The organism is Chryseobacterium sp. ON_d1 (assembly GCF_006829085.1).
GTDB lineage: Bacteria > Bacteroidota > Bacteroidia > Flavobacteriales > Weeksellaceae > Chryseobacterium.
In genome coordinates this window covers 115,343-158,377 of the sequence record NZ_BJTC01000014.1, presented here as the reverse complement: position 1 = coordinate 158,377, position 43,035 = coordinate 115,343, and the positions used below count along the sequence as shown (strand labels likewise).

General features: G+C 35.7%; 38 protein-coding genes and 1 pseudogene. 16 read left to right on the top strand and 23 right to left on the bottom strand.

Annotation, left to right across the window (positions count from 1 at the left end; all coding sequences use genetic code 11):
* Positions 1 to 427: 427 nt before the first annotated feature.
* From CRS_RS20595 to CRS_RS20565, 6 genes are all read left to right on the top strand, one after another.
* Positions 428 to 943 carry a hypothetical protein gene (locus tag CRS_RS20595; RefSeq protein ID WP_142725831.1) on the top strand — a complete coding sequence of 172 codons (516 nt, stop codon included), beginning with the start codon at positions 428 to 430 and terminating at the stop codon, positions 941 to 943.
* A 535-nt stretch (positions 944 to 1,478) separates the two neighbouring features.
* Positions 1,479 to 1,895 (top strand): hypothetical protein, encoded by a 417-nt coding sequence (locus CRS_RS20590; RefSeq protein WP_142725830.1) that lies wholly within the window; start codon positions 1,479 to 1,481, stop codon positions 1,893 to 1,895.
* A 286-nt stretch (positions 1,896 to 2,181) separates the two neighbouring features.
* Positions 2,182 to 2,670 carry a hypothetical protein gene (locus tag CRS_RS20585; RefSeq protein ID WP_142725829.1) on the top strand — a complete coding sequence of 163 codons (489 nt, stop codon included), beginning with the start codon at positions 2,182 to 2,184 and terminating at the stop codon, positions 2,668 to 2,670.
* A gap of 354 nt (positions 2,671 to 3,024) precedes the next feature.
* Complete coding sequence (locus CRS_RS20580; protein ID WP_142725828.1) at positions 3,025 to 3,336, top strand: hypothetical protein; 312 nt, start codon at positions 3,025 to 3,027, stop codon at positions 3,334 to 3,336.
* A gap of 627 nt (positions 3,337 to 3,963) precedes the next feature.
* Positions 3,964 to 5,328: a S41 family peptidase gene (locus CRS_RS20570; protein WP_142725827.1), complete on the top strand. Its 1,365-nt coding sequence runs from the start codon at positions 3,964 to 3,966 to the stop codon at positions 5,326 to 5,328.
* A gap of 11 nt (positions 5,329 to 5,339) precedes the next feature.
* On the top strand, positions 5,340 to 6,368 hold the full coding sequence (locus tag CRS_RS20565; protein ID WP_142725826.1) for an RNA ligase family protein: 1,029 nt from the start codon (positions 5,340 to 5,342) through the stop codon (positions 6,366 to 6,368).
* A gap of 52 nt (positions 6,369 to 6,420) precedes the next feature.
* Here the strand turns inward: CRS_RS20565 and CRS_RS20560 are convergent, their stop codons facing one another.
* From CRS_RS20560 to CRS_RS20535, 6 genes are all read right to left on the bottom strand, one after another.
* Positions 6,421 to 7,590 carry a M28 family peptidase gene (locus tag CRS_RS20560; RefSeq protein ID WP_142725825.1) on the bottom strand — a complete coding sequence of 390 codons (1,170 nt, stop codon included), beginning with the start codon at positions 7,588 to 7,590 and terminating at the stop codon, positions 6,421 to 6,423.
* Between the two features lie 203 nt (positions 7,591 to 7,793).
* On the bottom strand, positions 7,794 to 8,969 hold the full coding sequence (locus CRS_RS20555) for a M28 family peptidase (RefSeq protein ID WP_142725824.1): 1,176 nt from the start codon (positions 8,967 to 8,969) through the stop codon (positions 7,794 to 7,796).
* Between the two features lie 60 nt (positions 8,970 to 9,029).
* Positions 9,030 to 10,211 (bottom strand): M28 family peptidase, encoded by a 1,182-nt coding sequence (locus CRS_RS20550; protein ID WP_142725823.1) that lies wholly within the window; start codon positions 10,209 to 10,211, stop codon positions 9,030 to 9,032.
* A gap of 639 nt (positions 10,212 to 10,850) precedes the next feature.
* Positions 10,851 to 11,195, bottom strand: coding sequence for a 50S ribosomal protein L20 (gene rplT, locus CRS_RS20545; protein ID WP_002979659.1), 345 nt, complete (start codon positions 11,193 to 11,195; stop codon positions 10,851 to 10,853).
* 122 nt (positions 11,196 to 11,317) lie between these two features.
* Positions 11,318 to 11,515 carry a 50S ribosomal protein L35 gene (gene rpmI, locus CRS_RS20540; RefSeq protein WP_034676300.1) on the bottom strand — a complete coding sequence of 66 codons (198 nt, stop codon included), beginning with the start codon at positions 11,513 to 11,515 and terminating at the stop codon, positions 11,318 to 11,320.
* Positions 11,516 to 11,749: 234 nt separating this feature from the next.
* Complete coding sequence (locus CRS_RS20535) at positions 11,750 to 12,571, bottom strand: alpha/beta fold hydrolase (protein WP_142725822.1); 822 nt, start codon at positions 12,569 to 12,571, stop codon at positions 11,750 to 11,752.
* Between the two features lie 353 nt (positions 12,572 to 12,924).
* Here CRS_RS20535 and CRS_RS20530 point away from each other — a divergent pair, with 353 nt between their 5' ends.
* The 3 genes from CRS_RS20530 (at position 12,925) to CRS_RS20520 (ending at position 16,412) form a co-directional block, all read left to right on the top strand.
* Positions 12,925 to 13,167: a hypothetical protein gene (locus tag CRS_RS20530; RefSeq protein WP_142725821.1), complete on the top strand. Its 243-nt coding sequence runs from the start codon at positions 12,925 to 12,927 to the stop codon at positions 13,165 to 13,167.
* A gap of 405 nt (positions 13,168 to 13,572) precedes the next feature.
* Positions 13,573 to 15,780 (top strand): ATP-binding protein, encoded by a 2,208-nt coding sequence (locus CRS_RS20525; RefSeq protein ID WP_142725820.1) that lies wholly within the window; start codon positions 13,573 to 13,575, stop codon positions 15,778 to 15,780.
* A gap of 2 nt (positions 15,781 to 15,782) precedes the next feature.
* The gene (locus CRS_RS20520) at positions 15,783 to 16,412 is read left to right on the top strand and encodes a response regulator transcription factor (RefSeq protein ID WP_142725819.1); all 630 of its coding nucleotides are present in this window, start codon (positions 15,783 to 15,785) and stop codon (positions 16,410 to 16,412) included.
* A gap of 82 nt (positions 16,413 to 16,494) precedes the next feature.
* Here the strand turns inward: CRS_RS20520 and CRS_RS20515 are convergent, their stop codons facing one another.
* Both CRS_RS20515 and CRS_RS20510 read right to left on the bottom strand, forming a co-directional pair.
* Positions 16,495 to 17,016, bottom strand: a complete 522-nt coding sequence (locus CRS_RS20515; RefSeq protein WP_228451311.1) for a hypothetical protein — start codon at positions 17,014 to 17,016, stop codon at positions 16,495 to 16,497.
* A gap of 353 nt (positions 17,017 to 17,369) precedes the next feature.
* Entirely contained in the window at positions 17,370 to 18,443 is a 1,074-nt protein-coding gene (locus tag CRS_RS20510) for a resolvase (protein ID WP_142725817.1), read from the bottom strand.
* Between the two features lie 158 nt (positions 18,444 to 18,601).
* Between CRS_RS20510 and CRS_RS20505 the strand changes: the two genes are divergently transcribed.
* Positions 18,602 to 19,162, top strand: coding sequence for a hypothetical protein (locus CRS_RS20505; RefSeq protein WP_142725816.1), 561 nt, complete (start codon positions 18,602 to 18,604; stop codon positions 19,160 to 19,162).
* 187 nt (positions 19,163 to 19,349) lie between these two features.
* On the opposite strand, the gene CRS_RS20500 is transcribed toward CRS_RS20505, so the two are convergent.
* The 4 genes and pseudogenes from CRS_RS20500 to thrS all read right to left on the bottom strand — a co-directional run bounded on the left by CRS_RS20500 (position 19,350) and on the right by thrS (position 23,973).
* On the bottom strand, positions 19,350 to 20,921 hold the full coding sequence (locus CRS_RS20500) for a T9SS type A sorting domain-containing protein (protein ID WP_142725815.1): 1,572 nt from the start codon (positions 20,919 to 20,921) through the stop codon (positions 19,350 to 19,352).
* Between the two features lie 71 nt (positions 20,922 to 20,992).
* Positions 20,993 to 21,233 (bottom strand): annotated as a pseudogene (locus tag CRS_RS20495) (integrase core domain-containing protein); the annotation flags it as partial.
* A gap of 147 nt (positions 21,234 to 21,380) precedes the next feature.
* Positions 21,381 to 21,881, bottom strand: a complete 501-nt coding sequence (infC, locus tag CRS_RS20490) for a translation initiation factor IF-3 (RefSeq protein ID WP_172617123.1) — start codon at positions 21,879 to 21,881, stop codon at positions 21,381 to 21,383.
* A gap of 172 nt (positions 21,882 to 22,053) precedes the next feature.
* Positions 22,054 to 23,973 carry a threonine--tRNA ligase gene (thrS, locus tag CRS_RS20485; protein ID WP_142725814.1) on the bottom strand — a complete coding sequence of 640 codons (1,920 nt, stop codon included), beginning with the start codon at positions 23,971 to 23,973 and terminating at the stop codon, positions 22,054 to 22,056.
* Between the two features lie 252 nt (positions 23,974 to 24,225).
* Here thrS and CRS_RS20480 point away from each other — a divergent pair, with 252 nt between their 5' ends.
* On the top strand, positions 24,226 to 25,191 hold the full coding sequence (locus CRS_RS20480; protein WP_228451310.1) for a dipeptidase: 966 nt from the start codon (positions 24,226 to 24,228) through the stop codon (positions 25,189 to 25,191).
* 270 nt (positions 25,192 to 25,461) lie between these two features.
* On the opposite strand, the gene CRS_RS20475 is transcribed toward CRS_RS20480, so the two are convergent.
* The gene (locus CRS_RS20475; RefSeq protein ID WP_142725812.1) at positions 25,462 to 27,006 is read right to left on the bottom strand and encodes a hypothetical protein; all 1,545 of its coding nucleotides are present in this window, start codon (positions 27,004 to 27,006) and stop codon (positions 25,462 to 25,464) included.
* Between the two features lie 148 nt (positions 27,007 to 27,154).
* Here CRS_RS20475 and CRS_RS20470 point away from each other — a divergent pair, with 148 nt between their 5' ends.
* The 4 genes from CRS_RS20470 to leuB are packed head-to-tail and all read left to right on the top strand — an operon-like array spanning position 27,155 to position 31,466.
* Positions 27,155 to 28,318 carry a 2-isopropylmalate synthase gene (locus tag CRS_RS20470; protein ID WP_142725811.1) on the top strand — a complete coding sequence of 388 codons (1,164 nt, stop codon included), beginning with the start codon at positions 27,155 to 27,157 and terminating at the stop codon, positions 28,316 to 28,318.
* Positions 28,319 to 28,348: 30 nt separating this feature from the next.
* On the top strand, positions 28,349 to 29,737 hold the full coding sequence (gene leuC, locus CRS_RS20465) for a 3-isopropylmalate dehydratase large subunit (protein WP_142725810.1): 1,389 nt from the start codon (positions 28,349 to 28,351) through the stop codon (positions 29,735 to 29,737).
* Positions 29,738 to 29,752: 15 nt separating this feature from the next.
* Positions 29,753 to 30,361 (top strand): 3-isopropylmalate dehydratase small subunit, encoded by a 609-nt coding sequence (leuD, locus tag CRS_RS20460; protein WP_142725809.1) that lies wholly within the window; start codon positions 29,753 to 29,755, stop codon positions 30,359 to 30,361.
* Positions 30,342 to 31,466, top strand: coding sequence for a 3-isopropylmalate dehydrogenase (leuB, locus tag CRS_RS20455; protein WP_142725808.1), 1,125 nt, complete (start codon positions 30,342 to 30,344; stop codon positions 31,464 to 31,466). The genes leuD and leuB overlap by 20 nt, the downstream gene beginning before the upstream one ends.
* Positions 31,467 to 31,527: 61 nt before the next feature.
* Here the strand turns inward: leuB and CRS_RS20450 are convergent, their stop codons facing one another.
* The 10 genes from CRS_RS20450 to CRS_RS20405 form a co-directional block, all read right to left on the bottom strand.
* Complete coding sequence (locus CRS_RS20450) at positions 31,528 to 31,728, bottom strand: hypothetical protein (protein WP_142725807.1); 201 nt, start codon at positions 31,726 to 31,728, stop codon at positions 31,528 to 31,530.
* 72 nt (positions 31,729 to 31,800) lie between these two features.
* Positions 31,801 to 32,406 (bottom strand): DUF4230 domain-containing protein, encoded by a 606-nt coding sequence (locus CRS_RS20445; protein WP_142725806.1) that lies wholly within the window; start codon positions 32,404 to 32,406, stop codon positions 31,801 to 31,803.
* A gap of 3 nt (positions 32,407 to 32,409) precedes the next feature.
* Positions 32,410 to 32,973, bottom strand: a complete 564-nt coding sequence (locus CRS_RS20440; protein ID WP_142725805.1) for a thioredoxin family protein — start codon at positions 32,971 to 32,973, stop codon at positions 32,410 to 32,412.
* 3 nt (positions 32,974 to 32,976) lie between these two features.
* On the bottom strand, positions 32,977 to 33,444 hold the full coding sequence (locus CRS_RS20435; RefSeq protein WP_142725804.1) for a nucleoside triphosphate pyrophosphohydrolase family protein: 468 nt from the start codon (positions 33,442 to 33,444) through the stop codon (positions 32,977 to 32,979).
* A gap of 106 nt (positions 33,445 to 33,550) precedes the next feature.
* The gene (locus CRS_RS20430; RefSeq protein WP_142725803.1) at positions 33,551 to 34,282 is read right to left on the bottom strand and encodes an energy transducer TonB; all 732 of its coding nucleotides are present in this window, start codon (positions 34,280 to 34,282) and stop codon (positions 33,551 to 33,553) included.
* A gap of 95 nt (positions 34,283 to 34,377) precedes the next feature.
* A complete protein-coding gene (locus CRS_RS20425; protein WP_142725802.1) occupies positions 34,378 to 34,788 on the bottom strand; it encodes a hypothetical protein in 411 nt (136 codons plus the stop codon).
* A 10-nt stretch (positions 34,789 to 34,798) separates the two neighbouring features.
* On the bottom strand, positions 34,799 to 35,512 hold the full coding sequence (locus CRS_RS20420; protein ID WP_142725801.1) for a glycohydrolase toxin TNT-related protein: 714 nt from the start codon (positions 35,510 to 35,512) through the stop codon (positions 34,799 to 34,801).
* A 446-nt stretch (positions 35,513 to 35,958) separates the two neighbouring features.
* Positions 35,959 to 38,889, bottom strand: coding sequence for a reprolysin-like metallopeptidase (locus tag CRS_RS20415; protein WP_142725800.1), 2,931 nt, complete (start codon positions 38,887 to 38,889; stop codon positions 35,959 to 35,961).
* A gap of 199 nt (positions 38,890 to 39,088) precedes the next feature.
* Positions 39,089 to 39,586, bottom strand: coding sequence for a DinB family protein (locus CRS_RS20410; protein WP_142725799.1), 498 nt, complete (start codon positions 39,584 to 39,586; stop codon positions 39,089 to 39,091).
* Between the two features lie 18 nt (positions 39,587 to 39,604).
* Positions 39,605 to 40,744 (bottom strand): acyl-CoA dehydrogenase family protein, encoded by a 1,140-nt coding sequence (locus tag CRS_RS20405; RefSeq protein ID WP_142725798.1) that lies wholly within the window; start codon positions 40,742 to 40,744, stop codon positions 39,605 to 39,607.
* A gap of 191 nt (positions 40,745 to 40,935) precedes the next feature.
* On the opposite strand from CRS_RS20405, the gene CRS_RS20400 reads away from it, so the two are divergent.
* The gene (locus CRS_RS20400; RefSeq protein WP_142725797.1) at positions 40,936 to 42,855 is read left to right on the top strand and encodes an endonuclease; all 1,920 of its coding nucleotides are present in this window, start codon (positions 40,936 to 40,938) and stop codon (positions 42,853 to 42,855) included.
* The last annotated feature ends 180 nt before the right edge of the window (positions 42,856 to 43,035 follow it).

Sequence of the window (43,035 nt, the reverse complement as noted above, 5' to 3'; positions counted from 1 at the left end):
TTGCGAGGTTTTTTGCTTGTTTAGTTTTAAAATTTTGTATAATATTACCAACGAGAAAGAACAGATATTCTTTTGTTGCAAGATCAAGCTTGTCGATATCTTCAATACCCTTGCTGTCACACGAATCATTCGTGTGGAACTTATACTATCAAATCAATATCTATCGTGTGTGATGTCGATATAGTAATTCAGAATAACAAAGAGCATCTGTTAAAATATAAGATCATAAAAAACAAAAATTTTTAGGAATTCAATCTGATGATCTATAGTTTTAAACTAAACCACACGAAGGGATTCGTTCTGTACAAGGGGAAGCTCTTGAAAATGAAGGTAATGTAGTAACGACTATTGATCATTTTCATAAATCTGGACTACGTATATATTCCAAATTCAGGAGGAACGGCATATAAATATGATAATGTTAAATATGAAAAAATTGAAAACTACTAGATTAATAATTATTATATTTTTTTTTGTTTCTTGTTCAACTCAGGTTAAGCAGAATAGAGAGACAGAAATCTTTTCATTAATTAATAATTACAAATTTGAATTTATTAGTATGACAGGAACCTCCCCTTTTGCTGTTGTAGTAAATAAACAAAATTCAAATATTAAAATAATGGATATTTCTAAAAACTCAGCTTTAGAATATTTAAATAATGGTAAATTTAAAAAAAAGGTAGGATTATACTCTAATATTTTATGTTTTTACGATAAAAATGTGTTAACTAGCAAGTCTCTGTTTAAAAACATTCCTAAAAAAATAAAAGATGAAACTAAAAAAAGAGCAATACTTTCTTTCGACAATAAAAAACTTGAAATACAACGAGATTTTATAGAATGGCAACCAGAATTAGAAATTATTTACGATAAAGATTTAAATAAAAAAAATATAAATAGAAATCCTGACTTATCAAATTTAGAATCTGAAATACTAAAATAAACAAAACTGCCCCGCTACCAAACGATTGCATCGTGTGGCAGACAGATAAAAACCTCGCAAAATGCGAGGTTTTTTGCTTGTTTAGTTTTAAAATTTTGTATAATATTACCAACGAGAAAGAACAGATATTCTTTTGTTGCAAGATCAAGCTTGTCGATATCTTCAATACCCTTGCTGTCACACGAATCATTCGTGTGGAACTTATACTATCAAATCAATATCTATCGTGTGTGATGTTGATATAGTAATTCAGAATAATAAAGAGCTTCTGTTAAAATATAAGAAAACAAAAATTTTTAGGAATTCAATCTGATAGTTTGATCTATAGTTTTAAACTAAACCACACTAAAGGATTCGTGCGGTAGCCGGGGAGTCGGCCAAGTTAGAGGAACAAATTTAAAAGTTAATTTTAATAGTTCAGGTCAGGCAACTACTCAATGGTATTATGGAGGGGTTGGCAATATTTAAAGAAAGATCAAAAACCCACTAATCTCCCATCTGGAAACTTTAAAGCTTATCCTTAAAAATTTCACTCATGAATAAAAAAATAATCTTAGGAATATCTTTTCTGCTACTAACGCTCTTAATTTTTTATTTTGTTAATAAAGAAAAGAAAGTAGAAACTGAATTTACAGGTGAGTATAATTATAAAGTTTTTAATGATTCTCTTTTTAAAAATTCATATTTTAATGAGAGTTTTGGATATGTAATATCTGATTATGATTTAAAAAATATTGGTATTAGTTTTTTATCAAATAATAAACTTAACGCAAAAGATGAATACATTTTCGTTATCAACCATCCAATTAAAAAAGTTGTAGAATATGATGATGGGATTGATTATGTAAAAAAGATCTCAATAAAAGTTGAACTTGATTCGACAAAGAATACAAACAAAATATATGTTTATCGTTTAAAGAATCAAAATAAATATAGACTTATATTACCATAGTCTTCCTCCTCGCTAGCGTGAGCGTCTCCCCTTGCTGTCGCACGAATTATTCGTGTGGAACTTATACTATCAAATGAATATCTATCGTGTGTGATGTTGATATAGTAATTCAGAATAATAAAGAGCTTCTGTTAAAATATAAGATCATAAAAAACAAAAATTTTTAGGAATTCAATCTGATGGTTTGATCTATAGTTAAATTAAACCACACGAAAGGATTCGTGCGGTAGCGGGGTTCAATATGATACAACAATAATTTACGATAGTTCTAAGATAATTAAAGCTTATGAAGGGAAATATAAAAAAGACTAAAATATTAATTATTCTATTTTTCACGCTTAATTTTAATTGCTCAGATGCCCAAGCTAAAGAGGAAAAATCTTTATATACTTATCTAGATAAATGGAAAAAGGATGAAGGAAATTTTAAATTTATTCAGATAAATTTAATAGTAGATTGTAAAAATGAATTGTTATTTACAGCAAGTAAAAAAGATTTAATTTATTATGACGAAAAAAAGATTCAGAGATATAAAACATATAATTATAAAGGAATGTTGATAATTTATGAAATTGATGAAAAAAATATTAATAAGAAGAATATATGTTTTTTTGACAGATATTTAAAGCCTGTAAGTTATGATGTCACAATATTACCAAAAGGTAACCAAAGCCTTATTAATGGTTATGCCTTATATTTCAAGAATAATAAGTTGATTACTGATAAAGAAAAGATTCATTATTTTATGGAAAATAATTGTAAAAATTCAGATTAATAATTTTATATATAAATCCCGCTGCTGTCGCACGAATCATTGTGTAGAACTTATACTATCAAATCAATATCTATCATGTGTGATGTTGATATAGTAATTCAGAATAATAAAGAGTTTCTGTTAAAAATATAAGATCATAAAAACAAAAATTTTTAGGAATTCAGTCTGATGGTTTAATCTATAGTTAAATTAAACCACACGAAAGGATTCGTGCGGTAGCGGGAAAAAAACTTGATATAAAAGGCATATCCAAACAATTAAGTAATGGAGTGAAAAACTCAACAAATAAAGCCGTTGAAAATACTGTAAACGCAACATCTAAAAATAATGTAGATAAATTAAAAGATAAGACAAATGAATAAAAAAAGAATACTTTTAGTCTTGATACTACTATTTATTATTTTTCTTAATAGAAATGTATTAATATATAGACCTTTATTGTCTGTTCTTCCAACAAAAACAACATCTGGCTTAGTTATTAAAGAGAAAGATGCTTTAAGGAGAGGCTTTATAATAGGAGCATTTAACTACTATTATAAATTTTCAGTAAATGGTAAAGACTATTCTAATCCGAGTTATGATGAACAATATAAATTTGGTGATACTATTTCGGTAGAATACAATGAAACTTTTCCTTTTATAAATAGAATAAAAAATCAGAAATAAAAATCAGATTGAGTCGTCCTAAAATAGATTGACATAAAATTAGACAATATTTAATCCGGAGAAGTATTTATTTCTTCGGATTTTTTATGCACTTTATCTGGCGTTTGCATATTAAGACTTAAATGTGGTCTTTTAGTATTGTAGATATCAATACTTTCTTTTCCCCGCTGCGCAAACTCTTCCGACTTTGCGCGGATAATAACAAAACCCATCGCAATGCGGTGGGTTTTATGTTTTTATAAAGCAGAAGCATTTTTTTAGCAAAAAAATCCCCCTACCTCACAATTGCATCGTGTGGCAGCTCCCTTGCTGTCGCACAAATCATTGTGTGGAACTTGTACTGTCAAATCAATATCTATCATGTGTGATGTTGATATAGTAGCTTATGTTAAAAATATAAGATCATAAAAACAAAAATTTTTAGGAATTCAATCTGATGGTTTGATCTATAGTTAAATTAAACCACACGAAAGGATTCGTGCGGTAGCGGGGGTTTGGCAATATTTAAAGAAAGATCAAAAACCCACTGACCTTCTTAGCTAATATTTTAAACTGGCAGTAACAATTCCTTATCCTGTAACAAAATAAAGCTTTAAAACACTAATTTTGCCAGATACTAACAATTCCATGAAATTAAAATTAACTTTAATAGCAACATTGCTCTTTCAGTCTGCTTTTGCTCAAAAAAACTGTAATGAACTTTATGCCCAGAAATTCACAAGGCAGCAGCTGGAACAGGACATAGATTTTATGAAGGAGAAAATAATAAATGCCCATGTAAATCCCTATACTGAAATCTCAAAATCAGAATTTGAAAAGAAATATATAGATATTCGTAAGTCTCTGAAAAACGGGATGACACAGAGGGAATTTTATTATCTCGCAAAACCTTTGATTGTTACATTGAATGACGAGCATAGCTCAATGTCTGATTTCTGCGTTACCGACAGTATAAAAAAAAGCATGAAAGTATTGCCGTTAAAATTCAAATATGAAAATGACAAAATGATTCTTACAGAGAATTACTCAGACAGTACACTGAATATTGGTGACGAATTGATTTCGCTGAATAATATACCTGTCAATGAAGTGCTGGAAACCTGTGCCCAAACCATTCCCGGTGCTAAAGAAGAGCGGATTTCCGTGGCTGCTGATAAGTTTTGGATTATGATCAATAAGTACTGTTATTTCATTACGGATGATTACAACCTGAACTTTAAAAGCGGACTGCAAAAGACGGTTAAAAGTATTTCTCTGGAACAGTTAAAAGCCAATGCTTCAAAAAGCCAGCCCGTAAAGAATGATAATTTTAAACCTGTTGATTATAAAAAAGTAAATGAATATGCTTATCTGACGGTTAATACTTTTGATGACAGAGGGACATTCACGCTGGAAGAGTGGAAGACTAAATTTGACAGCATATTTACTCAGGTCAAAAAAGATAATATCAATAAGCTGGTTGTTGATGTGCATAACAATTCAGGAGGGAATTCAGCAGTTGGAAATTTACTGATCAGCTATTTTTCAGACAAGCCTTATCATACCTATCAGGGAAGATGGAAAAAAAGTAAAGAATATGCTGATTATTTAAAAGCGAACAATAAAGAATCCCCTGAATATAACAGGATAAAAGACGGTGGTTATTATCCGATCCTCTCCCTTACTGTAGCTGCTGGTAATAATCCGTTGCGATTCAATGGAAAAACATATGTGATCGTGGGGAAAAATACTTTTTCCAGTGCGATGATGTTCAGTGTGATGGTCCTCGATAACAAACTGGCAGAAGTTGTAGGGGAAATGCCTGAAAAAGGACATCCTAATCATTTTGGAGAACTGATTCGATTTCAGACGCCTAATACCAAACTGGATTTCCTGTTTGGTGTAAAAGAATGGGTAAGACCTGCAGGAAATATACAACCTAACAGGCTTGTTCCTACAAAAATTATCAACTTAAAAGATAAAACAGAAACACAGATTGTAGATCAGCTTTAATATAATAAAATATGATGACCGAATTTTCCGGATACGAAAAAATGCCTGATTCATTGAAGAAAATCGGGCTTAATGAAAGTGATTTATCAAAAATGGATAAGCTGAAATGGGTGGTAACTGAAAAAATACATGGCGCCAATTTTAGTTTCAGCTATGAAAATAATACTCTTAAATATGCCAAAAGAAGAGAGTACCTTGACTGGAAAGATGACTTCTTTGGTTTTCAGCTTGTTGTCAGTAAATTGGAGAACAGCATGCTGGCATTGTTTGAGTATCTTGGTGCTGCAGTGCCGGGTATCAGATATATTGTTTATGGTGAATTATTCGGTGGACATTATCCACATCCGGAGATTTCTGCTGTCGAAAATGTAAAGGCTATACAGACAGGAGTTTATTATACGCCCGATATTCGTTTTTATGCTTTTGACTTGGCTATTGTTGATGAGAATGGGTTGAAATACTATCTGGATTATGAAACTGCAGTTTCATATTTTGAACAATTCGGAATACCCTATGTGAAGCCATTGTTTATTGGAAAATTTAATGAAGCTTTGAATTTCAATATCAGAATAGATTCTCCTGTTCCTAAAGAGCTTGGGCTGCCTGAATTGAAGCAAAATCTTATTGAAGGAGTTGTGATCAAACCATTCGATTTAAAAGATAAAGAGCTATTGTCTGACCGTCCGGTGATCAAGTTGAAAAATCCTGAGTTTGATGAAGAAGAGAAGTTTCATAAAGCTGAAAAATGGTCATTCGTTCCGGATATCTATTCAAAGACAGAAAGTCTTTCTTTTATAATAGAGGAACTGAGAACTTATGTAACGAAGAATCGTCTGGAAAGTGTGATATCAAAAGTTGGCGCACTTGATAAAAGCAATCCGGTCCGCCTCAGCGAAATTAAAAATGAATTTTTACAGGATATTCTTACAGATTTTAATGAAAATAACAGTAATCTGCTGGAAGATCTGGTTACTGATGATAAAGAATGGATCATAGAACGGATGAAACCTGAAATACAAAAAATGATAGCCTTATCATAAAAAACAGCAGGAATATTATCCTGCTGTTTTATTTATAATGATTTTAATGCTGTTATCTTTCAATCATGATGTTTTTAACAAGCGTCTGATCACCCACTTTTAAAACTCCTATATACACTCCGTTTGGAAGATGGGAAACATCAATCTTTCTTTCATTATTTACCTTAAGCATCGTTCTGCCGATTGAATTACTGATTTCAAAACTGAAATTGGTTTCCCTGGAATCCGGTAATTCAATATTGAGAATATTTTGAGCAGGATTAGGATAGATTTTTGCTGTTTCTAGTGCATTTTTTGACGCTGCTTTGCTCATTGTCGTTGAAGCTGCTGCAAAATGCTGCAATGCGCCTACGGTAGCTTTTCCGATATTGTATACGTATACAGGATCCATATTGGTGAATGTATCTTTAGAACTATGAGGATAACTGCTTCTTATCCTTTCAAAAAAACCGGTAATTACTTCACCTTTTTGCTCAAATGGGATATAATCCGTGTCAGCAGCAGGATCCACAGCAGTCTGAAGTGGAGAATAGAGTGCCGTGCAGTTTCTCAGCTGTTGGGTTACCGCCGCAGAAGCCGCATTGTTGCTGGAAAGCCCGCCCTGATCTTCATCACAGTATACTGTGTTATTGTTGTTGCCTTTTACACCGCCTACCTGATCGAGATTGAAAACCAGTTTTATGTCTAATTTACGGACTCCTCCCTGATAAACTACATTATTAACATAATGGCTGCTCCCTTTCAGTCCTTGTTCCTCGCCGGAAAAGTGAATGAATTTGATGGAATATTCTGTAGAAACATTTTTCAGGATCCTTGCTGCTTCAAGAATGATGGATGTTCCACTGCCATTATCATTAACTCCGGGGCCATAAATCGTATCAAAATGTCCGCAGATAATCACATATTTATTAGGATAAAGGGTCCCTGTTTTGGTTATGATTAAATTCTTAGAACTTGTACTTCCAAAAGTAAAGGGGCTTTCCTCTATCTGACTGGCATTATAGCCATAGGAGAGATATTTGTTTTTGATCCAGGTAAGGGTATTGGCATTAGCCGTTGAACCAGTAGTTTTAACACCCAGATTGGCAAATTCCTGAAGGTTGGAAGTAATGTTTGCCTGGGTAACCATATCAGCCCTGTCTTTATAGGCCTGGATAAAACTTTGAGCTCCAATGCTTTGCATGATCAATGCAGTACACAAAAATGTTGTGATTTTTTTCATATGTATTATATTGTTTTGGTAATACGAATGTAGTAAATAAATCACAATAAAGTGTTTAATGCGTTAAAATATAATGAGATTTATTATGAATATCATATTAAAAAGAGGTGTAATGAATATATGCCTAATGATAATCTGATGCTGAGGAAAAATAAAAACCCCTGAAGCAATTCAGAGGTTTAGATTGTTTATTGTGACAAAAATTATCTTTCGATCATCACTTTTCTTACGGCCTTTTGGTCGCCGATTTTTAAAATCCCTATATAAGCACCATTTTCCAGCCCGGAAACATTAATTTTTGTTTCATTAGTTCTCTTGAAAATAGACCGACCCTGAAAATCAGTAAGTTCAAAAGTGAAATTTTTAGTTCCGGGATCCGGCAGATCAATATTGATAAAATCCTTTACTGGATTGGGATAAATTTTTACGGTTTCCAGCGTGTTTTTTACGGCTAGCTCATGGGTTCCTAGTGTACCTGTAGCAACAGCAAAATGTTGTAATGCACCAACAGATGCTTTGCCTATATTGTAAATGTAAACAGGATCAGTATTGGCAAAAGTATCATTAACGGTATGCGGATAGGTACTCCTGATTCTTTCAAAGAAACCAGTGATCACTTCACCTTTCTGTTCAAACGGGATGTAATCTGTATCGGCAGCGGGATCCACAGCTGTCAGAAGAGGAGAGTAGAGTGCTGTACAGTTTCTCAATTCCTGGGTTACAGTCGCGGAAGCAGCATTATTTGATGTAAGTCCTCCAAGGTCCTGATCACAGTAAACCGTATTGTTGCTATTTCCCATCACACCTCCCACCTGATCCAGATTAAAAACCAGCTTTATATCCAAAACACGATTGCTGCCCTGATAGGCTACCGTATTCGCATAATGGCTGCTGCCTAAAAGTCCTTGCTCTTCCCCTGAAAAATGAATGAATTTGACAGAGTATTCCGTAGGAACATCTTTCAGAATTCTTGCAGCCTCAAGAATAATAGAAGTTCCGCTGCCATTATCATTGACTCCCAAGCCGGTTATGCTGTCAAAATGCCCGCAGATAATAACATATTTATTGGGATAAACTGTTCCGGTTTTTGTAATCACTAGATTTTTAGAAGTATAACTTCCTGCAGTGAAGGGATCTTCAACAATCTGAGTGACTGTATACCCGTAAGAAAGATACTTATTCTTAAGCCAGGTCAGTGCATTGGCATTAGCTGTTGATCCTGTGGTTTTTACCCCCAGATTAGCAAATTCCTGAAGGTAAGTTGTAATGTTGGTCTGAGTTACCATATTCGCTCTGTCCTGATAAGCCTGAATGAAGCTTTGGGCTTCAATACTTTGGATGGCGATAGAAGCGAGTAGAAAAGTGGAGATTTTCTTCATTGTATGAGGTAATGCCGGATACTCAGTGAAATATCTATTCAACCCTGTTCCGGCTTGAAATTATTTATTGATAATTATTTTTTTTGTAGTATTTCCTTTATCAGTCTTAATGGTAAACGTATAGACTCCGTTTTTCAATCCCGAGGTATTAATCTTTTCCTGGTTTTCAAGATTGAGAACAGTGTTTCCTGCCATATCATTCACTTCAACTTTGAATTGCTTTACTTTTTGCTCAAATTCAAGGGTTACCAGATCTTTAGCGGGATTAGGATAAATTCTAATGCCTTCCCCTGATTTCTGTACAGAAGTCTCGTTGGCACTCAGTAGATTATTGGTTGTTGTGGCAACGGCAAAATGTTGTAATGCTCCCACAGCTGCTTTTCCCACATTGAAAACATACACGGGGTCAAGATTGGCAAAAGTATCGTTTACGGTATGTTCGTTTTCACTTCTGAGATATTCGTAAAATCCTGTAATCGTATATCCTTTGGCTTCAAAAGGCATATAGTCGGAACTGTAGGCATAGGAAAGATTGGTCTGAAGAGGAGAGTAGAGACCTGTACAGGTCATCAGTTCCTGTGTTGCGATATCCGATGCTGCATTATTGGAGGAGACTCCTCCAGTATCTCTTTCACAGGTAATCGTATTGTTATTATTTCCTATAAGTCCGCCTACCTGGTCAATGTTCAGAACAAGTTTTATATCCAGGACCTGATTACCTCCCTGGTAAGCAATATTATTGACATAGTGATTGCTTCCTACCAGACCTTGTTCTTCCCCTGAAAAATGGATAAATTTGATAGAGTATTCCGTAGGAACATCCTTCAGTATTCTTGCCGCTTCCAGGATAATAGAAGTTCCGCTTCCATTGTCACTTACCCCTGGACCTACGATGGTATCATAATGCCCGCAGATAATAACATATTTGTTGGGATATACGGTTCCGGTTTTTGTAATGATTAAGTTTTTTGATGTATTACCTCCATATGTGAAAGCGTCCTCAGAAAGGTCACTGGCAGCATACCCATAAGACAGATATTTATTTTTCAGCCAGTTCAAAGCATTGTTATTAGCAACCGTGCCTGTTTTTTTGATCCCAAAGGCTGCGAACTCCTGAAGATTGGTGTTGATATTGGTTTGGGTAACCATGTCGGCCCTGTTTTTATAGGCCTGAATAAAATTCTGTGCATCCACATTTTGTAGTGCTATGGAAGTCAGCAAAACCGCTGCAACTTTTTTCATTTTGATACTTTCTTTATAGATTGCTAATATAATAATAAATCATCATTTATTATTGTTTTTCAGGTCTATTCGTAGGTGTTTAGGTGATTTTTTGATAATAATATAACTTTTTATATCATTTGCGATTATGATAGATTATTTTTATCCTAGATTAGGATACGTATTTATTTTATTCTTTAGTATTGAGTGTTTTTAAGTTGAATATTTACTATTTCATTGCCAGGATTGTATGGATAATGGTATCGATTCTTCAAATTATGCTTAGTTTGAATGAAATGGAAAATTAGGATCAGTCTCAAAAGCTGGGGGAAATATTGTTTAAACTAACGCAAAGTTTTTAGCCTCTTATCTCATATTTTCAAGGGAGCAAAGATGGAATCAATTTCATTGATTCTTTCTAAGCTAATATCCATAAGCTCCTTCAGCCACAAAGTCGCACTTCTTAGCTTTCTAAAATAAAACATTTGAACCATTTTTCTTTGCGATTAAAAAATGACCTGTCAGTTCAATAAAAAGTATAGATTTTGTACTAGTCCCTAACTTTTGCGCTTGATCCGAAAATTAATGTTTAAAAAAAGGGTATACAAAAAAATCCCGGGAAAACCCGGGATCTATATTGATAACAAAATCTATTCTACATTATTTTACTTGATCTACAACAGCTTTGAAAGCTTCAGGGTGATTCATTGCTAAATCTGCTAAAACTTTTCTGTTAAGTTCGATGTTGTTCTTTTTAAGAGCTCCCATAAATTGAGAGTAAGACATTCCGTGCTCTCTTGTTCCCGCGTTGATACGAGTGATCCAAAGTGCTCTGAAATTTCTCTTTTTCTCTTTTCTACCACGGTAAGCATATTGCATTGCTTTTTCTACCGCGTTTTTAGCTACAGTCCAAACGTTCTTTCTTCTTCCGAAATAACCTTTAGCGTGCTTAAAAATTTTCTTTCTGCGAGCTCTTGAAGCTACGGCATTTACTGATCTTGGCATAATTTAAATTGTTTTTTTGAAAAGGGCGGTAACAGATATGTTACACTTGTTAGCACCGTTTCAGGGTTAAAATTGTGAATTTGTTTTGAATTCTTATAAACCGAAATATAGATTTATAAAAACTACTTAATTGCTAATTGACGTTGAACGCTTTTCTCATCCACTTTAGCTACGTAAGAAGTAGTAGTAAGATTTCTCTTCTGCTTTGTTTCTTTCTTAGTTAAGATGTGGCTTTTGTAAGCGTTTTTTCTTTTGATCTTACCTGTTCCGGTAAGAGCAAAACGTTTCTTAGCACCTGATTTCGTTTTTAATTTTGGCATTGTTTTGCTTTTTTATTGTTTTTGTTATCAATATCTGTTTATGGTTTCCTAAAGACATTAGGAATAATAGTTGGCAAAATTACGAAAAAAAACTGATATGTGAAAGGATTTTTTAATGCCATAAATAGATAATCCATCATCACTATAATAAATAATAGACAAACCTGTATTAACAGATTTGTCTATTGTTTTTAATATAAGTTTTTCTTTGAATTTTAATGAGGTTTGATCCTGCTATGATTTGAAAAACTCAAGCAGGTCTTTATTGATGGTTTCGGCCTCTGTTGTTGGCATACCGTGAGGAAAGCCAGGATAAGAAATCAGCTTTCCATTTTTAAGCAGGGTAGCAGCTACTTTACCTGTTGTTTCAAAAGGTACGATCTGATCATCTTCACCATGCATTACCAAGACAGGTACGTCTACACTTTTAAGATCTTCTGTGAAATCTGTTTCAGAGAATGCTTTTACACAGTCATAATGAGCTTTGATAGAACCACTCATACCTTGTCTCCACCAGTTTCTCTGAATACCTTCAGAAACTTTGGCGCCTTCTCTGTTGTATCCGTAAAAAGGGAAGGTAATATCAATAAAGAATTGTTGTCTGTGTTTCGCTGTATTATTTCGGATATCATCAAAAACAGAGATAGGAACTCCATTCGGATTGTTCTCATTCTGCACCATAATAGGAGTTACTGCACTTACCAGAACAGCTTTTGAAACTTTCCCTTTACCATGTTTGGCTACATATCGGATCACTTCACCACCTCCTGTAGAATGCCCTACATGAATCACATCTTTTAAGTCCAGCGCTTCAACAATTTCTGCCACATCAGAAGCATAAGTATCCATATCATGTCCATAAGGAGTCTGTTCAGACCTTCCATGTCCTCTTCTGTCATGAGCAATTACCCTGTATCCCTGTTCTAAAAAAAAGAACATCTGCGCATCCCAGTCATCACTTGATAATGGCCATCCATGATGGAAAAAAACCGGCTGTCCTTTACCCCAGTCTTTGTAATAAATTTCTGTTCCGTCTTTTAATGTAAGTGTACTCATTGTTTCTTTTTTTAATGATTAATAAATAGTATATCTGGCTTTTTATATTCACAAATGTAGATAGAAAATCTTCACAATATGTTGATCTAAGATAATAATTGATGGGGAATTTCTGGATAATAATATATAAATAATTCTTTAAATGTAATTGAACTGCAAATTTTTATATGGAAAATGCGATTTTATCAAATATAGCTGATAACCGGGATTGCAATTTTTTTTCATTCTCTTTAATATTGCTGACTAATACACGAAGACACAAAATTCAGTTATGCTTGATGATGTAGATAAGTTTCTTTTCTCCAGCCTTCCGTCTTCTGATTTTTTTTATCTATAACCTTATAACACCAGTTATGCTTTCATCTGCAGATTTACACCTTGAAAGGGCATTATTTCTTGCTGTTCTGATTTTGTTTTTCGGAACAGGATTTTTATGCACACTCATTGCTCTTATTATCAATTCTATAAGAAAGAAAAATAAAAGTGGACGTTATTATATTCTCTTATTTCTCATTTCCGGAGCTATTGGAGTTGCCTCAGCTGCATTTTATTTTTATGTGATATTATTCGAACAGGTTGGAAACGATGTGTTTTAAGAGGTTTTCCGGAAGATGAGAATGATTAAAAACCCCTGTTATCAGGGATATTTTTATGCAATCTCTATTGTTATATTTGAGCCAAGAATTTATTAAAGATAAAGCGGTTAAAAATTTATGATTCTGATTATAATTATTGACTGTCATTCCCTTAGATATAAATATTAATTTATAACTTTTATAGCTTTCTTTTTCACAATCAATTCAATGATAAATTCTTATTTCGAATAAACACAACTTAAAAGTATGGGTAAAAACAACAGCCAAATAAAATTGAGTGAAAAAGAAGCTGTAATCGTTAATCTCGCTTTCCGAATCAGGAAAACAGACTGAAAACCGATTATCGGGGATTTACTTATATTTACGGTCTTTACGATAACAGAATTTAATAAAGATAAGGATTTGATGCACAGGCTATTATTTATACTTGCTTTAATTGTTAGTCCGTTTTTTGTCTATGCACAGGATGTTTTAAGCAAATTAGAAAAGGAATATGACCATGCGTCAAATAATACAGCAGAGCAGCTTAACCTGGCTCCTAAATATGCAAGTGCCTTATTTTTTCATAATCTCAAGCCTAAATCTTATCAGATTTTAGATACCAATATTTCCATCGCCAAAAAACAGTCTGATGGAAAATACGCCACAATTTTGTACGCAGTACAGGCTATGAATTACCGTCTGGATAATAAAACAGCAGAGTCTTTGAAAAGTCTTGAGATGGCAAAAGTGTACAGTTTAAAAACAAATAGTAACGAAATTAAAGGTTACTTTCATTACGCAAAAGGCTGGATTCTGGAACGGAACAATAAAATAACAGAAGCCGTTGCCGCCTATTTAAAAGCGATTGATTATTATGAAAACTCGCCAACGACCTCTACGCTGTATGCAAGATTTGGCAATGCTGCTAAAGAGTTGTCTGCTATTTATGCTAACCTCAATGAATATCAGCTTGAAGAGAAATACAGCAAACAGTTTCTGCTGCTGGCATCCAAACAAAATGATCCCAACCTTATCTTCGATGCATATATGAGAATGGGCTATGTCTACGAGCAAAAATACACTCAGGATCCATCTAATACGGAGTTTAGAAATAAGACAGAGCAGTATTATCTGCAGGCTATTACAACATTCAATAAGAACAAAAATCTGATGCTCAACAGGAGCAATCTATCATATGCTGCTATCAATTTAGCTAATTTGTATACTGGTTTTGACAGCCATAAGGCGATGAAATATGCCCAGTTGGCCAATAATGTGAGCCTGGAAACCGGTGATGCCATTCATATTGCTTCTTCATTTGGGATATTGGCTGAATTGGCCATACAGGATAAAGATTATGATTTAGCCAAGTCTTATTTTCTGAAAGCCTCCATGGAAATTGGTAAGAGCCCGGTCAGAGATCATAAGATAGAATTGGCGATTCTTGAATCTTTATCCAGAATTAGTGAGGAACAAGGGAATTACAAAGAAGCACTCACATATTATAAAAGTTATGTTGATCAGTATAAAAGCGTTTATGATCAGGAAAAACTGGATATTACCAAAAGATTGGAATCTCAGTTTGATAAAGAAAGACAGGAGCAGAAGTATATTAAGCTTCAGCTGGAAAGTGATAAAAAAGCTCAGGAAATCAAGTTGATTAACATCGTCCGGGCACAGCGTGAACAGGTGTACAACAATTTAAAACTGGTAGAAGAAAATCAGCGCGAAAGGTTGAAGTTCTCAGAACTTGAATCAGAAAAAAAAGAACAGCAGCTCCGTCTGGCAAAGTTGGAAACCCAACAGAAAAATAATGATATTAACAACTACAAAAAGCTGTTGGCCTTCAAAGAGAAGATCAATACCTATTACGTCTTTTTTATTATTTTCTTTATCGTTTTAATCTTGTTACTGCTTTATGCCTATAAACAACGTGCCAAGTCCATTAAGCGAAGAGATGAATTACATACCTTAGCGATGGAACAGGAGAAACAAAATTCAAAAATTTCAACACTTACCGCATTGCTTGAAGGGCAGGAACAGGAACGTGGCCGGCTGGCCCGTGATCTTCATGACGGATTGGGCGGACTGCTCTCCGGAACCAAACTTCAGCTCTCTTATTTAAATCCCTATCAATCTGAACATATAGAGGAAGGGATTTCAAAATCAATTGAACAGATCGACGGAGCTGTTGAAGAATTAAGACGGGTCGCACACAATTTAATGCCTGATTTATTAACAAAATACGGTCTGGAAGTGGCCATTCAGGAATTTGCTTCCCGAATTTCCAATAATGCTTTGGAAATCCACACAGAATTTATCAATTACAGCAGCTCCCTATCGAAGGAGAAGGAGCTGATTATTTACAGAATCATTCAGGAATTGGTCAACAATGCCATAAAACATGCTGATACTTCTGAAATTATTATTCAGATAAGTGAAGAGGAAAACCAATTGAATCTTACAGTAGAAGATAACGGTAAAGGTTTTGACCTTGCAGACTTAGACGTAAAGAAAACAGCAGGTTTTCATAATATAGAATTAAGGGTCCAGTTTTTAAAAGGAACAATGAATATTACCTCCGAATTGAATATTGGCACCAGCATAGAACTTCAAATTCCCATTCATTAAAAATGATAAAAGTAGCTATAACAGATGATCATCCACTTCTGCTGGAAGGATTGAAGAATATTTTAGGAAACAGCACTACCATAGATGTGGTAGATTGCTTCAGAAACGTTTCAGAAATGAACGCAGGCCTTGCCAGGCAGGCAGTTGATATCTTATTACTGGACATCAACCTAGCAGATACCAATAGCATTGAACTCATAAAACCCTTGAAGAAAAAGTATGAAAATCTTCAGATTATCATCCTGAGTGTTCACAATGAACTGCCTGTTATTAATAGCTCTCTGGCAGAAGGTGCTTTAGGATACATTCAAAAGAATGCTTCGGTTTCCGAAATCCTCGAAGGCATTGCTACAGTATATAGAGGAGAACAGTTTCTGTGTTCACAAACCAGGTCCGTTCTGGAAAAAAAATCTGTAGATGGGTTAAGCCAGGTTCCGAAACTGACCCGAAGAGAAAAAGAAATTCTGGCTGAAGCTGCCAAAGGTCTTACCACCAATCAAATGGCAGAAAAGCTTTTTATCAGTCCGCATACTGTAGAAAGCCACAGAAAAAATCTTATTGAAAAATTTCAGACATCCAACCTGAGTTCAGCAATGAAATTAGCCATAGAATATGGATTGATTATCGAATAAAATATTCATCTACAAAAAAGGCCTGCTTACATCGTAAAAGCAGACCTTTTTCTTATATAATCAAATAATTGGTGTGTTTGTTTTAATCTTTGAATTTCAACGCAGCCTGAAACAGGTTTTTCTTTCCTATTAAATCATATTCGTCGTTATATTCAGGCTGATACATCAGGATGAAAACTCTGCCGTCAAAATCTTTTAATTGGATTGGCTGGTCTACCATGATATCGTAAAATCTTGTAATAGTACGTGTAGCGGTCCATTGCTTTGCGTTGCCCTTAGGGTTTTTGTCAAATCTGTGATCCTTCGCATCTGTATAATACCAATATGAAGGTGCTGAATCCATTAGAAACATTTCTTTATCCTTATTATAGAGTTCCTCAGCCATACCTGTATTCTGAAACCAGGGAACTTCAGTATTGAACTGTCCCAGAGCTCCTGCATAAATATCCTTATTGGTAGTGGCTCCCACTAAAAAACCTTCAAGATTGGTAGACGTGATCTCGAAAAGAAAGGTAGATTTTTTCAGTTCATAAACATCATTTACCGGCTGTACCACTTTTCCGTCCTGTTTAATAACTACTTTCAATGACTGTGCGAAAGCCATAAAATTTAGTAAGCAAAAAAGAAGGGTCAAACTTAATTTTTTCATTGTATTTCTTTAAATAACTGCGGCAAAGATATTAGACTTTACCTCTATATACACTCGCTGATTTCAGGGGTTTTTTATTATTGAAATTGCTGAAATTTTTTTCTAATAAAACCATTAAGAAGAGCTTAAGAAATAAAGTATAGTTAAGATGAATCATTCTTATCTTTAAGCGTAAAGCGAAGCTTATCTTAATATTTTCAACATCTTAATACGATCTTAATGTTTCAAAATATAAAAGTTTACACAAATTCATTCCTTCAAATGTAAATTGTATTTCCATTAAGGTCCTAATGCTCTCAGTTTTCTTACTAAAACAGATCAGCCTTTAACTGGATTTTTATATAAGCCGTTTTCTGCTTTTTACCATTGCCAGAAGCTGAATTAAGAGGATATACCTCTGCATAAAAGGTATCGTTATCGGTCCAGAATGCTTTTTTATCATCTGCTATTTTGAAGTTGGTGAAATTCACATATAAAATATTATCCTGTTTCTTTGTTTGTGGAAAATATTTAGAGATAATAAAATTGCTGCCCACATCATTATTGGATGAAATGCAGGTAACCCAGCTCTTGGTTGGGAGAATTTGCGGATAACCATCTGTACTCAGTTCAAACAAAACTGCATTTTTTATATTGTAAAAAGAATAATAAGAATCTGCAACTTCATCAGAATTTTCTTTGAAAACTTCCAGGTTTAGGTAAGGTGATCTTCCTACATATTCATTAGCAAGCGGTCCGGTTTCTGTAGATATATTTTCATGCTGGGTAATCACTTCTTCTCTGCCATTTTCTTTGTATACCCAGTTATCATCCTGTAGTTTCATATTCGGATTTTTCACCAATGTTTCATTGATTTTGGTTTTGGAGTTGGCCTTAAATTCCTGTTCTGAAATCTCAACAATTGTTCCGTATTTACTGAAAGACTTATTCTTAAAATCATCAGATTGTTTAAATGTGCTGCTTCTGATCTCATAAAGATCCACTCCATTTAAAGTTAATTTAAATGACGGAGTGAATTCTGATTTCAAGACAAAAGCTTCAATGCTGTTCGAAATATTATTATTAATGCTGTAATGAATAGAGTAGAAGTCCTCAAATTCTTCGAATCCGTAATAATTATCCAGCTTATTATAAGCGATTTTCAGATGAGCAGCCTCTTTATTCGGCGTTACAAAAAACTGTACAGAATCCAGCGTGGTAAATAATTGAAACGGTACCTCCTGTACATTATCTACGCCTTTAATTTTTTTGAAGTCGGCCAATGTAATGACTTTTTGCTTAACTTCAATTTTTGCTGTTTTAGTTTCTGATGTTTTATTCTGTTGATTGCATCCCACAAAAACAACCATACATGATATGAAAATTTGATTGGGTATTTTCATTTTCTATATTTTTGGGCAAAAGTATCAGTATTCAGATCTGTAACCAATAAAACAACCTGATATAGGGAATAAATGGCTGAAAACAGGGATATATTGAGTAGTGGATTTTGGAGAATTTTACCAAACGATAAATTAGATACTCTAAACTATTTTAAAAAATGAAAAACGTAATAACCAGCTTTTCAATTGTGATTATTTTATTAGCTTCGTGCTCACCTGCTACAGAAAAAAAAGGAAGTAAAGTTGATTCTGTAAAGGTAACAGCAAAAGAGATTTCAACTCCTGATCCGGTAAAGGATGTGGCTGAAATAGCAGAGATTCCGGGTGATTTTTCAACATTGGTTCCTATTGATGTACTGAACAACAAAAGTACAGATGTGTACGAGAAATATGGGCTAGAATTTTCGGGTAACTGTTATTCATGCGATTTGGCAAGTTTATCAATAACAAAGGAAAAAATAATTTGGACTAACGTCTGTGATGAAAAAGATACTTTTGAAATCAAAGATTTCTCTTTTACAAATGAAAAAAATAAAACTATTTTAAAAACTTCAGAAAGAACTTATATTCTGACACAAATAGATAAAGCTCCTGTTTATGAGCTTAGCGTGGAAGGTAAAAAACTGGAATTAAAAAACAAAAGATTGTCGAAGTATTTTACAACCAAAAAAGCCCTGCCTCTTTTTGCTGAGCATGATTGTGGCGGTTTTGAAGGGTAGAACTTTTCCATGAAAACGTACAAAATAACCGGTCCTGAAATAGGTTGATTCGTGTAATATTCAAATCAGAGTAGAAAGTTTTCTATTCTGATTTTGTTTAAAACGGAAAAAGTCCTCTAAAACTTAGAGAACTTTTTAATTGTATTTTGAAAATATCAAAGATGATAATATCCTTACTTTTGGATTATCAGTTTTTAATAAACTTGGAATTATACGTTTCTTTTTTGTTTTTTACCTGAATAAGGTAGTTTCCATGTATCAGCTCAGAAACATCAATTCCTTTTTTTCCATCTACATCATCTTTTGATAATATCAGTTTCCCGTTCGTATCATAGATCATTACTTTTCCTTCGGTATTGAATTTTAGAATATCCTTTACAGGATTAGGAAAGAGTAATAAATCCTTTTGAGTAGGAGTACCTTCTTTAGTAGATAAATTGTTAGAATTATTTTTAAACTTCACGAGAGCCGTTTTAATAAATGAATTCGTTGCTGAGTTTTTAAGATTTGCACTTACATAGATTTCTGTCATATCAGAATTAGTTCCGGCATCTACAAAAGTTTCAAAAGCTGTAGGGTCAATATCATGTACAACATAGCCATTGGTTCCAAATGTACTATCTAATGTTCCATCGGTATTAAAACGCGCTAGTAGTATTTCCTTATCCTGAGTGGTTGTTGAATTTACGATATAGGTTGTGTTCCCGACCAATAAGATTTTGCCATCCGGCTGTATGAACATTTTTCGGAAATTAGTTTTATAGGCGGTTACAGATGAAAAAGCGGCAGAAACATCCAAATTTCCCGTAAAATTAGTATTGCCGAAAGAGTAGTCTATATTTCCATACTTATCTGTTTTATAGATGCGGTAGTAGTACAATGACGCACCACTGTTATAGGTATTATCCATAGCCATTAAATAAACATTATCCTGTGCATCCAGCTGATAATCTACACCAGCATTGCTGCCACTATCTGAACCCTGAGAAGCATAAAAATTAAAATTGTTATCTTGAGAGCCCTGAGAAGAATACTTGGCGATAAATGCCTTTGAGCCCTGTCTATGGCTAACACCTGAATTATTATTAATTTTATATAAGCCACCTCCCACAAAGTAACTTCCATCAGACGCTTTAAGAATTTTTGCTGCACCTGTACCCATATGAATTCCTGTACTACCTGTTATTGCAGGAATATAGACTGGTGAAATGGAAAATCCTGAAGTACCCGTTTCATTTTTTAAAACCACTACACCACGGCCTCCCATATAATAACCATCACTTGCCAGAATAAAAAAAGAATTAGTGTTATTGCTGTTAGAAAGGTGAATACGTGGGTTCTCGATACAAGGAGAGCATCCTGAATTATTAAAGTCAACACTATTATTCGTTGATGTACCAAAAGCAGTATCTGCAGTGCCGTCTGAATTTAATCTTTTTACTCTGGTAGTATATAAGCTGTTGGCTTCCTGCGTTAATAACTTTCCATTAGAGTAGAGATATATACTGTTATAGGGGTTAGGGTTTGAAAAAACACCCATGGTGCCAAAAGTAGGATCTAACGTACCGGTATTGGTTAGTTTTTTTATTTGGTTACTAACCATCAAAAAAACTTTACCATCATTTGTAACCTGGATATTCGGGGCTCCACTTGGTGCATCATAACGGACTCCGTTATTGCCAAAGTTTAGATCTACCTGCCCATTTTGTCCATAGAATGAACCTGCAGAAAAAAATGCTAGAAATAGTAAATGTCTCATGACTATTATAAAATTTTAGTTTTCGGGTTATTAGTTGGTCGCAAAAATATGATTTTTTTTTGAGTAAAATACTAGGTTTTTAATTTTACATTATTTTTCATGTGCACTTGGTTTGGAATATTATAATTAGGGAAAATGAGGTCTTAAATGATTATAATAGTAAATGGATTGACCAAGCTGCTGTGAGAGATTTTTAAAGTCTTCAAGGGTATCATCAATCAATCCAAATTCATATTTCAGAATACCATTCACTCTTTCTGCTACCGCATTTTCATACGGGTCTGAGTTTTCTGTCATACTGATAAGGATACTGTATTCTTGTACAGGGGCTGATGTTTTTTTAAAATTTCATAAGGATGACTGCTTTTATTTTTTTTAGTCAACCTTTTTCAGGACGAGACAATACATAAAAAAACCTCAAATTACTTTGAGGTTTTTTTATATAAAATAATGACTTAATTATTTTGCTGGTTTTTTAGGACTCATCATCATAATCATCCTTTTTCCTTCAAGTTTAGGAAGCTGGTCTACTTTACCCACGTGCTCAAGTTCCTGAGCAAGCTTTAAAAGCAAAATCTCTCCCTGGTCTTTAAAGATAATCGAACGTCCTTTAAAAAATACGTAGGTTTTTAATTTAGAACCTTCTTCAAGGAATTTTTCAGCGTGCTTCTTTTTGAATTCATAATCATGGTCATCAGTCTGAGGCCCGAAACGAATCTCTTTTACAACCACTTTTACCTGCTTAGCTTTAAGCTCCTTCTGTTTTTTCTTTTGCTCGTATAAAAACTTTTTATAGTCTAATATTCTCGCAATAAACGGTTCTGCTTTATCGGAAATTACTACAAGATCCAATTCCTGTTCTGTAGCAAGCTGTCTCGCTTTATCAATTGGATAAACTCCCGGTTCTACGTTATCGCCCACTAAACGAAGCTCTCTCACACGAATTTTATCGTTGATCAAGTGAGCGTCCTCTTGTACCGGACGTCTCTGTGGGCCCCTGTTGTTAAATCTTTGTGCTATTGTATTATAATTTTATTGGTTAATTACTTAATTTAATTGATTTAAATATTTAAAATTGAAAGATTTCATGAATTCTTTAATCTTTGTATCCTTCAATCTTTTAATTTAAAATTTAGATTGCTGCTTCCTTTTTGAAATAAGCAACGAAATCCTCAAGCTTCATCACTCCCAGATCTCCTTCTCCTCGTCTTCTTACAGAAATCGTACTTTCATTTTCTTCATTTTCTCCTACTACCAGCATGAAAGGAATCTTCTTCAATTCAGCATCGCGGATCTTCTTACCAGTTTTCTCGTTTCTGTCATCAATCTGACCGCTAATATCGTGATTTTCCAAAAATTGTGAAACTTTTTTTGAATAATCTACATATTTTTCACTGATCGGTAGAATAATAAACTGATCCGGGCTCAGCCATAACGGGAAATCACCTGCAGTATTCTCTAAAAGAATAGCGATAAAACGCTCCATAGAACCGAAAGGTGCTCTGTGAATCATTACCGGTCTGTGCTTTTCGTTATCACTTCCGATATAATGAAGATCAAATCTTTCCGGTAGGTTATAATCCACCTGAATGGTTCCTAACTGCCATTTTCTTCCTAGAGCATCCTTAACCATGAAGTCAAGTTTTGGACCGTAGAAGGCAGCTTCTCCGTATTCGATCACGGTTTTCAAGCCTTTCTTTTCTGCCGCATTGATGATTGCACTTTCAGCTTTCTCCCAATTCTCATCAGAACCGATATACTTTTGTTTATTTTCAGGATCTCTTAATGATACCTGAGTTACAAAGTCTTCAAATCCTAAAGACTTGAAAACATAAAGCGTTAAGTCAATTACTTTTTCAAATTCTTCGGAAAGCTGATCCGGAGTACAGAATAGGTGGGCATCATCCTGAGTAAATCCACGAACTCTTGTCAGTCCGTGAAGCTCTCCACTTTGCTCATATCTGTATACAGTACCGAATTCTGCATATCTTTTTGGCAAATCTCTGTAACTCCATTGTGAAGTTTTATAAATTTCACAGTGGTGAGGGCAGTTCATTGGCTTCAGCAAAAATTCTTCTCCTTCATTTGGCGTTTTAATCGGCTGGAAGCTATCTTCTCCATATTTATCCCAGTGTCCTGAAGTTACATACAATTCTTTTGCTCCGATATGAGGAGACATTACGAATTCATACCCTCCTTTTTTCTGAGCGTCAGAAAGGAAATTCTCCAGCTTTCTTCTTAAAGCGGTTCCTTTTGGTAACCAAAGTGGTAACCCGGCACCTACTTTTTCAGAAAATGCAAAAATTCCAAGTTCTTTACCCAGTTTTCTGTGGTCCCTTCTTTTAGCTTCTTCTAATCTTTCAAGGTATTCAGTCAGATCCTTCTGCTTAGGAAAAGAAATACCATATACTCTTGTCAGTTGAGGGTTCTTTTCGTTTCCTCTCCAGTAAGCTCCTGCTGCATTTAATATTTTAACCGCTTTTACGATTCCTGTATTCGGAATATGACCACCACGACATAAATCTGTAAAATTATCGTGTGTTACAAAAGTGATTTCCCCATCATTAAGGTTAGAGATCAGTTCCACTTTGTATGGGTTGTCTGCATACGTTTTTAAAGCTTCTTCTTTAGAAACCGGATATAGAGAGAAGGTAGACCCTTTCTTTGCATTTTCTAAGATCTTTTTTTCGATCTTTTCAAAATCTTTTTCAGATAAGCTTTCATCCCCGAAATCTACATCATAGTAGAATCCGCTTTCAATGGCAGGACCGATGGTCAACTTAGCATTAGGATAAAACTCAAGGATTGCCTGCGCCAAAAGGTGGGCAGAAGAGTGCCAGAAAGCCTTCTTTCCAAGATCATCATTCCAGGTCAAAAGCTGTACCGTAGAATCCGTGGTTATAGGTGTGGTCGTTTCTACTTGTTTGTCATTAACAATTGCAGAGATGGTATTTCTAGCCAATCCCTCGCTTATAGATTTTGCCACATCTAGGGGAGTAACTGCTCCCTCGAATTCTTTGACACTATTGTCTGGAAGTGTAATTTTTATCATTGTTTACTAAGAAATTTTAAGATGCAAAAATACGCATTTTTTAGATAAAATACTATATTAGCCTATAATTAGACTGATAATTAATATTTAAAATGAAAAAGATGAAGATGGTTTTTGTCTCATCAGATTCTATATTCGGTGATTTACAGAAAAATATCTGCTGATTTTTCACCTTTCATAATCTTGATATTAAGAGTTGTTTTATAATTTAAATATTTGATAATAAGAGAATTACAAACTAACATGAATGCGATGAATATAGACCTGCACTGCGATTTACTCTATTATTTACTAAGATCAGATGCTGCTCTTGATGATAAAGAGCTGGGCTGCTCACTTCCTTATTTACAGGAAGGAAATGTAAAACTTCAGGTGATGGCAATTTACGCAGGAACAGGAGCAAACAGTACCAATTACGGATTGGAACAAAGTAAATTGTTTTCAAATCTCATTAAAAGCGAAAATTTTATTCTTTTTAATAAAGACAATTACACCATTTCTGATCATCAAAACAGGGTAGGAATTATCGCTTCCATCGAAAATGCCTCTGCTTTCTGTGATGAAAATCAAAGTCTTGATTCCGGATTCAAAAACCTGGAAATGATTATTGAAAACACTCAAAAAGTTCTTTATATTGGAATCACCCATCACCTTGAAAACCGATTTGGAGGAGGAAATAATGCCACAGCCGGCCTGAAGGAAGACGGAAAAGTCCTGATTGATTATATTGCAGACAGGAACATTGCTGTTGATCTTGCCCATACAAGTGATCAGCTGGCGCACGATATATTCACTTATATTGATCAGAAAAATTATTCAATTCCAATCCTGGCAAGTCATTCCAATTACAGAGCTGTATATAAAAATAACAGAAATCTTCCTGATGAACTGGCCAAAGAAGTAATCAAAAGAAAGGGACTGATCGGTCTGAATTTTATTAAAGACTATGTTGATATCAATCGTCCGGAAAAGTTTTATGAACATATTCAACATGGGCTGGATCTTGGCGGAGAAGACTGCATGGCTTTTGGGGCAGATTACTTCTACTGGAAAGATCATCCGGATAAATCCCGTCATCCTTTTTTCTTTCCGGAACACGCTAATGCATCTGTATATCCTGCTGTCAATAATGAGATTGAAAAACGATTTTCATCCGGATTGGCAGAAAAAATAAGCCATAGAAATGCCTTGAATTTTATAAATAATATGTATAAATAAAAACACTCTTATCCGATTAAATCAAAACATAATTAACAGGCCGTTTTACAATTTATGCGATTTTATTCTCTCTCAAATTGAGCTGATATCATAAAAAATCTGATTCAATTGCTAAATCTGTGAGAGAGAGAGGTATATTAAAAAGAAAGCAGCTGGTTATGGCGTTTTAATTTAAGTGAAATAAGTAGATGAATTATTGATTTTGCATTCTATTTTACATTAATTAATACGTTTCAATTGTCTTTATTTCAGTTGTTTATTGTGTGTTAATTAATGTTTTCTTTTATACCTTACTTTCTGCTTGATAATTTCAATCACGTCTACATTCTGGACTTTAGATTTAATCCATCCGTGAATATCAATATAAAATAATGACCGTCTGTAATATTCATTTTTAGAAAATTCTTCCAGTTTTTGATCAAAGTTTTCAAATGCTTTCTGTCTCTGATCCAATACCTGATTATTAATATTCTTAAAAAACTGAATTGCCTCAAAGTGGAATTCTTCCGGTTTTTTCATTTTCCTGGCAAACTTCAGAGTAGAAGTAATAAATTCATCATAATCTTCATCCTTTCCAGATTCATATTTGGCCATTAAGATCAGAATTCTGGTATGGAACAGCAGGTCTTCCTGTACATTTCCCTTAGATTCTATTACCCTCATCGAATATTCAATCGATTTTTCGAACATTTTACTGCCAAAAAACATAGCAGCCATTTTAAGGTAAAGAATCATAAAATGGTGTTCATCAATTCTTTCTCTGAGTTTTTCCATTTTCAGTTCTACTTCAGGAATCAGTTTTGTTCCTGTAAAAAATTCCCCTTTTACAAAGTGAATGTTCATCAGGGTGTTATAATGAGTAAGGAAAATAAGAGACTGAAGATTTTCATTCTGAATAAAATTCTCCGCATGCACCATTTTATTAAAATTCTCAAAATGCTCCTCCAGAATGTCAATATTTCCATATAAGAAAAGGATTTTGAGCAGATAGGTATTTCCTTTGATATACCATACAGGATGACTGTAGATCATTTCCGGTTTCTTATGAAAAAGATCTACCCATTGATAAGCATATTTTAAGGTATACTTATAATCCTGCAGCAGCTGGTTTTTCCAGACATGCGCCTTATAATACCAAAGCTTTTCCGTAAAATTCAGTTTGGCAGGGTTAATATTTTTAATCTCAGCATTGAAGATATCCAGGACTTCCTGGCGGTCTGTATCATTTTTTACATAGCCATGGGTAAGCATTTCACTGTATAATCTCAAAGAAAGATTAGAAAGTTTTGTGGTGTAGCGGTTCTGTTTACTGATCTCCTGAGACTGTTTAATAAGTTCTTCGGCGCGGCCCTCGATACTACGTGTAATGAATTGTGATTCAATTACTTTCTCAAGATCAATGATTTCTGAGGCAATACTTTTTTCATCCAGTTCCAGCGCAGTCTGTTTAGTCTTATCTAATATTTTTAAGGCTTGCTTATAAAGTCCTTTCTGATACAGAATATTGGCAAAATCCAATTGTTCACGAAGTTGGATTCTGTAATTCTGATGGCTCGGGTTCATGCGCAGACTCACCAGAATCTGTTTATAAAGATGAGCTTTAAGATTTGAAAGCTGTTGTTTTGTGGAAATTTTTTTCTCAATAATCACACTTTCATCATATTCTTTCATCTTGTCCATTTCGGAAAACAGAAGAAGAAATTTGGCATCTACATTAATTCCGAGACGGTTTACGTACAGTTTAAACTGTCGCTTTTCAGAGGTGGTCAATGACTTTACCAATACAAACAAAAAATCTTTCTGCAATTCTGCCATTGTAAATTTTTATAAATTAAAGTGTTGATTAATAAATAAATACGATTGTTTCAACAACAGTTGAGTATTGTAATTTTCAAAAAAAGTGAAAATGAAAAAATATTGCAAGCTGTAGTTTTGAGTCAAAATTAAGTAAAAAACTTCATTTATGAATTCCGAAAAAATTGAAATTTTTGATACAACACTGAGAGATGGTGAGCAGGTACCGGGATGTAAACTGAATACAGAACAAAAGCTGATTATTGCTGAAAGGCTTGATGAACTGGGGATTGATATCATTGAAGCAGGATTCCCGATTTCCAGTCCCGGAGATTTTGAATCTGTTTCAGAAATTTCAAAACTGGTAAAGAATGCCAAAGTATGCGGACTGACGAGAGCGAATAAAAAAGATATTGATACTGCAGCAGAGGCACTGAAGTTTGCAAAAAGACCAAGAATCCATACCGGTATCGGAACTTCGGATTCTCATATTAAATATAAATTCAACTCGACAAGAGAAGATATCATTATAAGAGCAGCAGAAGCCGTAAGATATGCCAAAACCTATGTGGAGGATGTAGAATTCTATGCAGAAGATGCAGGAAGAACAGATAATGAGTATCTGGCGCAGGTCTGTGAGGCCGTGATTAAAGCCGGAGCTACGGTGCTGAATATTCCTGATACAACAGGGTACTGTCTTCCGGAAGAATACGGGCAGAAAATAAAATACCTGCGGGAAAATGTAAAAGGAATTGAAAAAGCAGTGCTTTCATGCCATTGTCATAATGATCTTGGATTGGCTACTGCCAATTCTATTGCCGGAGCAATCAATGGAGCCCGCCAGATTGAGTGTACAATCAATGGACTTGGGGAAAGAGCAGGCAATACCGCTTTGGAAGAAGTGGTGATGATTCTGAAGCAGCATAAAAACCTTAATCTGCATACAGATGTTAATTCCAGGATGCTGAATGAAATGAGCGCCATGGTATCTGATCTGATGGGAATGGCTGTACAGCCTAATAAAGCTATTGTTGGAGCCAACGCTTTTGCCCACAGCTCAGGAATTCATCAGGATGGGGTGATTAAAAACAGAGAAACCTATGAAATCATTGATCCTGCAGAAGTAGGTGTGAATGCTTCTTCTATCATCCTTACAGCGAGAAGTGGCCGCTCGGCTTTAGCGTATCGTTTTAAGCATATCGGTTATGAGGTTACCAAGAACGAACTTGATTATCTATACCAGGAGTTTCTGAAGATCGCTGACCTTAAAAAAGAAATAGGCAATGAGGATTTGAGTATGATGATGAATTCTTTCGCCAGAAAAATAGGATAGGTTTGATTTAAAATCAAGATAAAGTAAACAATGAACAACAGTAAAAAGACACTTTTTGATAAAGTTTGGGACGCTCATGTAGTGGAAACCATTCCTGACGGACCTCAGATCATTTATATAGATAAACATCTTATTCATGAGGTAACCAGCCCTCAGGCTTTTGCAGAACTGGAATCCAGAAACCTGGAAATATTCAGACCTGAACAGATTGTAGCTACAGCGGACCATAATGTACCTACTCTGCACCAGGAACAACCTATTAAAGATGAACTTTCAAGAAATCAGGTAGAGCAGCTTACAGAAAACTGTAAGAAAAACAATATTGAACTTTTCGGATTGGGACATCCGTATCAGGGCATCGTGCATATTATCGCTCCAGAACTGGGAATTACTCAGCCGGGGATGAGTATTGTTTGTGGTGACAGCCATACCTCTACTCATGGAGCATTTGGATCTATTGCCTTTGGGATTGGAACCAGCCAGGTTGCTCAGGTATTTGCCAGCCAATGTTTATTGCTGAACAAACCAAAATCAATGAGAATTACAGTCAACGGTAAACTGAATGAAAATGTTCAGCCTAAGGATGTGATTCTTTATATCATTTCAAAAATAGGAACAGATGGTGGAACAGGATATTTCTGTGAATATGCCGGGAATGTATTTGAAGAAATGTCGATGGAGGGAAGAATGACTGTGTGCAACATGAGCATTGAAATGGGAGCCAGAGGAGGAATGATCGCTCCGGACGAGACTACTTTCGAATATGTAAAGGGAAGAAAATTCGCGCCAGCAGGAGAAGATTGGAATGAAAAAGTAGAATACTGGAAGACTCTGAAAACAGATGAAGGTGCTGTCTTTGATAAAGAACTGAGCTTTGATGCATCAGATATTTATCCAATGATTACTTATGGCACCAACCCGGGAATGGGTATTTCAATCCGTGAAGTAATTCCGGCACCGCAGAATGAATCTGAAGAAAAAGCATTGCAGTATATGGGACTGGAGGCCGGACAGACAGTGAACAGCATTAAGGTTAATTATGTTTTCATAGGAAGCTGTACCAATGCAAGAATAGAGGATTTCCGTTCAGCGGCTCAGTATATTAAAGGAAAAAATAAATCAGAAACGGTAAAGGCGCTGATCGTTCCAGGATCTCAGCAGGTTGTTAAACAGATTTACGAAGAAGGTTTAGACAAAATATTTAATGATGCTGGATTTCAGATCCGTCAGCCGGGATGCTCCGCATGTCTGGCGATGAATGATGACAAGATTCCTGAAGGAGAATATTGTGTATCCACATCCAACAGAAACTTTGAAGGCAGACAGGGCCAGGGAGCAAGAACTATCCTTGCGAGTCCCCTCACAGCAGCAAAAGCAGCAATAGAAGGTAAAATTTCAGCTTTTGAAAGTTTAAACTAAACCCATTAAAAGTACATGCAAAAATTAGTTATTATAAAATCCACTGCGGTTCCGTTACCGGCAGAAAATATAGATACAGATCAGATTATTCCTGCGAGATTTCTTAAAAGTATAGACCGGAAAGGTTTCGGAGAAAATCTGTTCAGAGACTGGAGATTCAATATTCATACAGGAAAACCGAATCCTGATTTTGTTTTGAACAATCCTAAATTCAGTGGTGAGATCCTTGTTGCCGGAAACAATTTCGGATGTGGAAGCAGCAGGGAACATGCGGCTTGGGCATTAACGGATTACGGGTTTAAAGTTATTATTTCAAGTTATTTTGCAGATATCTTCAAAGGAAACGCCCTGAATAACGGACTTCTTCCTGTGAAAGTTTCCGAAGGATTTTTAAAAGAAATCTTAGAAGGAATCAATGAAAACCCTGATCAGGAAATTGCCATTGATGTAGAATTGCAGTCTGTCAGTTTCAAAGATACCACTGAAACCTTCGAACTTGATTCTTATAAGAAAATATGCCTGCTAAACGGCTATGACGATATTGATTTTTTAATCAGCAGAAAAAAGGCGATTACAGAATTTGAACTAAAAACACAAAAAACAAATGAGCGACAATTATTTTAAAATCGCGGTGCTTCCCGGAGATGGGATTGGTCCGGAGATTATCAGTGAGAGCGTTAAAATATTAGATGTTATTGCTGAAGCTTTTCAATGTACATTCCAATTTGATTATGGGTTAATTGGTGCAGAAGCTATTTTTAAAACCGGAAACCCTTTGCCGGAAGAAACCCTGAAAATATGCAAAGAATCTGATGCCGTACTTTTTGGAGCCATTGGTGACCCTGTTTTTGATAACAATCCGGAAGCAAAAGTAAGACCAGAGCAAGGGTTATTGAAGCTTCGTAAAGAACTGGGACTGTTTGCCAATATCCGTCCTTTGAAGACCTATCCGTCCTTAATTGATAAGAGTCCGCTGAAGAGAGAAATTATTGAAGGAGCTGATATTCAGATTTTCAGAGAGCTGGTAAGTGGAATTTATTTCGGGGAAAAATTTACAGACCCGGAAGGAGCTTATGCTTACGATGTCTGCAAATACAGCCGTGAAGATATTATCCCGATTGCACATATGGCATTTCAGGAAGCACAGAAAAGAAAGAAAAAGCTTACGCTTATTGACAAAGCAAATGTTTTGGATACTTCAAGATTGTGGAGAAAGACCTGTCAGGAAATTGCATCTGAATATCCTGATGTAGAGCTTGACTATATGTTTGTAGACAATGCAGCCATGCAGCTGATTCTGAATCCTAAGCATTTTGATGTTATTTTAACTGAAAATATGTTTGGAGATATCATTTCGGATGAAGCAAGTGTGATTGGAGGTTCTATCGGGTTGCTGCCATCTGCATCAGTAGGAGAGAAGAATGCCCTGTTTGAACCTATCCACGGATCTTATCCGCAGGCTAAAGGAAAAGGAATTGCGAATCCTGTAGCATCTATTTTAAGTGTGGCGATGATGCTGGATCATCTTAATTTACAGGCTGCAGCAGATAAATTGAGACAATCGGTAGAGCATGCCATTGAAAATAAATATGTGACCATTGATCTCAACACCAAACAGTATTATTCCACAAGTGAGGTAGGCAGCTTTATCGCTGATTATATCAGATATTCCGAAAAATCATATTATAATTTTGAAAATATCAAAATCGGGAAATCAACCATTGTATAGAAAGCAAAAGTTCAGTTAGATAGTTAGAAGAAAAGTTCCGCCTCGTATGAGACGGAACTTTTCATTTTTTAATGATAAAGAAGTTTGTATTATCCGTTTTTCCTGATTTATTTTTTGAAGGCTTCTGAATATCTTCTTTGTCAATATCAGGTGGGTTGGTCTTTTTTGAAGAAGCAGGGATGTTCTGAAAATCTTCATTTTGTTTTTGAGTTTCTGCGGTGTTGGCAGATTCTTTCTTTTTGGTGTTTCCTTTTGTATCCATGACTTTAAATTTTAAATTCCAGGAATATGGATAGTATCATTCAAAGGGTTTGCCAAACAGAAATATTTTATCCTAAAGTCCCAGAATACCCATTTTACCGGTTTTATCCTCGATGGTATAATTCAGAGCTTTTGCCAAAACGAAAATATTATTCAGGTTTTCCATTAATTGTTTGCGGCCTTCGTTCCTCAGCTGATTCTGATCAATTGATTTTTCTGCTGTTTCTTTAGCCTTTGCAGTGACATTTTTAATATCTTTTTCCGAAATCCGGTTAAAGAATGAATCATCCAGAGATTGAATCTCAACACTCGGGGTAATTCTTATCTCAGCATCAGGAAGTTCAGTAATCACCAGTTTCTTATTGATGGAATCTACTTCTATCTTCATCTTATTAAGATCATAAGAAACCTGTGCATTTGTCTTTGTGTAAGTAATAATACTGTTGCTGGAAACTTCTTTTCCCAATACTTCATAGCCCATTTTGGTTTTCTGCATACTGGAGGTATTCTGTTCCATCACCACCATTTTATTCATCTTGGAAATCTGGTTGGTCAGGATATAATAATCCGACTGTTCAGTTTTAGTCCCAAGATTCAGGCAGGACTTCAGACCCAAAAACAGAAGTACCATAGCGCCGGCACCGGCTGCGAATGATAATATGGTTCTATAATTTCTCAAAATCTATTTAAAAATTTCTTTAATGACAGATGAATCGTTCTTTTTAAGAATTTCTGCTAAGTCTCTTTCTATATATCCACTGGTTGGCATTTCTACAATTCTTCCCACTTCTTTTCCATATCTTTTCAGGATAATGGTAGGAACTTTCTGAAGATTGTAAAGACTTTCATCACCAGTAGGAGATTCTTTCTTACGATTTACTGCAATAATACTCAATTTATTTTCCGGATAGTTTACGGCTTCCAATATTTTCATCAGTCTTGGAAAATCCCTGTGGCTGTCTTCACACCATGTTCCCATAAAAACAATGATATCATAAGACCCGATTTTCTCTTTTTTTAATTCACTGACTGCTTTTTGGTCAAGAACATATTCGTCATGTTCTTTTACATACCAATCAGAATAAGGAGCTTTTAAAAACTGTTCCTTCAGTTGGTTTCCCAAAAGCATTTTGCCATCTTTCTGAGTCTCAACCTCACGGTTTACCACTACTTTTTGAGCGCTAAGCTGCTGTGCAGCCCAAAATAAGCTTGAAAAGGCAACAATATTGGTAATAAATTTTTTCATATTTTATTTCTCGATAATTGATTTTAAATCAGCAGGAGAGTAGTATTTGTTTTTTAATACTTTATGGTCCGCCTGTCTGTACACATTAAATTTTTCTCCAGACTTTTCATAAAAAGATTCTACTTCTTTCTCTTTGTAAAATTCAACAGTTTCTTTTGCCTGTTCTTCATTATCACATGCTTTCGACATATTGGAACGCTGAACTTCGTTGAATAGCTCTACAAATTTGTTGCCAAGACCGAATTCCAGTACAGCACCACTTAAAACATACTGTAAATCACAAAGTGCATCTGCAATTTCTACCATATTATTATCGGCAATAGCCTGTTTTAACTCATTAAGTTCTTCCTGTAAAAGTTCTACTCTAAGATTGCATCTCTCCGGAGAAGGAATTTGTGGGGTATCTAAAATAGGGGCTTTGAAAGTAGTATGGAATTCTGCTACTTGGTTCAGACTATCAATTTTATCCATGAATTTTTTTATTTCCCACAAAGATAGAAAAGGATTTGTAAAATGTAAAATGTACAGGAGTAAAATATGAGACCCCAAAAACGCAGGGCTGTCTAATGTTTTTATTTTACTCCCGCGAATTAAAGTTAATAGGCATTCTAAACCATGATTTTACTGGTGTTCCATTAGTTTTTGCCGGACTCCACTTTCCTTTTATTTTTTTCAGAGCAAATTTTACATCCTCAAGAAGAATTTTATTGTTTTCTACTTTGGGTTCAAGATCTACATTGGTGATATCTCCATTTTCATCTATGGCAAAAGATATAAGAAATGTTCCTTTTGGGTTGTAAGATTCCCAATCCAGATAATTACTTAAGCTTTCAAGAACATCTTTTCTAAATGCTTTCATTCCACCGGGCATGGAAGCGGACTGATATGATTTAACAATATCATAATCGGGTTTGTAATTTTCAAAAAAATCCTTGGGTTGAAATAGAAAATCGAAATAAGCCGCAACTTTCTGTCCATTTTGCTCTGCAGGCTGCCAGTTTTTCAGGCTTCCTAGAGATTTGACAGCAAGATTGAAAGCACATTTGTTCTTTTCTATAATAGGATCATCACTCTTTTTCTTTACTAAAGCAGGTTTACCATTCTCATCAATCTTTAGGCTTACAAAATACATCTCATTTTTATCACACGGTTTTGAGCCGCTTTTCAGGAAATAGTTCTGCATATCTGAGAATAATTGGATGGAGCCTCCCTGGTAAGGAAACTGACCTTCGGGATATTGGGCAAGTGTTTTTTGTGAATATGCTGGCCCAAAGAACAGCATGACAAGAAGAACAGTAATTTTTTTCACGGTTATTGATAATGTTATTAATTTCTTCGCTAAAGTAAGAAAAAGTCCACAAATTTCAATTTGTGGACTTTTAATAGTATGTTGAAGGATTTCAATTACTCATATTTCCAGACTCCGGAGATGGTCAATATCATCAAGCCTGGCTGCTTTTCTCCATAGCTGAATACACCTATGTATTTTGAATGACAGGAAGTACAATTGGTGCCAAAGTATAAAGTCGGTAGATCATTAACGGTGAATTCTCCAAAATGAAGCATTCTTTGAGAGGTTCTGCTGACCATTCCATGTTTCAGCAATTCGTCTTTGGATAATACTTTATCTTCATTATATGCCTGAAAGATGGAAAACCCGGATTCGTATGGTGTTATTTTGATGGTATTTTCACAACCGCAATCGCAACAGGTGAAAGTGGCTCGTGCTGAAGGAATGGCTTCATCATTCCTGAAAATATTTTCTGAAAGAGCAGCCTTTTTGCTAATCGTTATTTTTGTTGAGATTGAATACATCTTAATGGATTTATGGCTGGATAACTGTGCCTACTAAGTTAGGATATTTTCCACTGGGACTTTTCTTAATGGTAACCTTTATATAACCTTCTTCCGCCAGTTTATTCCATGTTTTCTGGTAGCCGGTATTGATATCAACAGGAATTTTCCACATGGTTTGTTTTCCTTTTCCTGCCTGTCCGAACCATGGAATGATGTCTGCAGTCTGGGTCTTAAACTGCATTGAATTATTCAAAACATCAATTTCATAATAGAAATCATATTTTTCTTCAGGTTGATTTAAAGCTCTCTGTGTAAAAGTATACGTATACCCATTGATAATAGGACTTGTAAAGCTTCCTCCTAGAGTAGGAACGCCGGTTCCGTTATAGCTGCCTACAGCTCCGCTGTATCGGTCAAATTTCTGCCCAACCTGTAACGGAACATCATCAACGATATTGTAGCCTCCGTTTGCAGGTGGCCATCCTCCATTTAAATTATTAGCTTTAAAAAGTGCTTCCAGTTCACTCCATTTACCACGTTTATAAAGGTCATAAGCCTGATTTCTGATAGATGGGCTTACTGTATTATTAGTGTCGTACGTCACAGCCAGCTCATCTGCATTTTTGTAAAATACAGTGGTTACATCTGGATTGGAGTCTGGTTCATCATCTCTGTCAGAACTACAGGCGATGGAGAGGGTGGTGATCGTTAAGAAAAAAAAGTACTTAAATAAATGTTTCATATAAAAAATTTTAAATTATTTTAAAATTACAGAGGTATTAGAAGGGCTACCTTTTTTGAAACATCATTTTTACAAAATCTTAAGTGAATATTATGAATGCAGTTCTATTACAAGAATCAGATTTTACTTTAATAATAAGCTTTTCCGGCAGTATATTTAAATTATGGAATACACTTACACCAAAATAGGGTGAAAAGAAGCCTTGGATTACGCATCAAAAACGTTTCGAAGCTCCCTTAAATACAAACTGGGTAAACGGTACAATAAAAAAAAAATTATTATGCGATAAATTTAAATCAAAAAACTCAAATACTAGTGATTTTATTTTAAATAAAATATTTTTATAAAATTATTTGCAGTTATAAATGATTATTTTATGATTTTTAGCATTAAAATAAAACTGCCCCGTAAAGGGCAGTTTTTTTACATCGTTTAATTTTAAAGTCTTAATTTTTAATGAATCGTTTCGTTGATTCTCCAATTTGAAGCATATAGGCACCTTTAATAAGGTTGCTTACATTCACAGAACCTCTCTGAAGTTTTCCTGAGTCAATTAGTTTTCCACCCATATCAAAGATTTTATAGTCTTCTGATGTGGTATTGGAAATATGAAGGATATCTCTGGCGGGGTTTGGATATAGCTTAATATCTGTGATCAGATCTTTTGTGTTCTGAAGATCTCCTCTTCCTGAAGATACGATGTTAAGCGTGTAATCTTCAACCTGACCATAGGTAAATGCTTCACATGATGATGTTGGTATTGAGCTGTATTTCATCATCACTCTCATTCTGGTAGATCCAATGGTTGCTGTGGATGGAATCGTGATAGATCCTGTTACCGGACTGGTCGTAGACCCTGCTTTTGTCCATGCCAGCTCTCCGCTGTCTGTGAAGTCTCCGTCACCGTTGTAATCAATATAAACAGCGTATGCTTCGCTGTATTTTGTAGATGTCCAAACCGGAGTGATGGAAATTGTATAAGCATTTCCTCTTGTAACATTGGTAGAAATTGAAGTAAAGTTTTCATACCCTGCGGTTCCTGTAGAGGTATTGTTAATAGATCCGAATGTTACGTTTCCGATTCTTTCATCAGCTGTATTGGATGCTGAAGATGAGCAATAAGTAACCGTTCCGCCTGAAAGAGTGGTAACACTTACCGTATTACTGGAAACAGAAGTATTTCCTGCTGCATCTTTTGCTTTAACAGAGAAAGAATACGTGGTTGCAGGAGTCAGTCCTGTTACGGTATAAGTTGTAGAAGCAGTAGAGCCTATTAAAGAAGCTCCCTGGTATACATCATATCCTGTAACCCCCACATTGTCTGTTGCCCCTGACCATGAGAGATTGGTCGTTGTAGAAGTAGTTCCTGAAGCAGCAAGGGTAGGAGCTGTTGGTGCAACGGTATCAGGAGTTCCGGAACCTGCATTTACAGAGATGTTGGCATTGTTCACATCAAAGAAAATATGATTTGCTCCTTTTACCATAATTCTTCCGGTAGTGGTATTGGCATTAGGGATGGTTACAGCCTGTGAGCCGTCATTTGGAGTTCCTGCCAACAGTGTGGTCCATGTGTTTCCACTGTCTGTTGACCATAGGATATCTACATTGGCCGTATTTACGCCATTTGCTGTAGTTCCCGCCACATCCCAGGTCACTGTTTGAGAACTTCCTCCTGCGTACGTTGTCGCTGAGTTTTGTGAAGTTACCAGGAACGGCCCTGCGGTTGAATTTACGGTGATAACAGCATCATCAGAATTATTTCCTGAACCTCCCGCTTTGTTATCACGAACCGTAAATCTGAAATTCAATGTTCTCGCAACGGAAGAAAGAGCTTCAACAGTGATTTCAGATCCTGCTGTAGTAGTAGCTCCTGCTAGGATAGAAGCCATTCTTGGGAAATATCTTACTGGGGCTGTCGTTGGAGTCCATGATCTGAAGTTAGGCCCTGAAGCTTTTGTTGCGCTGGCAGCTGAACTTGCTCCTGTCTGGGAAGAAGAGGCATTATCCATCTGCTCCCAGATATAGGTCAGGGAATCCCCGTCAGCATCTGTTCCGGTACCTGTCAGTACAAATGGTGTTCCTTTGGGTATTGTATAATCCAGACCTGCATTGGCTGTAGGAATTGAGTTTCCGGTATTGGTGTTGACAGAGCAGGTTTTGGCTTTAATATTATTAGTGATCTGCTGAATGCTTATCGCATGGAAAAATGCATCGGAATGTGGCTGAATATCCTGGCTGGTAATTCCCGCATATCCCATAATTGTAGACCCCGAACCTGGTTCCATATTAGCTCCTGTGCCTTCGTTGTTCATAGAGAAGGTGTGATTACCGCCAAACTGATGTCCCATCTCATGGGCTACATAGTCGATATCAAAATTATCTCCTGAAGGAATAGCATCTGCAGGAGATGTATAGCCGCTTCCTTTGGAACCATTTGTACAGATACAACCGATACAGCCGGCATTTCCTCCGCCTCCTGAAGCTCCGAAAAGGTGTCCGATATCATAATTGGCTTCACCAATAACGGAAGTCAAGGTGCTTTGCAGCTGAGAGTTCCAGTTACTCATTCCTGAAGCAGCAGAATAGGGGTCTGTGGAAGCGTTGGTGTAGATGACAGCGTCGTTGTTGGCGATAAGAACCATTCTTGCGGCAAAATCTTTTTCAAAAACACCGTTTACGCGGGTCATAGTGTTATTCATTGCGGCAAGGGCCTGTGCTTTTGTTCCTCCAAAATATGTGGTGTATTCTCCTGTACAGGACAACGCCAGTCTGAAGGTTCTCAGTTTGGCATCATCAGCGTTGGGTCTTGCAGCAAGAGCAGAATTGGAGACTCCTTTCTGGGCGGCCTCTACCACAGTACATTCAAATTTGTTAAGATCATCCTTTTTATCAGACTTTCTGTATACTACATAGGTGGAAAGGTCTTTGGTGTATGGCTCAATGAATACAGCAGATTTATCACCGTAAATTTCCATTGATGACAGTCCTAGTGGAGAAACACTGAAATAGACTGTAGAATTGGGATCATCCAGACCTTGTCCCACATAGGATTTGATATCCGGATACTTTGCTGCCAGCTCAGGGGCAAAATTGGAATTCTCCCTCACTTTAAAATTCTCCATTCTTCCTTCTGAATTGGGGAAAGAAATGATGAGTTCTGATTTTTCGCCTACAGCCAGTCTTTTGGGAGCTTTTGCCAAAACATTTTTCAATCCGTTAACATCCAGGCTGTACACCTTGGGATTGTTGATGCCGGATTTGTTTTCAAAGATCTCTGATGAAGTTTTTCTGGAACTTTCAGACCAAAGACGGTCTGTCTGTGCGAAAGAAATACCCGAAATAAGGAGCATTCCAATCAGCGTTAATTGTTTTTTCATATTAAAAATTAAATTTGATTGTGGAATATCAAATCTAACAAAAAATATATTATGAAAAACAAAAATTTTTAAGAAAAATTTAGACTGTTTACTTAATTTATTATGCAATGCATTGAGTATAATTTAAAGCGCTCGTCTTTAAAAGAAAAATGACATACACCAAGGTATATGTCATTCTTATAGAGTTGATAATTTTCAATTATATTTTATCATCAGCAGTAGGGCCATAAAGACCGGGAACTTTATTTCCTGTTGATCTCAGATAAACAACCAGCTCACCTCTGTGATGGTACAAATGATTATAAAGAAAACCTCTTATCACCTGAATTTTCGGAGATGGCGGAAAAAGGATATTCCCATTCATTTCCATTTTCCACTCATTAAAATAAGTGTTTTCATCGGAATTTTCCAGAGCCTTCTGTGCATTGGCAACATTTTCTTCAAATTTTGCAAGGATATTTTCGGTTTTGGAAATATCTCCTTTATCATACTTATAGGCACCCATATCAAAAGTGTCCTGATTGAAAGTGGGTTCATACCAATTATATACTTCCGCAATGTGAGAAGCCAGCTGGCCTGTTGTCCAGTTTTTTTCAGACGGTTTCCAGTCCAGTGCGCTGTCAGGGATGGCTTTTAAAATTTTTCTGGTGTTTTCGGCTTCATGCAGAAATTCACCTAAAAGTGCCTTTTTAATCATTTGTATCGGGATTTAAAATTATCTTGTTATATCTCTTCCGATAACCAGCCTCTGGATTTCAGAAGTCCCTTCACCAATGGTACAAAGTTTAGAGTCTCTGTAGAATTTTTCAGCCGGGAAGTCTTTTGTATAGCCATATCCTCCGAAGATCTGTACAGCGTTATTGGCGATTCTTACACAAGCTTCAGATGCGTATAACTTTGCCATAGCTCCTTCTTTAGTCATCTTTTGCTTTGCATTTTTCAGGGTTGAAGCTCTCTGGATCAAAAGTTCGGCAGCATCAATTTCTGTTGCCATATCTGCCAGCATAAAGTTGATGGCCTGGAAATCAGCAATGGGTTTTCCAAACTGATGTCTTTCTTTTGCATATTTCAACGCAGCCTTATATGCTCCTCTTGCAGTACCTAAGCTCAATGCAGCGATAGAAATTCTGCCTCCGTCCAAAACTTTCATGGCCTGTTTAAAACCTTCACCTACTTCGCCCAGGCGGTGAGAATCCGGCACGCGTACATTGTCAAAAATCAGTTCTGCCGTTTCAGAGGCACGCATTCCTAATTTATTTTCTTTTTTACCGGAAGTAAATCCAGGCATTCCTTTTTCTAAAACAAAAGCTGTGGAATTATTTTTAGCCCCTTTTTCTCCTGTTCTTGTCATTACCACAGCAATATCTCCGGAGATCGCATGAGTAATGAAGTTTTTAGCTCCGTTGATGATCCATTCATCTCCGTCTTTTACCGCAGTAGTGGACATTCCTCCTGAATCTGAACCGGTATTGTGCTCAGTCAGTCCCCAGGCTCCGATTACTTTTCCGGATGCCAGCTGAGGAAGCCATTTGTGTCTTTGCTCTTCATTCCCAAATTCATAAATATGATTGGTGCATAGTGAATTGTGCGCTGCTACAGAAAGACCGATTGATGGGTCGACCTGAGAAATTTCGTCCAGAATGGTAACATATTCATGATATCCTAATCCGGAACCTCCATATTGTTCAGGAACTACAATTCCCATAAAACCCATTTCACCCAACTGGTGGAATAAGTCCTTCGGAAATATCTGGCTTTCATCCCATTCCATAATATTCGGCCGGATATTCTTTTCTGCAAATTCTCTTGCTGTCTCCGCTATCATTTTGATGTTGTCAATAGTCTCTGTATTCATATAATAATAGTTAGTTCCCAAAGATAACCAAATTGATGGAATGCTAAAAAAAAATTATTTTACTCATAATATTGAAGGGCAATGCCTTTAATTTTCAATTTTTTATGTTTTAAAAATTAATACCTTTTTAATAAAATATTCATTATTTGACATTTCTTAATTCACTATTTTAGCTCTCCAATTTTTAAAGCATGAAAAAAATTCTACTTCCTATCATTTTAATTTCTTCTTGTTTATCTGCGCAGGCTCCTGCGGGATATTATGATGGAACAGCCGGATTGACGGGATATGCTCTGAAATCAAAACTTCATGATATTATTTCGGAAAAAATGATCAACTGGCATTATGATGATCTTAAAGTATTGTATGGGCAGACTGATCTTGACAAATATTATGATCATGACGCTTCCAATACTCAATACCTGTTGGATATCTATTCTGAGATTCCTTCAGGGCCTGATTCTTATGAATATACAGTGGACCAGATCATTGCGGGTGCCAGTGTGGAAGGAATGGGCTACAACAGAGAGCATATGATGCCTCAAAGCACCTTCAGTACAAGCTCATCAATCAGTGATTACCCGATGTATTCCGATCTGAACTTTATTATTCCTGTTGATGCATATATCAATCAGAGGAGGAGTAATTATCCTTATGGAGTTGGCAATACTACCAACCATTATATTTTCAACAATACTTCGAGGATATCAAATGCAGCAATCCCCAATTATCCCTATACAGGAAGAGTTTATGAGCCTATTAATGAATTCAAGGGAGATATTGCAAGGAGTTTGTTGTATTTTGCTGTAAGATATGAAGGGAAATTGGGCTCATTCAATACAGCTTATACTACATCAGCTAATCTTACTCCTGCAACTGATCAATGCCCGCTTGACGGAACGGAAGAAAGGGCTATCGACCTTCCATATGTGGCCATGCTGAAGCAGTGGAGTGCAATGGATCCTGTCTCCCAAAGAGAAATTGACAGGAATAACACCATATATACGCTACAAAAGAACAGAAATCCTTTTATTGATCATCCGGAATGGATTGATATGATCTGGTCTGAAACGCCTGATAATATTGCTCCGGCAGCTCCGGGATCTCTGGCTTCAACCCAACAGAATGCTTATTTTATCAATCTGAACTGGACGGCTTCTCCTGATTCTGATATTTTAGGCTACAGGGTATATATGAACGGTTCAACAACACCTGTTGCTGTTACAAAAGGAACTTCTATAAGTATTGACCACCTGAGTCCTTCAACAACCTATACTTTTACAGTGAAAGCTTTTGATAAAGCATATCTTGAATCTCCCTTCAGCAATACGTTGACCGCTTCAACGATCGCCTCGGACTCTTATGCTCCGGATCTCATGATCACGAAATATATATCAGGAACGAACAACAATTCCAATACTGTTAAGAATAATGCACTGGAAATTGTCAATAAAACCGGACATGAAGTTAATTTAAATAATTACAGGATTAATATTCAGTTTAAAAATACAAGTACAGGAGCTTTTTATAGCGGAGATACCTATGAACTGGAGGGGAAGGTAGGAAACAATGAAACTTTCGTTATTTTGAATCCAAAATCCACGTTATCCTGTTATACAAGTGCACAGGCAAGATTTGTAACGGCTTCTGATCCGATGATGTTTTCAGGGGGCAACTATGTAGAGCTTGCTTATAATAAAACAGTTACTGTAGATGCTATCGGGGTGAAATTTACAACCAATAATAACGGAAATGTATCTTTGTACAGAAAAAGTACCGTTAATCAGCCTAACAGCACATTCAACATCAGTGAATGGGATTCATATCCGTCCAATTACTGTCAGGACCTTGGTGGTACATTGTCCACTGCAGAGCTGATTGCTGTTGATCATGAATTTACAGTTTATCCAAACCCGGTTTATGATAATCTTTATGTAAAAGGAGAGATTGAAAAAGTAAAAACAGCTCAAATCATAGATCTTTCTGGAAAGGTAATCTATACGGAAAAAGATCCTTTCAGGTATAAGAAGAATATTTCCGTACAGGGTATTCCTACGGGAATTTATTTCTTGAAGCTTGATGAGAAGGCCCATCAGTTTATTAAAAGGTAAATAAAATCAGATTTAAATACTAACAGCCAGACCTAACAGGTTTTTAAAACCTGTTAGGTCTACTTTTATATGGTGTAGAAATAATTCAAGAGATGGCTTCGCTTTGCTCGCAATAACTGTCCTAGCCCCTGATAGTAGCGGTTATCCCACAGTTGGATTTGAGTGTGTATGGGGTTTAGT

Coding starts and splice junctions, on each gene's coding strand:
- CRS_RS20595 (WP_142725831.1), top strand. CDS start 428: ATGAAAAAATTGAAAACTACTAGATTAATAATTATTATATTTTTTTTT.
- CRS_RS20590 (WP_142725830.1), top strand. CDS start 1,479: ATGAATAAAAAAATAATCTTAGGAATATCTTTTCTGCTACTAACGCTC.
- CRS_RS20585 (WP_142725829.1), top strand. CDS start 2,182: ATGAAGGGAAATATAAAAAAGACTAAAATATTAATTATTCTATTTTTC.
- CRS_RS20580 (WP_142725828.1), top strand. CDS start 3,025: ATGAATAAAAAAAGAATACTTTTAGTCTTGATACTACTATTTATTATT.
- CRS_RS20570 (WP_142725827.1), top strand. CDS start 3,964: ATGAAATTAAAATTAACTTTAATAGCAACATTGCTCTTTCAGTCTGCT.
- CRS_RS20565 (WP_142725826.1), top strand. CDS start 5,340: ATGATGACCGAATTTTCCGGATACGAAAAAATGCCTGATTCATTGAAG.
- CRS_RS20560 (WP_142725825.1), bottom strand. CDS start 7,590: ATGAAAAAAATCACAACATTTTTGTGTACTGCATTGATCATGCAAAGC.
- CRS_RS20555 (WP_142725824.1), bottom strand. CDS start 8,969: ATGAAGAAAATCTCCACTTTTCTACTCGCTTCTATCGCCATCCAAAGT.
- CRS_RS20550 (WP_142725823.1), bottom strand. CDS start 10,211: ATGAAAAAAGTTGCAGCGGTTTTGCTGACTTCCATAGCACTACAAAAT.
- rplT (WP_002979659.1), bottom strand. CDS start 11,195: ATGCCAAGATCAGTAAATGCCGTAGCTTCAAGAGCTCGCAGAAAGAAA.
- rpmI (WP_034676300.1), bottom strand. CDS start 11,515: ATGCCAAAATTAAAAACGAAATCAGGTGCTAAGAAACGTTTTGCTCTT.
- CRS_RS20535 (WP_142725822.1), bottom strand. CDS start 12,571: ATGAGTACACTTACATTAAAAGACGGAACAGAAATTTATTACAAAGAC.
- CRS_RS20530 (WP_142725821.1), top strand. CDS start 12,925: ATGCTTTCATCTGCAGATTTACACCTTGAAAGGGCATTATTTCTTGCT.
- CRS_RS20525 (WP_142725820.1), top strand. CDS start 13,573: ATGCACAGGCTATTATTTATACTTGCTTTAATTGTTAGTCCGTTTTTT.
- CRS_RS20520 (WP_142725819.1), top strand. CDS start 15,783: ATGATAAAAGTAGCTATAACAGATGATCATCCACTTCTGCTGGAAGGA.
- CRS_RS20515 (WP_228451311.1), bottom strand. CDS start 17,016: ATGGCTTTCGCACAGTCATTGAAAGTAGTTATTAAACAGGACGGAAAA.
- CRS_RS20510 (WP_142725817.1), bottom strand. CDS start 18,443: ATGAAAATACCCAATCAAATTTTCATATCATGTATGGTTGTTTTTGTG.
- CRS_RS20505 (WP_142725816.1), top strand. CDS start 18,602: ATGAAAAACGTAATAACCAGCTTTTCAATTGTGATTATTTTATTAGCT.
- CRS_RS20500 (WP_142725815.1), bottom strand. CDS start 20,921: ATGAGACATTTACTATTTCTAGCATTTTTTTCTGCAGGTTCATTCTAT.
- thrS (WP_142725814.1), bottom strand. CDS start 23,973: ATGATAAAAATTACACTTCCAGACAATAGTGTCAAAGAATTCGAGGGA.
- CRS_RS20480 (WP_228451310.1), top strand. CDS start 24,226: ATGAATATAGACCTGCACTGCGATTTACTCTATTATTTACTAAGATCA.
- CRS_RS20475 (WP_142725812.1), bottom strand. CDS start 27,006: ATGGCAGAATTGCAGAAAGATTTTTTGTTTGTATTGGTAAAGTCATTG.
- CRS_RS20470 (WP_142725811.1), top strand. CDS start 27,155: ATGAATTCCGAAAAAATTGAAATTTTTGATACAACACTGAGAGATGGT.
- leuC (WP_142725810.1), top strand. CDS start 28,349: ATGAACAACAGTAAAAAGACACTTTTTGATAAAGTTTGGGACGCTCAT.
- leuD (WP_142725809.1), top strand. CDS start 29,753: ATGCAAAAATTAGTTATTATAAAATCCACTGCGGTTCCGTTACCGGCA.
- leuB (WP_142725808.1), top strand. CDS start 30,342: ATGAGCGACAATTATTTTAAAATCGCGGTGCTTCCCGGAGATGGGATT.
- CRS_RS20450 (WP_142725807.1), bottom strand. CDS start 31,728: ATGGATACAAAAGGAAACACCAAAAAGAAAGAATCTGCCAACACCGCA.
- CRS_RS20440 (WP_142725805.1), bottom strand. CDS start 32,973: ATGAAAAAATTTATTACCAATATTGTTGCCTTTTCAAGCTTATTTTGG.
- CRS_RS20435 (WP_142725804.1), bottom strand. CDS start 33,444: ATGGATAAAATTGATAGTCTGAACCAAGTAGCAGAATTCCATACTACT.
- CRS_RS20425 (WP_142725802.1), bottom strand. CDS start 34,788: ATGTATTCAATCTCAACAAAAATAACGATTAGCAAAAAGGCTGCTCTT.
- CRS_RS20420 (WP_142725801.1), bottom strand. CDS start 35,512: ATGAAACATTTATTTAAGTACTTTTTTTTCTTAACGATCACCACCCTC.
- CRS_RS20415 (WP_142725800.1), bottom strand. CDS start 38,889: ATGAAAAAACAATTAACGCTGATTGGAATGCTCCTTATTTCGGGTATT.
- CRS_RS20410 (WP_142725799.1), bottom strand. CDS start 39,586: ATGATTAAAAAGGCACTTTTAGGTGAATTTCTGCATGAAGCCGAAAAC.
- CRS_RS20405 (WP_142725798.1), bottom strand. CDS start 40,744: ATGAATACAGAGACTATTGACAACATCAAAATGATAGCGGAGACAGCA.
- CRS_RS20400 (WP_142725797.1), top strand. CDS start 40,936: ATGAAAAAAATTCTACTTCCTATCATTTTAATTTCTTCTTGTTTATCT.